Raw genomic sequence first — 57,671 nt, 5'->3', positions numbered from 1 at the left:
TCGTCATACAAGGTATGGCGGAAACCAATGGCGGGGAAGAGCTAAGAGTTAAAGTAAAAAATGACGAAGTGTTTGGCCCAGTGATACTGATAGGCCAAGGAGGCTCAGAGTGGGACGAATCAAGAGATGCTGAAGCCGCGTTGCCCCCACTCAATTCGACCCTTGCGCGGTATCTAATTATTCGAGCCATCAAGACGGGTAAAATTCGTTACAAGAAGCTCATTGAGCCTATTGATATAAAAGGTCTGTCTCAATTCCTGGTTCGGTTATCTCAAATGGTGATTGCATGCCCACAAGTATTTGAGCTTGATATTCACCCACTATTGGTAAAAGAAGACAAGTTCACCATTTTAGACGCGAGACTCACTCTTAGAAGTTATCAAGGAGAAGCACAAAAGCGCTTGGCCATCAGGCCCTATCCAGTTGAACTTGAGCAAAAAGTTCAGTTGAAAGACAACACTCTTATCTTATTAAGGCCTGTCTTACCTGAAGACGAACCTCTGCACTCTGCGTTCGTTAAAGGGGTATCAAAAGAAGATCTTTATAAGCGCTTTTTTACTGAAGTGGGCGAGTTGAATCATGAAGCATTGGCGAAATTAACCCAAATCGATTATGACCGAGAAATGGCGTTTGTTGCAGTTCATGGTGAAGGAGATGGAAAGCAGATTCTGGGGGTATCGAGAGCGCTGATCGATCCTGATAACGAGGTGGCAGAGTTTGCTATTTTGATTCGATCTGATCTTAAACGAAATGGCTTGGGTAAAATATTGATGGAAAAGATCATTCAGTACTGCAACGAAAAAGGCACAAAAAAACTGATTGGGATAACCATGCCAAGTAACCAGGGAATGCTCAAACTCGCCTCACGCCTAGGTTTTACATTAAATGTTCAGTTTGAAGATGGCACTGCTGACATGACGTTAAAGTTGAACTAATGGCTAGACTTTAAAGTAGCCGACAGAGCCGGCTACTTAGCTTTTGCCGCGTACAGCAAAGCTGATAACTCGAACAAAACTCATTCAAGAAAAATTAATATACGCTAAATTTTCCATTGATTTTTGAGATACTGAATACACCAAGATTTGGCCTCTCCGCTAGTATTTCTTCGCCAAGCAACCACAATATCAGCGGACCGCTCTTCTCCACCCTCAATCAATTTCAAATCTCCAGAATCAACAAGCGGCATGGCGACTTGCTTTGGCAAGGTCCCAATTCCTAATCCTGCTTTTAACGCTTCGACTTTTGCGTAAAAGCTTGTCACAGTTAATCGGGGTTGTTTTTGTAAGATATTGACACTTAATGCCGCTTGTTCACGAGCGGTATCGGCAATCGCAATGACACGATATTTTTCACGAGCCTCTTCATCAAATACTCCCTTTCGATTGTGAATATAGTGACTAGAAGATGCGACCCAAACCATTGAAAATTTACCAATAACCTCAGACTTTACCTCGGGCGGCGTAGCTTTAATCTTAGGGCATACGAGTAAATCAGACCGACCTTGAAGAAGTGACTCCCAGCAACCTGCTAAGACTTCTTCTTGCAGTTTAATCCTTGTTTTGCCTACCTGACTAAAAGCTTCAACAAGGGGGAAAAAAGAATCAACGGTAATGATGCCGTCAAAGGCGATGGTCAGATCTGGCTCCCATCCATTGGCAAGTAATGTAGCTTCTGTCACCATATTATCGGTTACAGCGAGAATCTGCCTACCTTGATTGAGTATTAATCGGCCAGCATCAGTAAAGGAAGCCTTGTGACCAGAGCGATCAAAAATAATTAAATCAAGATCTTGTTCGAGCTTCTGTATTTGATAGCTTAAAGATGAAGGCGCGCGTTCTAATTCTACGGCAGCGGCGGCAAAACTACCGCGCCGTTCGATGGCATCTAATATATGCAATGCTTCTAAAGTAATGGGGCTAGGCAAAACCGACTCCACGTTATGGTATTAAGAAAGAACCGTATACCCAAGTTACTACAATTAGCTCTACAATAAAAAACAAAAAGCCAGCGGCTGACCACTGGCTTTCCAACAATTCTGTAAGCACCTTTATCGTAATGACTTCGAGATGCGGACGTAGTTTGAAACAGATTTGTTATTTTGAGTTTTTCATCTCTTTTCTAACCATAAGTGTAGAAGCAGCGATGAAAAGAATGGTCAAACCTAGTCCCATGGAGCACCTCAAAAAATTGGACAAAAAGTAAACGTAAATTAAGTGGCGCCTATAGTAACAGTTTCGTTTTTAGTTAATAGCTTTTATTGATCGAATTACGAATTTGTCGATACAGATCAAATTGTGAATTGTTAAGTCACTGAATCATTACCAATTAATAGGCATGTTGTTTCTTATTTGCTAATCGGGCTTTAACCATACTTGACTAAAATCAAACCAACCTAATGCGTTACACTTTGCATTTTGTATAGACCCACAATGGTCTTTACTTACTCCGAGCCAACAATGAAACATCGGTATCATTTGTTTTTTTTCGACCAAGGATTTTCCTAACATCTGACTAGGGAAATCTTTTCTCGTACCAGAGCGCCACTCATCAATTAAAGATCTCCAAACTTGGTAATCTTTTTCTATGCTGAACGCTTTAATATCGCTGGAGTTGAGCAACCACCCGGCGAGCGCATCTTCTCTATGAGTGGTGATACCCATAGGTTTGATCCATATGTCCACTTGCTCGCTGTGAGGTAGTTCCATGTCATATTTAATCAGTTCAACAGTCAAACCGTCTGATTTCAATATTTTTTGTATGCTTTGCGCTATAGCTGGAAACATCGGGTGTTGAGAGTAATACGCGATTTTTATCTTATCCACTTCTGGCGGTTCTACGCCACTGTCCGCTTGAGAGTGGTGATACCAACCGGGCTTCACACCGTGAGCCGGTAATATTCCTAGTTCCGTAATTTGTGACGGCGATATATGGCTGAATAGATTCAATGAGTTGAGCTTGTTTAAAAAATAAGATGCCCACACTTCGCATTTTGCCAATCCATTTTTTCTGTTTAACAAAAGGTAAGTGCATCCTGGGTCAAGCTCTACCCCTTCAGTCATCGTTCCTTTTTTAGGTTTAGTTAAGCTTGGAAAAATAATGGATGAGTGAACTTTATCAATAACCCACACCTCCACTTTATCCAGTAACGGCCTAAAGCCAAAATAGTTATCGTTAGCTTGGAGTACCAATCGCTTATTGTCGTTTTGCAATACTCGATATGGGCCCGTCCCAATGGGTAATCTATCGAATTCCTCAGGTCTTGAAGCTGACTCTGGCAATATTTTTGCGCAAGACTCAGTGAGTAGCAGTGGCAGCTGAACATCTGGTTGATCTAAGTGGATATCCACAACCCATTTAGCTGGAGATTCCAGCTTAACAATGTGGCTAAAAAGATCGGTTTTTCTTAGTTCTGATAAGCTATCCAATATATTCTGAATCGTGAGTTGATCGCCATTATGGAATCTCACGCCAGGTCTAATATAAAAACGCCATTGGCAGTCTGAGATTGCTTCCCAAGCATGAGCGAGATCGGGCTGTACCGACTCGTTTTCATCCAGTCGTATCAGCCCACTGAAGATTTGCCTCGCAATATGAAGTTCTGAGCGGCGCATAGGCTTTAACGGATTAAGCATAGAAAGCGGACGATAGTAGGGCAATCGAATAACCTGTTCACCGGCTTGCTGCTGTAAACCCAGATAACCTTCAACAACCTGCGACAGTTTTACCGTGTCATGACCCAGTACGCCCAATGCCTGCTCGATTTTCCCTTCTTCTAAGTAACTCTTAGCGAGCGACTCACTGATGTCACCTCGACTTCGTTGAAAAATGAGTTGAGATAGTTTTCCTCGACCTGGAGTGGGTCGCCACTCTATCCAGCCTTCTTCTTCCAACTTATTTAAGACGATACGTGCATTTCGCCGTGTACAAAACAAAACTTCAGTAATTTCATCCAGTTGTACTTCACTGTTTTCACCACCATAATGTTCAAACAGCTTTTCAAACTGAACTCTAAGTCTAGAACTAACCATAAAGGGGAAATATCATCCAAAGTCTACTCAACATTCGTTTCCCCATTTTAGCGTACCTAGTACTTATTTAGCGAATTTCACATCCTATTTGTTGCGCTACTTCCTGTAATTGATGCTGAGAGTCCAACTTAATTGACCACTTTACCTCCCCTGTATTCGCGGTAATCACATTTGCACCATTACCTATTAAAGTAACCGCATCCGAGCTAGCCTGCATGGTCACCATACTTGTGCTGTTTTCTTTTACTACTATCTCAAAAGGGGTCACGATGATTTTCCCACCTGAATATTGAATAACCACAGATATAACCTCAATTATTTTCTTTTGACCGCAACCGTAAGGCGACTAGTACAAACTAAACGTTCTCTTTCATCTTTAATTTGAATCTGCCAGACTTGAGTGGTGACTCCCAAATGCAGTGGTTCGGCGACTCCGGTTACCACTCCACGCCTCATTGAACGAATATGATTGGCATTGATATCTAGCCCCACACAATATGAACCTTCTTCAACACAAAAATTTGCCGCTATCGAGCCTAGCGTTTCCGCCAACACCACAGAGGCTCCACCATGCAACATACCCAATGGTTGATGTGTAAACGAACAAACTGGCATTGTCGCTGATATTGAAAAGTCATCAAAGCTCGTGTATTTGATGTTTAAGTGCTCAACTAAGGTGTCTTTTGACGTGTGATTTAACACTTCTAAGCTCATATCACGTTTCCAAATCGCCATTTATCATGCTCCATTTCTTTACTTCAATGCGGTTAGAACGCCATAATACACGCGTTTTGTCCCATATCCGCGAGTAATTTTTATGTCTATCGAAGCTTCGCTTCATGAACGCAGCCAATCAACCTGTGAGCTCTGCTCTAGTCAGACTCACCTTTCAACTTATGTTGTACCACCTCACAGCCAGCTCACGGTTGATCATGCCATCTTGATCTGCGAAAAGTGTTTATCTGAGGTTGACTCCCCTAAAGATATCAATCACTGGCGATGCCTTAGTGACAGCATGTGGAGTCAAGTACCTCCGGTACAAGTCGTGGCTTGGCGACAACTCACACGTTTAAACTCGGAAAGCTGGGCACAAGACTTGCTCGAAATGATGTATATTGAACCAGAGCAGCTAAATTGGGCTATGATTGGCATGTCAGACGACGACAAGCCACTCGATTGTAATGGCGTAGAGCTAAAGAAAGGTGACGACGTCACGGTGATTAAGGATCTTCCGATTAAAGGGAGTTCGCAAGTCATCAAACAAGGGACGGTCATACGTGGAATTAGCCTAACGCCAAACGACCCGACGCACATACAAGGAAAAGCCAATGGCCAAGCTATGTTTGTTATCGCCAAGTATTGCCGTAAAAAGTAGGCGGCTGAGTTTGGGCCCTCATTCCTAAACGTAGGTGAAATAGAATAAGGCGCAATCTCTGCGCCTTATTCATACTAAACATGATGTTACAAACGAATCAATGGTATATCTGCTTTCCAAAACGCAAGTGTCTTGCATTAGACATGATATTTTGAAAAGTATACTTATCCAAACAGATTAAGGTTTCGTGATCACCTGCTTCTAGGTAGACCTTGTCTAAATTATCCAGAAGTTCATCGCATGCAACCATCATGTTATAGGGTTCACCCAACGGTGGAACAGCGCCTTTCTCACAATCCCAAAATAGTCGGTAAACCATCGGCTCTCTTACCAAGTCATATTTCGCGTTAAAATTATCATTCAACACTGAAAAACTTATTTTCTTGTCGGCAGGTAGTACAGCCATCAATCGGTGACCTTGGTGATCCTCTAGAATCACTGCTTTGGCCAGCTGGCTCAATGGAATTTTGGATGCAAAGGCACTGTCAATTGAACTGGTACTCTGATAATGAGAGATGACGTCGTAATCAATATCCTCGCGATCCAGATATCGGGTGACTCTTGCTGCAATTGTCATAACGTTCTCCTCCAACGCAATTCAAACTGTATGAAAAAAGCGTATACCCAAGTATAGTTTTTAAATGACAACTTCGCGACGGAGCTACTGAAAAGACACCAGGTCAAAAAATGACATGAATATTAGTATATCCCTATGTAATTCAAAGAAATAAACCGAACCATTAATAGAATCATTGATTACAAAATTAACACTACAACAATTAGTTAATTTATCGTTAAATAATTGTGAAACATATTGTTTACCTTACTTACTGTCCATGTTGCAATATTAAGTAAACAAACTCGACTTAATATCCCCCTTCCCCCATGTAACATGACAACGCCGCTTTTTAAAAGCGGCGCTTTTTTGGCAATAAAAAAACCAGCCTTATAAAGCTGGTTTTTATCGAATCTTGTCTTTCAAATTAATGTGGTTTAAGTACCACTATCGGTTGATACCAATATCTCTTTGCATATGGCCAGACAATTCACTTACATTATAGCAGTGAGCCGTCTTGCTCTCAGTAAAGAGCACATCCAATAGATGCTTAAGTAGTCCTTTAAAATCAACCGAGTAGCCTTTTTTACCCATGTCACTTGATGCAACAGTTTCTACGTTAATTGCGTGTGCCATATGCGCCTCTCAGATGGTTGTGATTCAGATTTCCCGCGCATAATAAAAAAGATCACATACGATATACAATGACATATTTTGATTTTTTTAATTAGTTTTTCTAATGAAACAAACCCTTAACAACCTGAGAGTTAATTATGCAAATAAGACAAAATTTACGCATATTTAGTCTAAGATATCGCATATTAACTCCCTCTCACTCATCGCCTATGTTATTGTTCACAAAAACTCAACATGAGACATTTGTCACACTAATAATTTCAATGCACACGCTCATAAAATTACTAATTTTTTTGCATTATCTCGTTTTTATTCAAACCTTTACGTTTATCCGCAAACACTGAAAGTATCACTGCGATTGACATGGTCACCAATAATACCGTCAGAGATACAGGTGTTGGAATCGCCCACGATGTATGCACAAGAGCCATTTTCACCCCGATAAATACCATGATGAACGACAATGCTGGTTTGAGGTAGATAAACTTATCAATCATCCCTTGAAGTACAAAGTACAGTGAACGCAACCCCAGTAAAGCGAATACATTAGCCGCCAACACCAAAAACGGCTGATGCGTCACAGCAAATATCGCAGGGATAGAATCAAGAGCAAAAAGCACATCTGTGAAAGCAATAACCACAAGGACAATCGCAAACGGAGTGATGAATCTTCGCCCATTAACGCGTGTCACCAATTTAGTTCCCTGGTATGTGTCGGATACCGAAGTTAGTTTTCTAATCAGCTTTTCAGGCCAAGGGTTGAGCTCATCGTCACTTTTATCTATCGCAAGGTGTATTCCTGTCCACACTAAGAACGCTGCAAATACGTAGAACAGCCATTGGAATTGATCAAGCAAGTGGACACCAACAACGATCAATACCCCTCTAAGTATCAAAGCACCAATAACACCTAACAGCAGCGCTCGAGGCCGAAGTTCATTAGGCACCGAATACTGGCTAAATATGATGGCAAACACAAATAAGTTATCGACGCTGAGGGATTTCTCTAGCAAATAGCCCGTAATAAAGGCTGTACTGGCCTGAGGTGCAGTATATGTACTCGCTGGGTCGATTTCAGCCCAAAAATAATAAATAAATACCGCAAATGCGAAAGCGAGTAAGAACCAAAAGATGCTCCAAAGAGCGGCTTTTTTAATCGTGATTTGGCCATTGCGAGTCTGCCAAATATCAACGAGGACAAGAAGAACGGTAAAGGCGAAGAACAAAGAATACATACTAGGGGTCATAAATCCTCCAAATGCGGAAGGATCGGCAAATCTTGCCCCTGACGAAACCTTCCGCAAACAAAAATCGCTAACCTTCAGCGTAAATGCTGAAAGCTATCACTTAAGTTGCGTTGGTCTCGTCGAAGTATTAGCAACTGGAACTAATACCCATACTTACCGGATAAGCTTTGCTTAACGAGATGACGATAAGTATGCTCTAGGCGACTACTCCCCAAAACGTCTCGATAGTATATTGATTCTTAAGGCGTGTCTACTATTTGAGGTCAACAAATTATATTCTTTAAGCATTGTTGTAATTTAGGGCGTGTTTACCTTTTGCGACTATTTTTGCAGCGCCTTGGCGTTATTTTATGCTAGGCAGTGTTTATGCCGTGTAGCCATCTACACAAATAAACGCTAACAACGCAGAAAGTTACGCCAAGGCGTTGCCCGAAGGCTTCGATTCTAAGCCTTTTACTCTTTGTTACAGGCTAATTACTTAGAATAACTAAGCTACTTAGCCTGCGCCGCGATTAAAAGGCTTAGAATTCGAACAAAATTTAGCCTCAAAAGGTAAACACGCCCTAGCATATCTATACACCAACTATTGGTAAAAAATACACCAATGCCGACCACACACCGATCCATGCTGCAACGAGCATAAAATCCATCCAATCTTTATCCCACATAGTCTCTTCCCATTTGAAACCCCTTAAAGCGAAGCCGGGCGTTATAGGAAAAAGTTAGCAACCTTTGTGCCAGTGGCGTTTTAATGATTGGTTCGCATCAAAATGGCTGATGACTTCGGGGTGATCGGTTAAAAGCTCAGTAAAACAATCTGCCATCGAGTACTGAGAAACAAATCCCTCACCTTGCATCTGTAAAATCGCTTGGTACCCTTCTTTCCCCTTCATAGAGTATGCAGACGAGCTCCCCGTGTAGATTTTCGTTTTTTCAACAGGTTGCCAGCCAAGCTCTGGAGTAAATATTTGAAGCTCTTCCACCCGGCTACCGAGCAGGTTTTCCGCCATGTAGCGGTATTTTAAGTTGTACGTATATGGATAGGAGCCTGTACCTGTACCATTAACACCGTTGTTAGTGGCATTGTTTATTGCACCTTCAATGATTAAAGCAATGACTTCACCAGTCACTCGATAGCAGCCGACAGGGACAGCAAAGGGCAAAAGCTTGCCAGCGACATCGGCTACAGATAACTCTCCAGCATTAAGTGACGTCCGCACCCCGCCAGCATTGTGTATCACGAACTCAACTGACTGACCATTCTTATTCAACATGTAATAAAACGAATGAGCCACCAACGGCGCAATTTCGCTGCCACCTTTTTCGTCAGGCAGGCGGACATGGCGAAGGTTTCTATCAACGTTAGCAATCACCTTTTTCTGCAAGGCTCTGACCCGTGGAACGTACTTATCAAGTAACATACTTTGCACTTGCGGGTCTTTTTTGCATACGACAACATTCGGGTGACGACCTAAGAAATCACACGCTGCAATATGCGCGTCATCGTCTCCCACTTGATCCATGCTGGCGTTTAAAAACAGTCGACGACCGAGTAACAGTTCATTTCTTCCAGAAAAAGAGATGACGCGGCCCTGTGCATCAAACTCAATGTCACAATGGCCTAAAGATAATGCATTACATCCTGACTGAACGATACGGATATCGTTCACAACGACTCCGTAGTGATCTTGTTTTCCTAAGCCAATAGAAGAAAAGTCACCTTGTAATGTGTGGCTGTGGCCACCAATGATTAGGCTCAAGCCTGACACTTGGCTAGCCAGTTGCTTGTCTTCTTCATATCCCAAATGACTAAGCAAAATGATCTTATTAATACCGTTTGATCTGATATCACTGATGGTGTTTTTTACCGTTTCAATTGCGTTAGCAAATGGCGTATCTAGATCTGGATTTGCTATCGCCGCCATTTTGTCTATCGACACACCAAATATAGCAACCGGTTCATCACCTACCCATTTGCATAGCCATTGAGCGCTTTGAGTTGATGGCACATAGGACAAAACATTGGATTCCGTACTGAGTGTATTATGCTTGGTTAAATCCTCTTTGGATAAATCCCAGTTTCCTGCCAAAAATGGGAAGTTTATCTTGCGAACAAATGCCGCAACTGGCGCATTCCCCATATCTAGCTCATGATTTCCAAGTACCATTGCATCAAGCTGAAGCTCATTGAGCATGTCAGCATTTGCTGTCCCTTTAAACAATGAAAAGTAAAGTGTGCCTTGGAAACAGTCCCCAGCATGCAAAAACAGAAAGCCTCGACGCATTCTTTGCGCATCGCTTCTCAGCTGGTGAATTCGTGTTGCTATTCTGGCAAAACCACCGGCACTGACGTACGGGCGTAATATTTGCTCACCTTGTTTAAGAGTGAGTTGTAGCGAAGTAGGTTCGAAGTAAGAGTGGGTGTCATTGACGTGCGCTATTGTAAGCTTAAGCAGCTTATTAGTTATCTCGTTGTTTTTATATTCTCTATTCATCTTCAATACACTAGCACATAAAGTGTGACAGAACCATGATGACTCGGTAAGCGTGAGTTAACTCAGCTACAAACCCGTCATTTTGCATTATGCTTATAATGTGCAAACAAATAGTTAGGAGAAGATTTACACTTTTGTAGAAGATTAGGAGTTGACTCTATGCGGTTAGAACGAATCGAGATATCTGGTTTTAGAGGAATCAAGCGCCTTTCTCTTGCGTTCGACGATTTAACGACCCTTATCGGGGAAAACACTTGGGGTAAATCCTCGCTATTGGATGCTCTATCTATCGTCCTGCCAGCTGAAGGGGATCTTTATCAATTCGAAATGAGCGACTTTCATGTCGACTATTCCATTTCTCACCCACAGACCCAACACTTACAAATCATCCTTAGTCTTGTCGCGTCAGATAAAAAAGAGCTTAATTCGGGACGTTACAGGAAAATTAAGCCCATCTGGATAGAGGATGCAACAGGTACCAACAAAATATATTACCGTATTAGTGCCAGTCGTGATGGATACAACGTTACTACAAAATACGCGTTCCTTAATGCCAACGGATCTCCTTTGCCCATTCATCACTCAGAGAAGTTCGCCTATGAACTTACCACTCTTCACCCTGTTATTCGTCTAAAAGACTCCAGGCGCTTTGAGCGGCAACCAAATGGTAACAATGGTGGCAATGCACGTATTGAAAAGCGGATTAACAACACTTGCCGAAGATTGCTGGCTATTCCCGGCCATGTTAATAAAGGAGAAATGCGTAGTAGCTTAAGTTCAATGAATAGCTTGATTGAGCATTATTTTTCTTATAAAAGCCCACAGCGAAAAAACCCAAGAAAGCAAAGAGATGGCCTTTTTTACTCCTCAACTCACAATGAAAAGAGCCTATCGGAAGTCGTCGAAGAAACCAAAAGCAAGCAAACGCAACTGCTGTTAATGGGGCTTCTCAACGCTTATCTTCAAGCAAAAGGACCAACAGAGCTGCGACGCTGTGCTAGACCTCTCTTAATACTCGAAGACCCGGAGAGTCGACTTCACCCTACGCATTTAGCGAGAGCATGGAGCTTATTACAACTTCTTCCTATGCAAAAAGTGCTGACTACGAATAGTTCGGAACTGTTAGCTCAAGTTCCTCTGGCGACCATTCGACGGCTTATTCGCCACTCAGACAAAACGATTGCCCGCTCCATCCCAGTTAAAGGATTAAACAAGGATGAGCTTCGCCGTATCGGCTTCCATATTCGATTCCATCGTTCGGCGGCGTTGTTTGCACGCTGCTGGCTGCTAGTGGAAGGAGAAACCGAAGTATGGTTGTTTAACGAGCTAGCTAATCAATGTGGCTACAACCTAGCGGCAGAAGGCGTACAAATTATTGAGTTTGCTCAATCAGGGTTGAAATCGTTAGTTAAGGTCGCAAAAGCGTTTGGCATTGATTGGCATGTAGTTACGGATGGGGATGCAGCTGGCAAGAAGTACGCGGCTTCCGTTCGCGGGCAACTAGACGGCGATACAGAAAATCATAGGCTCACTGAACTACCGGATAGAGATATCGAGCATTTTCTGTATTCTCACGGTTTTGAGCCCTTCTTTAAAGAAATGATACGAATACCACTCGATCACCCAATACCCGCCAAAAAGGTGGTCACCCGGGTACTAAAAAAATACGCTAAACCAGATTTAGCGCTTGCGATTGTGACTTATTGTGAGGAACAAGGTGTAGGGATTATCCCTGTAGAGCTTCGCTGGATACTAAGGCGCGTAATTACTATGGCTAACGGAAATACTTAGCGGATTTGTTAAGTATTTCCGTTCATGACCAGCATACTGGCTTTTTGCTTACTGTTTCACGCCTTCAACGTAGAGTTCCATGTCCACGTAGCTTGAGGCCCCCATGACCGGAATACCGAAGTCAGCCAACTCAAGTTTCGTTAAGCCGGAAAAACCTGCGCGTTGTCCGCCCCATGGGTCTTTGCCTGCACCGATAAAGGAAGCCACTATTGTGACTGGCTTAGTCACTCCGTGAAGTGTTAAGTCGCCGACGATGTCAAACATGCCATCACCCTTATCTATAATTTTGGTGCTCTTAAACGTTGCTTTCGGGAATTTAGACACATCTAAAAAGTCATCACTTCTAATATGCTTATCCCTTTCTGCATGATTTGAGTCTACACTGTCTGTGTCTACCACAACGTCCACACTGGATGCTTCAATGTCTTTTGGGTCATAAGTAAATTTGCCTTCAAACTTATCAAACCTTCCCACCGTAAAACTGTACCCAAGGTGACTGACTTTAAAGTTCACAGACGCATGCGCACCTTTAGTATCAATGACATAATTGTCGGCGTTAGCAAACGTAGGCAGGCTTAACCCTAGAGCAAGTCCCATTGCAAGTATATGTTTTCTCATCGTGAAGTTCCTATCATCTTCCGTAACGTATTGTCTTTACTAATATAATGGTGTTTTAACGCTGCAATAGCATGTAGAGCAGCAAGGCTTATCAAAACAACCGCACTGTATAAGTGAATATCTCCTGCTATATCGGCTTGCTGGTTAAATAACGCTCCAGCTCCAGGTATGGTGAACCAATCAAATACATCAATTCCACGACCATCAGCCGTTGAGATTAAATAACCCGAAACAAACACCACAAACAGCAGCAGATACATAACTAAATGGGCAATTTTCGCCAACACTATTTCTATCGGCTTCCCTTCAACCTTCGGTGACGCTGTCACCGACTTCCAAAAAAATCGAAATACTGTAAGAAATAAGAAAAGGATCCCTACCGACTTATGCCAGTGGGGAGCAAAGTTATACCATTGACTATAATAAGAAAGATCGACCATCCACAAACCAACGACAAACATGCCAATGATGATGATGGCGGATAACCAATGCAGAATTCGAGTCGATAGATTGTAGTTAGTGACGGATTCCATATGTTTATCCTTCATTTTTGTTCCATGCGTACGATATGAGATTACACTCCATCGAAGCCAGCTAGTAGCTCCGTCCTGTAACAAATTATTTACTTCTAATCATCCAATGAAAACACGGTGAATTTGATCAATTTAATCGAATTATTTGAAGGAGATGAAGATATAACGCAAAAATTGCACACAAGAACAAAGTTTCATTTAAAAACAGTGAAAAGAAAAAAAGACATGCTCTTAATATGTAAGATCTAGCTCTTAAACTAAGAGAAAAATTACATAGTGGGTAAGCTCCGTTTTAAACACATTCACTCAAAGTAGATCACGTAGCTTCTAAATAAAAATCATCAATGTAATTTCTGTGTTAGGCTTTTAAGAGTATTTAAAGGTGAAATTCTTCGGAGCAAACTCAGGTGCTACTTGATGTTTTAATTCAAAGTGTTAACGACTTCCAAAGTGACTGTATGGCACTTTGCGAGAAACACTACCCCACTATCCATAACCAAGGCATCAGCGGTAACCATTTAGGCGTTGCTTTTTCCAGGCGACTTTCCAGTACGTTAAATAACTTTGGTCATCAATTTAATTATAGTGCGTTAGAACATGAAATAGAGAAAGAGCCGTCAACGCATTTTAGGGTAAGTTCGGAAGTCGGGACAGTTTGGATTATTACTTCCCATATGACCAGCGCAGGCAATCCTTGCCGAGAGAAATTACTAGACCAGGTTGGCATATGGAAACAAGAATATGGCTATGCAATTCAACCCAATGATTTACTCTTACTACTTTCCGATCACTGGATAAGTCGCAGTAAACAAAGCCGAGAATTACTGCATTGGTGGACAGGACAGCTACCGGATGAAATTGATGAGTACAGTGCTCAAGGCATTAACTTGTTCACCAGCAAGTCGCTACTATCTCAAACACTCGACGAACACTACCAACTCAGCCCCTATTACATCAAATACACTCACCCTATTAAACATTCTAAAAACAAACAGTTAGTGAGAAAGTATTTGCAACTGTACGCTGTAATTCAGCTCAGCTAACCTCTCCACTTTGCTCTAAATACAAGATAGTGGCTGCAGTTCTAGAGGGCACATTCAACTTTTTAAGCAAGCTTTTCATATGCACCTTCACCGTTGCTTCGGAAATATACAATATTTCGGCAATTTGTTTATTCCTATGCCCTTGCGCAACATGTCGTAAAATCTGTACCTCGCGTTGCGTTAGTTGGTCAAAAATTGACTTTTCCCCAGCCATTTTTTCAAGCTGCTTCTGTACAATTTCACTGTATACTTTCTTACCATCTAGCACTTCGTGCATTTGTTGAATCAGACGATCTGGCTCTGTATCTTTCAATAAATAACCATCAGCGCCCACCTCTAACGCCGCTTCAATATCAAAGGCGTTGTCGGAAACGGTTAATACAACGATTGCAGCTTTTGAACCTTCAGACCGAAGCGCACGTAACGTATCTACCCCCGACATCCCCTTCATATTTAGATCTAGAACAATAAGGTCAGGCAACAGCTCATTCGCTTCTGCTATTGCGTCTAAACCATTCCCTACACTGCCGACAACCTCAAATCTTGGCTCCTCTTCAAGCAGCTGAGACAACCCTTTGCGCATTAAAGGATGGTCGTCCACCAGCAATACGCGACAATGTAACTTTTCCTTGTCTATCATTCTGTATTTTCCTTTGGGTACTGAAGAGTCACTTCACTCCCTCGTCCCTTCAACGAACTCACTACCAGCGAACCATTGAGCCTTTGCGCTCGTTCTTGCATTATACTTAACCCATAATGATTGTTTTTTTCAATTCTCGGATCAAATCCAATACCATCATCGATTACTGATATCATCATATGTGAAAGGCTTTCTTGACACTCTATCTGAATGTGTTCTGGATTGGCATGCTTAATGGCGTTTACCACCGCCTCTCGTATCAACTGCAGTACGTGAACTTGCTGATTTGTTGTTAGAGTTAAGCTGGATAATTGATAATTGGTATGGATGACGGCACTTGTTTGCTGACTGAGTTCATTGACAATCTCTGTCAGCGCATGACCTAAGCTCCCTTCTTTTAAGCTAAGTCTAAACGTCGATAGAAGCTCTCTAAGCTGGGTATATGCAGAAGACAGACCGACTTCTAACTCACTAGTCACATCATTGAGTTTGGCATAGTCACGCTGGTTCTTATCACAATCTGGAAGTTGATTGATCGATCGCTTCATTCTTGATACCTGAATCTTCAAGTACGAAAGCGATTGTGCAAGTGAGTCGTGTAACTCTCTTGCAATGGTCGCTCTTTCTTCCATAAGTATCAGCTTTTCAAGCTCTCTTTGTGAACGATAGTAAAACAAAGCTCTTGATAATAGCTGAACAAAACTATCTACGATCGCCTGCTCTGGTTTGTGCACTTCAAAGGCAAAATATAAATAACCTAAGTCTTCTCCCTCCAAGTATAATTTGTACTCCTTTGTTACCCCATTCGCCAGCTCACCAGATTGAACTATATGACTGTTTTCATGAGGCTCTTCAATCTGTAAACGAACCGCATGTATACCATCAACAGAAACCATGTTGTTTAAGATATGGTCGAGGTTATCAAGGTCGATACGGGAGGTGTTCAATTGTTGAGCGGCGTCATAAAGCAGCTCCAATGAACGATTAACTTTGCGCAGTTTATTGGTTTTCTCGTTAACCTTTTTCTCTAGCATGTCGTACTGACTGCCAATCTCGTAAGCCATCCTGTTAAACGTTTTAGCCACCACACCCATTTCACTTTTGCTGGAGTCATCAAGTTGAATGTCAAACTGGTGCTTTTGTACCTTCTCACTTGCAACCAGCAAAGAAGCTAGCGGTCCAATCATTTCCCGCCTAACAAACAACACAACATAAACACTAAGCGCAACAATCCCAGTGAGACCAAACCCACCAATCCAAGCAAGCCGCGTTAGCATACTTTCTGACATTTGTTGAATGTGGAATACAAACCCGTCAATTTGGCTGACAAACAAAGGCATGCTTTGAATAAAGAGTTGTGGTTCCTGACCGTTCAAGGTCTGCTTTACCTTATTCCAGTGATTAAGCAATGCCAAATAATCTTCTTGGATACGTTTGGGGATTAGCCAGCTATCTAGTGCCTGCATGGCCGGCGAGTGAAACGATTTATCTAACAATGCGACGTGGTTGGAGAAGTCGGCTGAGTTGGTATGGATATCATGCGCTAAGCGGTAGCTTTGCATTCTCATTGAGCCAGCAACGTTGACCGCTTCAGCATCATTAACGCTGGTGAGCAAGGTGATCATTGAGAAGCTAGTAATCAGTAGCGACAAGATCACTACAATGCTCATTGATATTGCGATTGTTTTAGTCGCCGATCGCTTAACCTTGCTCAATGTGCTCTCCTAGCCTTTGTTCAACACACGCTTGTTGTGACTACCTTGTTGTGACTACATAGTAACGTAAATTAGATTACTAAATATGTGACCGAGTTCGTTTACCATTTTTGATCTAAAACAATCTTAGTATCTATTTACCACTTTAGGGTTATTTAAGGCCCATCATATAACACTACACTTTGTGTATGTATTATCTTTATCCTCAACGAGGCACAAAGTGGTGAATTATTCTAGGAGAAACTTATTGTCTGGGAGTTTCTGCAATGTTGAACAGCCGCAGCGCCTCCCTTGGTTAAAGAAGCCAGCAGCGTTTACTGATAACTGCACCCAATGTGGTTTGTGTATTGAAAACTGCCCAACGAACGTAATAGAGCAAGGCTCCGGTGGCTTCCCTACTATTGACTTCTCTTCCGGTGAGTGCACTTTTTGTTACCAGTGTGCTGAAGTCTGCCCTGAGCCATTATTCATGCCCGAACAATCTACACCTTGGAATGTCAAAGCCGTCATTGATCAACACTGTTTAGCAGTACAAAACATAGAATGCCGAAGTTGTAACGACAATTGCGAACCACTAGCGATTCAATTCACATTGCAACGTTCCCACGCTGCAATACCTGCTATCAACACTGAACAATGCACGGGATGCGGCGCTTGTGTCAACGTATGCCCGACATCATCAATAAGGATAAAAGTCACGCCCAAAGATGGAGGTGCCTATGTCGACATGTAATGAAATTCACATCTCTAGCTTGGTCGTCCACGCGATCCCACAAGACCTAGACCTAGTCATACAACAAATCGAGACACTAGAGGGAGCCAAAGTGTTTGGCCAAAGTAAAGAAGGAAAAGTGGTCGTCGTACTTGAGACGAGCAACGAAGGTTTTGTTACCGATCTTATCGACAACATTAGCCAACTGCCCAGCGTCATTAGTGCTGCACTGGTTTTCCACCAAATAGAACACGACGTCGACAATCAACAATAAAAATCAATGGAATAATTTATTCCCATGAAGGGGGAAGCATGAAGTGGACAAGAAGAGATTTTATTAAAGCCAATGCCGCTGCATCCGCCGCCGCAGTTGCAGGGATTACGTTGCCAGTATCGGCAACCAACCTAATTGTTAGCGAAGACAAAACAAAGATTAATTGGGACAAAGCACCCTGTCGTTTCTGTGGAACTGGATGTTCAGTTTTAGTCGGTACTCAAAATGGTCGAGTAGTTGCTACTCAGGGCGATCCAGCAGCGCCAGTCAATAAAGGCCTGAATTGCATTAAAGGCTATTTTCTTTCAAAAATCATGTATGGCAGTGATCGACTTACTCAGCCGCTTATGCGAATGAAGAATGGCAAATTTGATAAAAATGGTGATTTTACTCCTGTGAGCTGGGATGTGGCTTTCGACACTATGGCAGAAAAATGGAAAGCCGTGCTAAAAGCCAAAGGACCAAATGGCATCGGTATGTTTGGTTCAGGGCAATGGACTGTCATGGAAGGCTATGCCGCTGTGAAAATGATGAAGGCCGGTTTTCGCTCAAACAATATCGACCCCAATGCCAGACACTGTATGGCTTCTGCTGTGGGAGCCTTTATGCGGGCATTTGGTATTGATGAACCCATGGGTTGCTACGATGATTTCGAACATGCCGATACTTTTGTTCTTTGGGGGTCTAACATGGCCGAAATGCACCCGATACTGTGGACTAGAATCACCGATCGTCGTTTGAGCCATTCCCATGTCAAAGTCAATGTACTTTCCACGTTTTATCATCGTTCATTCGAGCTGGCAGATACTGGCTATATCTTCAACCCACAAACCGACTTAGCGATTGCAAATTATATCGCTAACTACATCATCCAAAATAACGCCGTTAACTGGGATTTTGTCAACAAACACACACACTTTAAACAAGCGACAACTGATATCGGCTACGGCCTACGAGACGATAATCCACTACAAAAAAAAGCAGCGCATCCTAATAGCGGCAAAATCTCAAGCATCACCTTTGAGCAATATAAAGCCTCTGTCGCCCCTTACACTTTAGAAAAAGTGGCCAAGTTGTCCGGAGTAGATAAAGACAAATTAGTCACGCTTGCCAAGCAATATGCGGATCCAAATATTAAAGTGATGTCACTGTGGACCATGGGGATGAATCAACATACTCGTGGCGTCTGGATGAATGGATTAGTCTACAACCTCCATTTGTTGACTGGAAAAATTGCCACTCCGGGCAATAGCCCATTCTCATTAACTGGCCAACCCTCAGCCTGTGGCACAGCTAGAGAGGTGGGAACATTTTCACACCGACTCCCTGCCGATATGGTCGTGGCTAACCCTAAACACAGAGAAATCGCAGAGAAAATATGGCAGTTGCCGAGTGGCACTATACCTGCAAAACCAGGTGCTCATGCCGTAGAACAAAACAGGCAGCTGCACGATGGAAAGATAAATGCGTATTGGCTGCAATGTAACAACAATATGCAAGCAGCACCCAATATCAACGACGAGTCTCTACCAGGATATCGAAATCCAGACAATTTTATCGTTGTATCTGACGTTTACCCAACCGTAAGTGCTCAAGCAGCAGATCTCATATTGCCGACCGCGATGTGGATAGAAAAAGAAGGGGCTTACGGCAATGCTGAACGTCGCACCCAAGCTTGGTATCAACAAGTCAAATCCGTTGGAGACGCTAAGTCAGATTCGTGGCAAGTCATGGAGTTTTGCAAGCGCTTTAAAATAGAAGAAGTCTGGCCCCAAGAGCTCTTAGATACACACCCAGAATACCACGGTAAAACGATGTACGATGTGCTCTTTGAAAATGGCGTTGTCAATCGTTATCCGCTTGAGGAAGCAAACGAATTGAATGATGACGCCCAACATTTTGGGTTTTATGTACAAAAAGGTCTGTTCGAAGAATATGCCACTTTTGGGCGTGGACATGGTCACGACCTTGCTCCGTATGATAGGTATCATGAAGTCAGAGGGCTGCGTTGGCCAGTCGTTGATGGGAAAGAAACCCAATGGCGATATAAAGTTGGCTCTGATCCCTATGCTAAAGGTAAGGGCGGCTGGGATTTCTACGGAAAACCTGACGGAAAGGCTTGGATTATCTCCGCCCCTTATGAAGCACCGCCAGAGTCGCCCAACGAAGAGTTCGATATGTGGCTATGTACTGGACGCGTTTTGGAACACTGGCATACCGGAACCATGACCCGTCGAGTCCCAGAGCTCTACAAAGCCGTACCTGATGCTTTGTGCTATATACACCCCACCGATGCTAAAGCGCGAAATTTAAGAAGAGGAGAAGAAGTACTTATCTCCAATCAACGTGGTGAAATAAGAGCACGAGTAGAAACACGTGGTCGGAATCGGCCTCCACAAGGATTAGTGTTCTTACCGTACTTTGACGCCGGTATTCTGGTCAACAAATTGATACTTGATGCAACTGACCCATTGTCCAAGCAGACCGACTATAAAAAATGCCCGGTCAAAATCACTAAAGTCGGTTGACCATCAACCTCACCTCGTCGATGGAAATATGGTGGAGAATTTGGAATGAACTATTTAACTCTATTTTTTACCCTCTTTGTTACTGCTTTTAGTAGCAGCACTATTGCGGAAACTTCCGACCCTGGTGGTGTTGGAGGGTTAGAATCATTACGTGGAATAACGCTCATCGAAGTGACACGTCCAGCAGACACACTTAAACAGGTACCGAAAGATCAAATTGTTGAAAGCAGTTATGTCTTTCAACCACCATTAATACCACACAGCATACGCCACTACGAACTCTCCTTAAATGCCAACAAATGTTTGTCTTGTCATAGCTGGAAATATGCTAAAGAAATGGGGGCAACTAAAATCAGTGTCACTCACTATATTAACCGAGAAGATGCCGTCCTTGCTGATGTGTCACCAAGGCGCTATTTCTGCTTGCAATGCCATGTCACTCAAGCTTCAGCCAAACCATTGGTAGAAAATAACTTTGAACGCGTCGAATCGCTACGTTGATTTCTCGCTACACCGTGTAAGAGGCTAACGATGAGATTATTAAAGACATTTTACAAAAGGCTGACCAGTCCAAGTAAAGCAGCTGTTGGTATCGTCTTATTTATGGGGTTTATTGGCGGGCTGTTATTTTGGGGGGCATTCAACACCGGTATGGAAGCCACTAACACTGAAGCATTTTGTAGCAGCTGCCACGCGCCAATTGTCGCAGAAATACAAGAAACTATCCATTACTCCAATCGTTCTGGAGTAAGAGCGATTTGTTCCGATTGCCACGTCCCCCATAATTGGACAGATAAAATTGTTCGTAAAGTACAGGCGTCCAAAGAGCTGTACGCAGAGTTTGTGTTGGATTCGATTGGCACTGAAGAAAAGTTTAAAGCCCGACGGGCACATCTTGCCGAACGTGAATGGGCAAGACTCAAGAAAAATGACTCACTGGAGTGTCGCAACTGCCATCAGTTTGAATACATGGATTTTTCAGAGCAAGGACCAAGAAGTGCCAAGCAGCACTCCACTGCACTTGCTTCTGGGGACAAAACCTGCGTGGACTGCCACAAAGGCATTGCGCACAACCTGCCAGACATGCACGGTGTAGAAGGCTGGCAATAGGGAGAGAGTTATGAGTACATTAGAATCTGTGATCTGGCATGTCCTCGGTTATAGTGCCATCCCGTTTATTATCTTAACCGGCTTTTTAGCTGTCGCAGTTGTCTGTATTTGGATATTGTCCCTTTGGAAAGACAAGGAAGTATAACAGCGAACGTCTATACAGACCTATTCTTTACCTGATTTTTACAACAATAAAAACACACACTTAAGTCAAAAGTTAGGCTATTATGAAATGGCCAAAGTTGGCAATATGGGTGACTGTCCTTAGAATCAGGTGAGACGAAAACTATGAAGAACAACACCATTACACTTAACTGCGATATGGGCGAGAGCTTCGGCCCATGGACAATGGGTAATGATGAGCATGTCATGCCTCATATCGACATGACAAACATTGCTTGCGGTTTTCATGCGTCTGACCCACACATCATGAGTAAAACCATCGACCTAGCAATCCTGAATAATGTTCAGATAGGCGCTCACCCGAGCTATCCAGATCTTCAAGGATTCGGTCGCCGCTCTATGTCTTTTGACCCTCTAGAGTTATCTGAAATATTGATCTATCAGATTGGTGCATTAAAAGCCTTGTGTGAAAGCAAAAACACCGAATTGAGCTACGTAAAACCTCATGGCGCGTTATACAACGACATGATGAAAGATCACCAAGCCTTTGAAGCGGTGGTGGACGCGGTTTCGTGTTTTTCTATACCTCTGATGATGATGGCGACCATAGATAACCAAGCGTATCTTGATATTGCCGACAGATACGAAGTACCCCTATTATTTGAAGCATTTGCCGATAGAGCCTACCTAGGAAATGGTACCCTCGCACCACGTAATCAGCAAGGTGCCGTTCTACAGCACCAAGACGATATATTGGGCCAAGTTAAGCAAATTTGCCAATATGGCAAAGTCACCAGCTTGGATGGCTTTGTCGTCCCTATCGAAGCTGACACCATTTGCGTACATGGTGATAACGAAGATTCAATCCAGCTTATTGAAAAAATCAAACAATTATTGGAGAACTAAGTGCCAATAACCACTTCGATAGAGCAGGTTTCAGAATGCGCTGTAATGATTCGATTTAACGACGACACTAGCGATAACTTGTCAGAGATCATTGGTGGCGTGACACAGTCACTTTCCATCAAGCTGAGTCATAGTTCTATGGGCATTACCCCCTCTTTCGCTAGCATACTTGTCGAATATTACCCCCATCGAATTTCATTTGAACACCTATCATCCATTGTGAATGACGTATTGTCGCAACCTATTACTAGCTCCGCTTGCACCACAAGTACCCTTGAGCTGCCTGTGTATTATCACTTGTCGGTTGGACCTGATCTTGCCAGCTACCACAATAACGGCATGTCGACCAGTGAAGTCATCTCATTGCACAGCTCAACAACGTACGCTGTTGCAGCAATTGGTTTCGCACCTGGCTTTGCTTTTTTAAGTGGTCTCGATGAAAAACTAGTGTTATCAAGAAAGCGAACGCCACGAGTGTCTTTACCAAAAGGAAGCGTTGGCATTGCTGAGCGCCATACGGCGGTTTATCCGGATAAATCTCCCGGGGGATGGAACATCATCGGCAACTGCCCCATTTCTCTTTATGACCCACAACAAGACCCTATGATTCCCTTCAGCATCGGAGCCAACGTAAAGTTTTATCCTGTCGATTTAGAAGAATTTCTAGCACTCGGTGGTGTCATTAATCAAGGGTGGTCTTAATGAAAAATAGTAACCATGGATTGCGAGTAATTAAGCCCGGCCCTTTAACCTTAACCCAAGATATTGGGAGGTTTGGCTTTACACATATTGGAGTGACTCAAGGTGGTGCGATCGATGACTATTCGTTCAGTTGGGCAAATCACCTGTTGGGTAATGCACCAAATACCAGCTGCCTAGAGATTACCTTAGGTCAGGTGGAGTTCGAAGTTCTACTAGACTGTATGTTAGCCATTTGCGGAGGAGATTTATCTGCGCAACTCGACAACTGCTTACTCAACAATTGGAGTACATTCCATGCGAGGAAAGGCCAGTTTCTAAGTTTCAAATTACCTAAAAATGGGCTCAGGTCCTACTTGGCAGTAAAAGGCGGGTTCCGATTTCCACAACAGCTAAACAGTAGCGCTTGTGTTTCGAAAGATCACCTCGGTGGATTGCAACAAAATGGGCAGGCCATCGCCGAGCACGATTTAATTGAATTTTGTTCACGCTCTAAACAAATAATCGAAAAGCCCACTCAGTTAACATTCAAGTTTCGCCCAGATTACAATTTGCCGATCACTTTGAGAGTCATTGAAAGTTACCAAGTTAGCCAGTTTGACGATCAATCCCTACAGGCAATTTACTCTCAACCGTTTACCGTTGATCAACACTCAAACAGGATGGGATACCGGCTATCTTGCTCTCAAGCTATCACTGTGCCAAACGAGCCTATTCTCAGTGAAGGCATCACGCTTGGTGCAATCCAACTGCCACCAGATGGGCAACCTATTGTGTTACTTAATGACCGTCAGACGCTTGGGGGCTACCCTAAAATAGGTTGTGTTGCGCGTATCGATCTACCTCGGTTAGCACAGGCCAAACCTGGACAAACAATTCGTTTCGTAAAAGGCGATTTAAACGAGTTACAAAAGACATGGTGCCAATGGGCTAATTTTTTTGGCTACTAGGGCGTGTTGACCTTTTGAGGCTAAATTTTGTTCGAATTCTAAGCCTTTTAATCGCGGCGCAGGCTAAGTAGCTTAGTCATTCTAAGTGATTAGCCTGTAACAAAGAGTAAAAGGCTTAGAATCGAACCCTTCGGGCAACGCCTTGGCGTCACTTTCTGCGTTGTTAGCGTTTATTTGTGTAGATGGCTACACGGCATAAACACTGCCTAGCATAAAATAACGCCAAGGCGCTGCAAAAATAGTCGAAAAAGGTCAACACGCCCTAGAATACCCTAGCAAGTTCAAGTTGTATTGTTGCGATCAATTTCGTTGACAGAAAAAACGATCAGGAGTAGATTAATCGCAATTCGACGATTAACTATTAATGTCCTATGAACAATCAATGCTCCCCAGATTATAATCCCAGTATGCCAGATAGTGACAAAGAGATTGCTTTAGAAGCGCAATTGGCTTCATTAGCCAAAGCAATCTCGCATCCAGCGAGGATAAGGATACTTAAGGTATTACTCACGTTGGATAAGAATAATGGATGTTTAAACAGTGATTTAGTATCAGAGCTAGGGCTTGCTCAATCTACTGTGTCAGAGCACTTAAGAATCCTAAAGGCTGCTGATCTGATCACCGCAGAGCCCATACCACCAAGAATGTGTTACCGCATCAATAAAGAGACACTCACTAAGATTAATAGCGTATTTAATCACATTTTCATGTAGTTACACCTCTAAGCGTAACCGGTTACACATTCTACGCTTTACTTAATCGTCTTTCGACGATAAACGAACAGGAGAAACAAAATGATACCTGAAACGACCAAACCCAAACTCAGTTTTTTAGACCGCTATCTAACGCTTTGGATATTAATTGCCATGGGGGTAGGAGTAGTGATCGGTGTTACGTTTCCCAACATAGCAGAAGTTAATCAATCCCTATCTGTTGGGAGTACGAATATTCCCCTTGCTATTGGACTCATTCTGATGATGTACCCTCCTCTGGCAAAAGTAAATTATCGACTACTGGGCCAAGTCGCCCGGGATAAGCAAGCGATTACGTTATCATTGATTATGAACTGGCTCGTCGGCCCTGTTTTAATGTTTGCTCTCGCTATCATATTCCTTGGCGATCATCCGCAATACATGATGGGGATCATACTCATAGGGCTGGCTAGATGTATTGCGATGGTGCTAGTTTGGAATGATATTGGAGGTGGCAATAAAGAATATGGCGCTGCGCTGGTTGCATTAAACAGCGTGTTTCAAATTGTCAGCTATAGTTTCATGGCTTGGCTATTTATCACTGTCTTACCGCCGCTATTTGGCTTACAAAGTGTCGAGATTCATATTTCCTTTTTTGATGTTGCTGAAAGCGTGCTGATTTATCTTGGTATTCCATTCGCCGCTGGTTATCTAAGCAGAGAGGCGTTAGTTCGAATCAAAGGGGAAAATTGGTACAACAACGTTTTCATACCCAAAATCTCGCCAATCACCTTAATTGCGCTATTGGCTACCATCGTATTGATGTTCAGTTTAAAGGGCGAAATGATCCTAGCACTGCCAATGGACGTGATAAGAATTGCCGTCCCCCTCGCCATTTACTTTGTTCTGATGTTTTTCACCAGCTTTTGGGTTGGGAAACGGCTAGGCATCGAATTCGACAAGAATGCTTCCATTGCTTACACCGCGACAGGGAACAACTTTGAGCTAGCCATAGCTGTATCTATCGCGGTATTCGGTATCAATTCTGGTCAAGCTTTTGCCGGTGTTATCGGCCCGTTAATTGAAGTGCCGGTTCTCATTGCATTAGTCAATGTGTGTCTACGACTTAAGAACCGATACAAAGCCATTCGTGTTTGAGATCATTAAAATACCTTCGCGAGCTCTGGAGGGTAGTTCCTTTGTATCGCTAACTCCACGGCTCTATTTTCAACTTGCTCAGCATTTAGTGACACTGTCACCTCATGCTGAGTAAGCTGATCATTGCTTAAATAATCATGCTGATGTACGTCATGCTGATGTGCGACACGTAAGCCCCAGCGTTCTATTATTTTTTTCGCTGCCTCAACGGCTGACGAACCTTTGACCACTTCCATTCGAGCGTAGTCTTCACCAACAAAAGATACATCTGCCGCCCTCAATGTGACGTTGTCACCTGGTATTTGCTGAGCACCATATAATGGTTTACCTAAACGCTCGGCGGTAGAATATTCAGGGATAAAGCGACTAAGATGTCTGATCGCTTTGTCTGTCCTCTCTTCTGCGACTCGCTCAGTCCAACCACTATCCATCTTTGCTTTTAAGCGGACTGGTAGCATAGGCTGTGAAGAGTAAACACTAGAAGTAACCAATCCATCATTGAATAACGTGATGTCTTCTGTCATTCCATGCAGCTGAAACACACCATTTGGATAAGGCGTTAGCTGTGCCATACCATTTTTTGTACCCCGCACCCCGTGAAAAATCACTTCTGGCCATTTTTGTTGGCAACTGGGCCACTGAGTAACATAAGCGGCTTTAAACTCAACCAGCCTTTCTCGTGGATAATCAGCGAGATCATCGATGACTCCAGTTTCGTAACCACACGCATTGATCAGATAGTCAGCATTCAGCGATAGCTGCTCTCCATCCACGTTGGTACATTGGATGTGCCAACCTTGCTCTTGCTTCGATACTTTTTTCAGCTCCGTGTTTAAGTGAATCTGGCAATTTGGGTATCGCTCCAATGTTAAAGCAGCGCTTGCAGCCACCCTAAACAAACTCCAACCATATTCTTGCACAACAATAACGGGAAATTTTAGGTTATCCAAATCGACATGCTGTGCAAACGGAATGACCCAATCATCTGTCGTCATGGGAATAAGTGGTTGAGTAGACTTTGCAAGCCGTGTTAAATCGGATTTTGTATACAGCTGATAGTAATCTTCTGGCTCACCAAGCACCTTATTTTTCGGATCAATGTCGACCAACTCTTGATAATAATTGGACACCGAATCTAAACGGTTGATGAGGGACTCTGCACTTCCAGAATCGTCTTTTGGCACCGCAATGATTGTGGGACGCACATTCAAGGTATGTGGGAAATAGCGAACGGTATCAATCGACTGTTTCAGTAACTCTTTACATTGATCCTCTGGGATCTCTCTATACAGGTTACCACCAGCGTGTAAATGGCAGATAGGAGGCCCATTGACTAAACTAGGCCCTTTTTCAATAAGAAGGACATCCGCTCCATGCTCAGCTAAATGCATTGCAGCCGTTGCCCCTGCGATGCCAGCACCGATTACTGCGTAAACCGGTTTGGCTGTTGTATGACTCATTAACAAACCATCAAATACAGTTATGCCTTGTCATTATATTGTAGTGAAATTCATATAGGGTTTAAATCACATTTTTAGTACGGATATAAACCGAGTTATCGATAATTTCAACCACAAAAAATGAAATATTTTGCTTGACTGCCGATCTGAAATAATACGGTAAATCTGCCTTTGTGTATAACAATTACAGTACAGCCCCGAGCCATACAGGCTTGGGTACTAATGTAAAGTTATCTACAGGGAAAGTTATCCCAAACTTTATCCACTGATTTTGTGGATAACTGGATAAAGTATTCAATAATCACCACAAAGCACCCTTGCCCCATGGGGATTAGTTGGTAAATGCATCGAAGCTTAGCCAAATTTTTTGAGTATTATAATGAGCAAACGTTTAACTCAAGTATTTTTTCGCTTTATGCAGCTATAAAGCGATATACCCAACCGTTTTCAGCATTAAAGTTAGAATAAAACCCCTTCATCCATGCTATCAACCAGCTCATTAGCTAGTTTTTCTATAAGTTCATAATTTACAAGACGTTATTCTGAATTTAAATAACGTGATTGTCACTCTGTTTTCAAAAGAATGTCATGATACAAATTGTAAGGTAATAGCACTCGATTCAGTCACATTTATTTATGTAATGAATTCAACCGTTAATCATTACTTTTACAAACTATCGTGGTGAGTTATGTCTTCTGATAACAATGAAACTGGTAAAAAACACTTTGATATTGGTAAACGCTCTTTCCTTAGAAAAAGCTTTACGGCAACAGCAGGAATTGCTGCCGCATCTGTAGTCGGCACTGGACATGCTGCTACCGACCGAGCGTTACAAATAGAACCTAACTATGAATATGGTGATAAAAGAGACTTAAAACATGTCATTATTTTAATGCAAGAAAACCGCTCATTTGATAGCTATTTTGGCACTATGCCTGGAGCGCGTGGATTTGCCGATCGCTACCCAGTCAAACAGCAACATCTTAAAACCACTTCAGGTGATCCGCAGTCTGTATTTTTGCAGTCTCAAAATGGTAGTGCTGACCACCAAGGCGACCAAGAGTTTATTTTTTTGTTTGATAAACCAATATGGCCTTGGTATTGGGATACCACCAGTTCAGATTTTAAAAAGTATGGTTTTGCCAACCCAGCAGATGTGACTCATTCAACCGAATCACAAGTGGGCGCATGGAATGAAGGTCGTTTGGACAACTGGCGACCGGCAAAAGGCGACTTCACAATGGGTTATTACACGAAAGCTGACATACCAGTGCAATGGACGCTTGCTGAGAACTTCACGACATGTGATGCTTACTACTGTTCGATGATGGCCCCAACCACACCAAACCGTATTGTCCAATGGACTGGTACTTTCAATGCTTCTGGCGATCACGGTGGCCCCGCTTGGGATGACTCGAACTCAGATCTTAATCCAACCAATATCCCCGCATACAGTTGGAAAACTTTACCTGAAACCTTTGTAGAAGAAGGAATCAGCGTTAAGACCTATCAAAATATGGCGGACAATTATACCGACAACCCCGTAGAGAGCTTCGAGACATATCGTTCAATTTTCGAATCAAAAGATGTCAGTAGCCCTTTATACCAAGCCTGTTTAACTGGCGATAGCCATTTCATGCAAGACTTTGCCAATGATGTGTTAAACGATACCCTACCCGACGTTTCATTTGTGATTGCACCTGCTGATTGGTCTGAGCATGCAGAGCCTTCAACCCCTGTACAAGGTGGAGCTTTTGTGGGCAGATTTTTGGAAATGCTGGTTGCTAACCCTGAAGTCTACGCTAAAACTCTTCTTATCTATAACTATGATGAAAATGATGGCGACTTCGACCATATGCCACCACCAGCCGTACCAACGGTTAAAACGACTTCCTCGGGACAGAAAACCACCTATGGTGACTGCAATATCTCTACCGATGGCGAGTATTACAACTATTCTAACCCAAGTAATCCATTACCCGATGATGTCATGGGTCAACCCGCAGGGCTAGGTTTCAGAACACCCTGTACCTTGATTTCTCCTTGGACTACTGGCAAAAAGATCTCATCGACTGTGTACGACCACACATCAGTCATTCGATTATTAGAAGAGTGGAAGGATTTTCGATGTGACCTTATCAGTGACTGGCGTAGGAAAGTTTGCGGCAATTTACTAGACCTACTCGATTTCTCTCGTCCAAGCCAAAACATTCCTAAGTTTTCGCTAATGAGCTTAGATCAGGCCGATACGATTGCCGCTAACGCTCGTCCCCATTGGTTAAATGCATACAAACACGCTTTTGAAATATTGCCTCAGTCCTACAGCGCCGACTCGGTTCCACAAGTGCTGCACGAGGAGACTGAATCATACAGAACGCCTTATCGTGACAGAGTGTTTGCGACGATGAGCCCGGAAGAAAACGAAGCGTGTCAGCTGAATATCACCTTCGAAAATACCGGTGAGCTAGCCACCGTCTATCATGCGTATAATTACGAAAAATCGGATGCATTTCCAAATGGCTACGAAACGCCGCGGCGCTACACGGTCGATAACCCAACCGAGTTAGATGACGAATCCGGCCAACGTAACCCAATAGGAAAGCGCTTGTTTGGTAGCTGGAAACTCACACCTCAATACAACGAATATGATGTTCGTATCCACAGTAACAACGGATTTTACCGCCGTTTCAAAGGCAGTATCGACGAAAACAGCATGCCAACATGTCCGGTAGATGTGATTGAAGAGTATAAAAATCACTCAAAGTTCTGCGAGCTGATGTTAACTTTGTCTTTGAATCCCATTTTTATGGGAGAGGAGCGCTATCGGCACCGTCATCATCACAAACACTTCGTTGTTCGCATTACACCAGTGCAAGTTCACCCGTATCATTTATATCCAGAAAAGGTGGTTCGTCTACACAACCTTGAACACTTTCGTAAGGTCAGGTTTAAGTTAGATCGTTCGCATAACTGGTACGATTTTATTGTCACCGTTGATGACTATCCAGATTTTGAAGTCCATTTGGCAGGAAGAGTAGAGCTAACAAAAGGCAGCACGGCACTAACGGTATCAGACCCAGCGATGGGTAGCACTGACGCTGACTTTAGCGATAACTAAACGTTTTAATACATTTGCTGTTATCCAATTCAGTCTTTATCTAACTTTCCTTGCTAGTCAGCTAGCAAGGAATAATGAATACTAAGTGATATAAGCGGATACGCCGAAAGTTGAGTAGATTTAACCCTATAAACTTTGCTATACAAGGAGTGCAAATCACAACTAATAGAAGGAATCCAAATGACATTGGCGATAATAAATAATGAAGAATCTTCCAACCGTGAAGTATTACAATCCTGTGCTAGCAAAGTTGGCTTCCCATTAAGCGATGAAGATCAGATTTTGATCGAAGAAATGAAACAACGTCTGTTTGAATTAGAGGGCGTAGGCTTAGCCGCTCCTCAAGTGGGTATCAGCAAAAAAATCATCGTTGTTTACATTCCGAAAAATGCGGCACTGCTTCGAGACGATGCCAAACCATACGATATGCACACTTTAATCAATCCCAGCTACCGTCCATTGGAAAACAGCACAGTCTACTCTGATATCGAAGCGTGTTATTCAGTAAAATCTAAAGCAGGTAAAGTCAGACGTTATCAGCAAATAGAGTTAACGTACCAGGACGAACACGGTAAAACTCATCGAACTATAGAAGAAAGTTTTTATGCGCGAGTACTGCAGCACGAAATCGACCACATTGAAGGTGTGCTTATTACGGACCGACTAACTAGCGAAGACGTACAAGGAACCATTGAAGAAATGATGTCGTTACGACGAGAAGAGCTACCGGAAGATAAAAAGGAAATATTTGATAAACTCGTGCAAGAAAAAACACTCAGTCGGACAGAAAGTGAAAGGTAATGCCAAGCCTTCAAGGCACAAGTATCTAGATACCTCAAAAAAATAGACTGTATTTTTAGGAATTTATCGCATTAGCCTATACGCTCGTGCGTATAGTTTACCACTGCCAATTAACGACATTTCTAGTTGTTTGAAACGATGGTATTTAGTCCATTAGATTTGCTCGCACTGTCCTATGCTTAAAAGTGTTACTGTAGCGCTCCCATGATTAACGCTTCTTCTAACGGGTTTACCGCAACCGTTGTATGAATGTTACCGTCGTTAATTGACAGCATATCGTTATGAAACTGGAAAGACTCTTGGTTTACATATTTGCCACAAGCGGAATAGTCACCGCCAGATACAACATAACGTTTACGATGTAGATCGAGTTGTAAAATATAACCGCTCGATAACGCCAATTTAAAGTTCATTACCAACTCTGTTAATATCCTCATTATCAGTAAGTAGAAAAACTATACTATAAATCCTCATTCTGCAAGGATATAAATCGCACAATATCTGTTATATTGTTAAATTTTTATATAAATTTAATACAAAATAGTGCATTTTGTTTAATTTCCTTTAGATATAATCACTTAGCCTTCTTGTAACCATTTACGACTTCTGTATTGGGGTAAGCATACGTTTTATCAGCCCATTTACGACCAACATAAGGACAAACACGGTAAGTATTGGCAGCACAATCCAGAGCTGATAGTGGAAGGCAGTATGCACCTCAAAGCCATAAAGCATAATTCCTTTGACAACGAATTCAGCCGCAATAGTGGCAATAAAACCTGAAATTAATGCCATCAAGCCAAATTCTGCCCATAGTGTCTGAACGACACGTTTCTTGCTTGCTCCCAGAGTCCGGTAAAGTTGAATTTCCTGCTGGCGCATTTCAACACTCAGTTTGAGCAAGGTAAAAATCAAAATTAGCCCAGCGACAACTCCCAGCGCCGCCAATCCAGATATTGCTAGTATGATTTGTGTCAGCAGTTCACGAATTTTCTCGCCCATTAAGCGAATATCCATCAAGCTTACTGTTGGATACTCCCGGGATAACTGACTAATTAACTGATTGTGCGCATTATCTATCCTAAAACTCACCAACCAGGACATGGGTATGTCTTTCAATATATCGGGAGTAAAAATAAAATAAAAATTCGGCTTCATATCGCGCCATTCCACTTGGCGAATACTATTAATTTTAGCGTTAAACTCCTGACTATTAATTGAAAAGGTTAAGTCATCGCCAATTTTCAACCCCAGCGCACGAGCAACCTCTGACTCAACAGAAACACCACCATTTTCCGTCCAATGCCCCGACAGTACTTTATTGTATGATGGGTTTTCCGTTGCCCAGGTAAAGTTTAGCTCTCGACGTAGTGCATCGGTATCTTCTGTGTTATGAGTTAATGCTTTCGCATCTACGCCATTTATTTTCACCAACCTGCCTCGAATAATGGGAAAAGCCTGTGAGCGCTCTATATTGGAGGAGTCTAGCACTCCTAAGTAAGCGTCTTTTTCATAAGGGGCAATATTGAAAGCAAACGCATTAGGTGCATTTTTTGGTAGAACTCGGTTCCAGTCAGACAACAAATCAGTTCGTACCAACCATATGATGCCTAACATCATCAGTGATACCGCTAACGCTCCAAATTGAACGCCACTCGCGAGTTTGGAGCGATTTATCCGACTGATCGCCAATTTAAATGGTATCGATACTGGCAACCCACTCAGGATTTTGGTGAGTAGTAAACTCGCTATCGCTAGTATGACAAACAGCGCGACGATACCGCCAAATACCAACCAAACGAGAATATTGTCTCTATAGGTAATCAGCATGGGAACAACTGGTACCGCAATTAAAATAATATTCAATAAGCGATATGGCGCAGTTTTACTGGGCTGGATGACTTCCAGTGCACTCACGTTTAGAAGACGATTGAGCGGAATCCCTAATGCTGGCACTGCGATTAAGATGCTGGTTGAAATAGCTAATATCGCAGGTTTCAATCCGTATCCAGGCAAAGGCTTAGGCAAAATATCCGCAATGGGTATTCTCAGAAGATACTCAATAATACTGCCAAACAACACGCCACAAACTATCGCGACTAACAGCAATATCAGCACCTGTATGGACAACCATTTTGCTACCCAATTTTTACTCGCTCCTAAACTTTTGAGCATAGCAATGGTTTTTAACCTCGATGCGACATAATGTTGGCAAGTTAAGATCAAAGTGGTCGCAGCCATAATGACAACAATGGCAACGGTTAAGGACAAGTATTGCTCCGTTCTTTGGAAAATCTCGTTTGTTCTGCTTTTGCTTGTGGTATCGCGCCACCGATCACTAGGCCCTAGAGAAACGGAACGCTTTAACTGTTCTAGCTGAGACTCAGACCCTGCTAAAAATAGGCTATATCTAACTCGGCTTCCGGTTTGAATCGCGCCTGTCGCGTCGATGTCACTGCGATGAATAATGGCCGTTGGCATCTGCTGAAATGGATTAAAGCTCAAACCCGGTTCATCAACAATTTGACCCGATAAAACAAAGTCTGCATCTCCAATGGATATTTTATCGCCAGGTTTTACTTTGAGTTGCTCAATTAAGCGTTGCTCCATCCAGAGTTGATTAGGAGATACGCTCGTTCGCTTGTTCTGGTCAGAACCTAAAACAAGACTTCCCAGCAACGGGTAATTTGAATCCACCGCTTTAACCGTAATCAGCTGCATACTGTCATCACTAAAAGCCATCGTATTGAATCGGGTCATTTTTGATGATGTCAAGCCATCTGTTGCGACTTCTTTTAGTAGTTGCTGAGGGATAGGATTTGCAGAAATAAAGACGCTGTCTGCAGAAAGCGCTTCTTTGCCCTTCTTGACAACCACTTGCTCCAATCTTTCTGCAAGGGCTGTTAAGGCAAAGATTGAGGCGATAATTAAAGTAATGGACACCGAAATAGGCCAAAGTTGCCCATGCACGATCTCTTTCCAACTCCAGGCAACCATTTGGCCGAAGCTATTCTTGCCTTTCAAGATGCCCATTAAGACACCTCCAAATGACCAGAGCTCATGTGAAATACGCGATCACATCGCTCAGCTAGACTCAAATCGTGGGTCACCATGACCAAGGTCGTATTGTGTTGACGATTTAAATCAAAAAAAATACTAATCACTTTCTGTGCAGTCTTTTGATCTAGGTTTCCAGTGGGCTCATCAGCAAACAAGACTTTGGGCTCTATCATGAATGCTCGCGCTAATGCGACTCGCTGCTGCTCACCTCCTGACAATTGGGCAGGTAAGTGATCCAATCGATTTTCCAAGCCTACAGAGGCCAAAAGCTGCTTCGCCCTTGGTACATTTTCTTTCTCACCTTTTAGCAAACATGGTAGCGTGACATTTTCTATCGCAGTGAGGCTCGGAATTAACATAAAACTTTGAAAAACAAACCCCACTGAATGACTACGAATATATGCCCTAGCCTCTTCATCGAGTGCTGAAAGGTTTTTGCCTAACAAATACACCTCACCTGAAGTAGGAGTATCAAGACCGGCAAGTAGTGTCATTAACGTCGACTTACCAGCTCCCGATGCGCCGACGATTGCCACGCTTTCACCGTTACCAATCTCTAAATTTACATCTTGCAAGATTGTTAAATTTTCATGGCTAGTAGAAACTACCTTGGATAAAGATTTAGCCTGGATAATGGATGTTTGCATGATTCGACTACTTTCCTTTGTACTGTTTGTCACGTTCTCAAGCTACGCAAGCGGCTCCACCCTGTTAATTTTAGGCGATAGCTTAAGCGCGGGTTACCAAATGCCTATTGAAAAAGCCTGGCCAAGTCTTTTGAGCCAATCCCTAAAAAACCAAGGAAAAACGGTCACCGTTATTAACGCTAGTATCTCAGGAGATACCTCTGGCAATGGATTAATGCGCTTACCTTTACTTTTAAAACAACACAACCCAGACGTCGTCCTTGTAGAGCTAGGAGCAAACGATGGTTTACGTGGCTTTCCGGTCAAGGTGTTAGAGACTAACTTATCAAAAATAATACAGCAGATCCGCGAAGGAAGTTCCAAACCACTCTTGATGCAAATCCGCATCTTACCCAACTATGGAAAGCGATATACTGAAGCGTTTTCAAATGTTTACCCCACTGTCGCACAAAAAGAGAAGACCCCTCTTATTCCCTTTTTTTTGGAACAAGTTGTAACAAAACAAGGTTGGATGAAGAGTGATGGTTTACACCCAACCGAAGCCGCTCAGCCTTGGATATCAGACTATGTAGCCAAACAAATCGCTCAGTATCTCTAACTTTACTGGCATAGCTCAATAAATCAGAGTGCATGTTGCGTTACTGTGAAGATTCTCGGTAACTGAAGGTATGAGATATGATTGTAGAACCAATAATAAATGGCTTGATAGCCAAAACGGCACATCCTATCGGCTGTGAAAAGTCTGTCGCGAATCAAATAAATTACATACGCTCTAAGCCTGCCATTATCAAAGCGCCAAAACGTGTACTTGTGCTTGGTGCCTCTTCAGGCTTTGGACTCAGTGCAAGAATAGCACTTACATTTGCGGGAAATGCAGAGACTATTGGTGTCTCGTTAGAAAGAGCTCCAACGGCGAACCGAACAGGCTCGGCTGGCTGGTACAACAATTTGGCATTTAAACACCATGCTGAAAAGTCAGGTAAGCTCGCTATCAACATCCAAGGAGATGCATTCTCAGAAGATGTGCGAGAACAGGTTATTGAAGCAATAGAAACGTATTTTGAAGGAGAGGTCGACTTAGTTATATACAGTCTGGCAAGTAGAATAAGACCTAAACCCAATAGTGACTGTTTTTGGCGCTCGAGCATTAAACCCATTCAAAGACCATACAAGGGCCACTCAATATTATTTGAAGATAGTAGTTGGCATACGCATACTTTGCCGCCCGCGATTAACGATGAAATTGAAAGCACTAGAAAAGTGATGGGAGGAGAAGATTGGGAGTCCTGGATAGACACTCTAATTAACTCTGAGTCTATTGCACGAGGCTGCCGTACCGTTGCATTTTCATACATTGGCCCAGAGTCCACATATCCAATTTACCTAGATGGCACCTTGGGCCGAGCAAAAATTGATCTTCAACAAACAAGCCACGCTCTCAACCTAAAACTGGCAAATTTTGCGGGCAATGCATTTTCTGCGGTTTGTAAAGCCAATGTCACCAAAGCGAGTGTCATCATCCCAGGATTTACGCCTTACCTATGCGCGTTATATAAGGTTATGAAACAAGAAGGTTTACACGAAACCTGTATTGAACAAATGTATCGACTCTTTGCAGATAAAGTATATTCAGAGAGCGGCCACGTCCCAGTCGATGGAGAAAGGTTAATAAGAACTGATGATTGGGAGCTCAAGCCATACGTGCAAAGACAAGTCAACGACATTTTGTCGCGTATGAACGCTGAGAATTTTGCGCACATTGCCGATTACACTAGCGTTAAAAATGAATTTTTGCAGCTCAATGGGTTTGCTCATGATGGAATAGACTACTCTAAAGACATCGATCTTTTAAAACCGAGCTAATCCCTAATATGGCGATAACTAATTATCTTTACTCTAAGGCAGCGGGTTTTTATAATCGCTGCCTTATTTTAATATCAGTGAAAAACTCATGGATCAGCTAATTGCAAAGCTAAAAAAGCTTGAAAAACAAAATTATCGAGCCTATCAAAAAATCAAAGGCCAATATGACTTCAAAGATTTCACTCTGTTTGTCGACCAAGCCCAAGCTGATCCTTACGCTCCATCGTCAAGATTTAGGGCTCTGAGACCTTGGCCGTTAACCGATCTCAGCTGGCTGTTAGAACAATCCCAAGCTTATCAAATTGCGGCGCGTGATTATATCGCTCGCTGCTTTGCTGAACTGAGTTTTCAAGAGAATACGGTCAACATTGTTACTTGTGGCCAAACAATTCTTGATAGCACATCGGTACTATTCACCAATGAAGGCATTGAACTGCGCTTTAAAGTGGATCTACCCGCTGATGGCCGCAGTATTCTGGCAAAAAAAGCAATCAACCTGATCACCTTCCACCTACCCAAATTTATTCGACGCGCCACTATCGAGCGCGAGCTTGATATACATGCTTTAAAGCGTCACTGCGAAACCTACGAAGATCAGGAAGCGCTGAGAGGACAACTTAAACATCACAACTTGGTGGCGTTTGTTGCGAATGGTAGTGTGCTTCCACGAGCTTCAGGTGCCAGTGATAAACCAATGTCGGACGCCATTGATTTTGTTTCCCCTGAATCGCTTGAAGTGACACTAGAAACACCAAATCAAGGCAAGCTTAAAGGGTTAGGCATAAAAAAAGGCGTCACCCTTATTGTCGGCGGTGGATTTCACGGCAAGTCCACGTTACTCCACGCCATTGAACGCTCCATATACAACCATATACCCGGTGATGGCCGTGAAAATATTGTATGTGATGCAAAGGCAATGAAAATTCGAGCCGAAGATGGCCGTTGTGTCCACCACTTAAACCTTTCTAATTACATCAATCACTTGCCTAATGGTCACGATACTCAAAATTTCGTCACTCAAGACGCCTCAGGTTCAACGTCACAAGCGGCTTGGTTGCAAGAATCTTTAGAATCAGGAGCCAGCAGTTTACTGATTGATGAAGATACGTCCGCAACCAACTTTATGATCCGCGACGAAAGAATGCAGCTTTTGGTGGATAAATCTGACGAGCCGATTACTCCGTTAGTCGACCGAGTAAAGCAGCTTAATGAGTCGTTAGACGTATCCACTGTATTGGTTATGGGTGGATCAGGTGATTATCTGGATGTCGCCGATACTGTGATTCAGATGCACAATTATCAACCTGTTGATGTGACTGACAAGGCGAAACAAGTTGTCGAGACTCATCCAAACCAACGTAGTTATGAGTGTGAAACAGAACTGAGAGAATTTGCACCCCGTTCATTCGACTGTTCCTGCTTACAAGCAATCCTTGCTGATGGAAAGTTCCGAATCACAGCAAAAGACAAGTCCTCGCTACGTTTTGGGAAGGAGTCTGTCGATGTGTCTGCGCTTAGCCAAATTGAATCCTTTACCGAACTCAATGCGATTGGCTGGTCTTGGTTTCAGCTGGCTCAAAGCCCTGGATGGTCAAAACACCCAGCCAACGAGTTGAATGCCTTTCTAAACGAGGATTGGCAAAAAGCCATTCCTAACCACGTTGATGCGAGCAAACCTAGAGTGTTGGATGTGATGGCTGCCTTAAACAGAATGCGCAAAGCTCGATTTAAGAACACCTAACGTTTTAAAAAATGTAGCTCGGTGATTTGTAACCGAGCTATTCCCTCTATTTTACATACACCTTAGTGCCGTAGCACATGCCAAGCTTCACACAGCACCCTAAATTTTTCACTGTTACCACTTTCTCTGTCTGGATGCCACTTAAGCGCAAGCTTTCGCCATGTCTTACGAATTGTTGAAGGCGTTGCATCATCAGGCAGTTTAAATAACCGTAGTGCTTTGCTTCTATCCATATCCGCACCATTGGTACTACCCACATGTTTGCGGTACTTAGTCCAGAATTCGTTAAGTAATCTTTTCACTTCCCCTTCTTCTGCTTCGTAGTTATGCCAATGAATGTAGTAATCTCTAAGAGGATCGTCTTCATCAATCTCACTCCCATTAACCGAAGTGACAGAAAGTAGCACGATATCCATGGCTTTCACTTGCAGCCACTTTTCCGGATACAAGGTTTCTTGCAGCTGATAAAGCGCATTCATAATGAGGAAATTACGCTTAAACAAATCTTTTTCTGGTGAGGCATCTAGTATAGGCATGAAGCCTAAAGAGCTAAGATGAGAAGCGAGGGTATGAACTTTCCAACCAGACGGGCGTTTTCTTAACACTTCATAAATGGGCCACACTAGCGGGTTTTCCATGTAACTTTGAAATGTCGCGGTGAGTTCCTGCTCTGACATTGGGGTACTTTTCGAAGGTGGATAATTAAATATTCAAATAGAACTCAGCACATTTGTCGAGCAGATACTAATTTCTCTTTACTACTTCATGATCTCGTCTACAAAAATGCCGACGCGTTTGCGTCGGCATCAACAATGATTGATCTTATAAGATCAAAGCACACCTAGTTCTCTAAGACGCTCTTTGAGGTAGCTGTCCGCTGTGTAGTTCTCAGACAACACAACTTCTGGCTTTGGATGCAAAAACAGAGGTAGGGAAATACGTGAGCTTTCCTGACGCTTCCCTGTTGGGTTGATCACTCTGTGGGTCGTACTTGGGAAATAACCACCCGACGCTTCTTGCAACATATCGCCAATGTTAATGATCAAGCTACCAAAATCACATGGAACATCAAGCCACTCACCATCTTGCGCTTTAACCTGCAAACCAGGTTCATTAGACGCAGGCAGTACCGTTAATAAGTTAATATCTTCATGCGCAGCAGCACGGATAGCACCAGGCTCTTCATCACCTGTCATTGGTGGATAATGCAGAACACGTAACAGAGTCATCTCACTGTCTTCAATCATTTTTGATAATGCGATTGAAAACTTCTCTTGTACCTCTTTTGGCGCGTGCGCTTCCACCCAACCTAGTAGCTCAGATGCAAACTCGTTTGCTCGGCGGTAATAGTCCAAAATTTGGTCTTTTAACTCAGGAGGGATCTGACCCCAAGGGTAGACATGGTAGTACTCTTTGATATCTTTAACTGTGTGTCCTTTCGCGACTTCTGACACATCAGGTGGAAAGTAGCCATCTTGAGTTTCTACGTTGTAGTGATAGTCGTTTTTCTGTCCGTTAATAAAAAACTCGTACCAGTTTTTATAGATAGATTCTACTAACTCTTGTGGGATTGGATGGTTTTTTAACACACCAAATCCAGTGTCACGTAGAGACTGAACAAATTGCTCCGCTGCATTTTCTGCGCGATAATCGACTGTTTCCAATTTCATAGCTTTACTTTATTGTTTTCTGATTAGGCAGGAATTTTAGTTTCGACCTGTAATCAAATCAAATATTCATGTGAATATTATGCAAATCTAATTCATTAATGTGTTCCCTGTAACATTTCCTTGATGCATTGGGCAAATGCATGTCTGCTCTGTTGGTTAGAAACGCTGCACAATACTCGATTCAACCGTATTGTTGTTACCCGTTTCGTAGTACTTCCCAGCCTAGTCTTGCTATCATGCAAATATCTGTTTACTAAACCAAAGAAACTATGAAGACAAAACTCACCCTTGTGGCTCTGATGTCACTGGCACTGTTTGGCTGCGATAACAATGAAGTTGGCGACGTCAGTTTAGGCATGTTTACCATGAAAGACATTAAACTGAATCACTTTCAAGATCCTGTGGTGACGGGAGTAACCTGCCACCTAGCATCCATTGATGCCAAGATGAGCCTATCTGACCCTAGCGATGGTTCAATCTCTTGTCGCCAGACAGGCCCAATCACACCAGCCATGATCGCGAAAATCGATAAGTCAAAATCTGGTGACGTCATTTTCAAACAATCAAAAAGCATTTTCTTTAAAAATATGAAGGTGCGCCGAATATATGATCCGACAACGCAAACCCTGATGTACTTGTCGTATTCAACCAAAGAAACCTCCGGTAGCTTTAAACATAGCCTCTCAACAGTACCATTGTGGGGGACAAAAGCTTACGTACCACCAGCGGATAACAAAGACGCTTAAACGAAAACAGCCCAAATCAACTTATTTGGGCTGCTGTTTGGTGCCATAGCGCTTTAAGTATTGGGAGTGTTCTAAGATTTAGGTTTCGGCTTACCTTGGACATATTCTCGCCCCACATCAACTATGGCGATGTCTTTGAAAAAGTTTCGCCCCAAAATGACTGGGTATTCCAGATGTGTCCGATCTGTTAGGGTAAATTCCGTTTTTTCACGCAAGCCACCTAACTCTACCCAAGAAATCACGACGGGCCGTTTATCTTCTTTATCAGAGTTCGCCTGCCTAACCTTCGCCCACCGCTCGACAGGCAATGACATTTCTTTGGAACGAACAGAATCATGGACAATAGTAAACTTCACCCAATCTTTACCATCTCTTTCGAACAGAACGATATCAAGAGCACTAATTGACGATGTGGTAGCACCTGTATCAACTCGTGCTTTGAAATTCATCTCCATGCCTGGAATGTGAACCCATTCTTTAGAACCGAGTATGGTTTTGCCATCACTGGTTTTCTTAGGCTTTACTACTGGTTTTGGCTTAGACGGTTTTTGTTCAGCGGGTTTAGTCTGAGGTTTAACTGGTGTGTTTACCACTTTGTCTACGGGTTTAGGTGGTGGTTTTTTATCAGGTGCCGAAGCTTTCTGTGTGTTAGCGCAGGCAAATAGTGTGCTACTCACAATAAAAACAATGATGATTTTCCATGTGCTTTTCATTCCGACACCTAATTTCAATGAGTTTAAGAAACCTCAACTATGGCTTTCGCCACATACGGGATATGTTTCTCGGTAAGACCTGCAATGTTGATACGGCCATCCCCTACTCCATAAACACCATATTTTTCACGTAGTTGAATCATTTGGCTTTCAGTAAAGCCTAGCACGGAAAACATCCCTTTGTGGCTTTCAATGAAGTCAAATTGTGAACTATCATACGTGCTACGGATCTCTTCACATAATCCTCTGCGTAAGTTCACTAGCCTTCCTTGCATCTCAGACAGCTCAGCTTTCCATAGTTGTGTCAGAGAGTCATCCTGAAGGATAGTTTTCACAATCGCCGCACCGTGGTCTGGTGGCATGGTATAGGTCGATCTGGCTAAATTCAGTATCTTACCTTTAGCATTTCCGGCTTCTTGAGACGACTTCCCGATAACAATCGCCGCGCCAGTTCGCTCTCGATACAAACCAAAGTTTTTCGAGCAAGACGTAGTGATAAGCATTTCCTCTACATTGTCTGCCATGAATCTGAGGCCTTTCGCATCTTCTTCCAATCCATCGCCAAACCCTTGATAGGCGATATCAACGAATGGAGTAAAACCATTTCTTTGCGCTAATTGAGTAATGCTTTTCCAAGTGTCAAAATCGATATCTGCACCAGTAGGATTGTGGCAGCAGCCATGTAGCAGAACAATGTCGTTTGGGCCAGCTTTAGAGATCTCTTCCAACAGCTTAGAAGTATTCACTTGCTTCGTATCCGGGTCAAAGTAGGTGTATTCTTTAACGTTTAAGCCAGCAGCTTGCATCACAGGTCGATGGTTCACGTAGCTAGGGTTGGATATCCATACCGTGCTATTAGGTTGGGCCACTTTCACTAAGTCCCCAAGCATCCTTAACGCACCACTCGCTCCAGGGGTTTGTACTGCTGAGCACCGACTGTGAGCGCTTGTACCAGATAGCAGGAGATCGACCATGGATTGGTTAAATTCTTCACAACCAGCCAAACCTACATAAGCCTTAGTTTTTTGAGTTTGAGTTAAGCGCTCTTGAGCACTATGAACAGCTTTCATAATCGGGGTTTCCCCCAAGCTATTACGATACACGCCAATACCTAAGTCAACTTTGTTATCTCGAGTATCGTTTCGAAATGCAACGGCAAGGGAAAGTATGGGGTCTAAAGACGAGGCGGTTAATTTTGAAAACATAAGAGCCATATACCTTTAACTGGAAAATGGCTCTCAAGTTAACATTAGACTTACTAAATTCGAAGCATAATTTGTGACTTTTGCATGGCAGGTAACTCTTTAGTTAACAGACCATAAATCACCTCATTTTAATCCCTCTAGTAAAGTGACTTACGCGTGCTTTGGGTTTACACCATATTGATTTTCGCCGGGTTGACTGTCAAATACAAAGAGCACTAGTAATACTATTGCACCAACTATTGGGATAAGTTGTATCAGCATCATCCAACCGGATCTGTTTGTATCATGTAAGCGACGTACACTCACCGCAATTGTTGGGATAAAAGCGACCAAAGCATAAATAAAATAAAGAACGCTGAAGCCAATTGCTGTGTCAGGATTCAAAAAGCTCGCTATTCCGGAAACCACCATTAATAGCATCATTACTATCGTATTGAACAAAATGAAGTACCAATATTCTTTTCGCCTCGCGCGACCTGTAAACACTGCATATTTCTTGAACGCTTGGATATACCATTTCATTACTATTGTTATTCCTTACTGAATTACATATTTTATCTAATAGAAAACTCAACAAGCATAGTATTTTCATATACTTGTTGGGCAGGCATTGTAACGATTTGCATTCAATTAGAAAATAAGATTTTGTACCTAGTAATCGTAATAATATTAAGTAAGTCCCCTATTTGATGATATTCAAGTACTGAAGCGATGAATCACTTGGTTTGCAGAACCACACCATCTAAGGCTCGGGTTTGCTTGACTTTGAATAAACTTGCCATCGATCAAAACATCGACGTAGTTGACAACTTTTTGTTGATCCTCGCTCAGCTCATTTAACGTATACCCTGTCCACATCCAGATATCTTTGTTTTTGCACTCGCGCTTAACCCGGTCAACAAGCTTTAATACCGTACTGAGATTTTCCGGGTGCAGTGGATCACCTCCAGATAATGATAAACCTTGACGCTTTATCCGTTTGTCCTGCAGATCTGCAATAATCTGGTCCTCTAACGCTTGGGTAAACAGCGTGCCTGAGTTTGGTGACCAAGTTGATCGGTTGAAACATCCTCGGCAGTGGTGTTCACAGCCGGAAACAAACAACACGCAACGAGTGCCCTCGCCATTGAGGACATCAACGGGTAGATAATTATGATAATTCATAGTTCACATGTGTTTAGTACGGCGTTGCACTTCTTGTTGCTTACCTACATTAAACGGACGGGCATCTGGAGAGCCTAGATAACCACAAACGCGCCTCGTGACAGATACCGTTTTCGAATCATGGTTTCCACATTTCGGACACTCAAAACCTTTACTCGTACAAAGAAACTCCCCAGAAAAGCCGCATTCATAGCATTCATCGATAGGTGTATTCGTACCATAGTAAGGCACTTTGTCATATGAGTAATCCCATACGTCTTCCAGTGCTTGTAAGTTATGTTGCAGGTTTGGATATTCCCCATAACAAATGAAGCCGCCACTTGCTAGCATGGGGTATGGCATTTCGAAATCAATCTTATCGTAAGGGTTTACCTTTTTTTCCACATCCAAATGGAAACTGTTGGTGTAGTAGCCCTTATCTGTCACACCCTCAATAACGCCAAAATGTTGCGTATCTAATGCACAAAATCGAGCGCACAGATTTTCTGACGGCGTACTATACAGACTGTACCCCCAGCCGCTTTCTTGTTTCCACTGCGTCACTGCTGCTTTTAGATACTCAACAATCGCTCTACCTTTGACACGAAGAATGCCACTATCAAAAATGTGCTCCGTATTGCTTGCATGCAACGCATTTATCGTTTCATGAATGCCGATGAACCCTAAAGAAATAGTGGCCCTGCCTTGTTTAAACAGCTCAATCACGTCATCGTCTGGCTGCAATCGAATACCCAAGGCACCTTCTGTATAAAGAATTGGTGCAACCTTTGCCTTTACCCCTCGTAGACGATTGATACGATCATCCAACGCTTTGCGCACTAGGTGTAGTCGCTCTTCCAATAAGGCATAGAATGTTTGTTCACACCCGTTGGATTCCAACGCAACTCTCGGCAAGTTGATGGTGACGACACCTAAGTTGCAACGACCTTCATGGACCTCTTTGCCACTTTCATCAGTATAACGATCGAGTAAGCTCCGACACCCCATTGGCGCTTTAAACGAACCCGTGGCCTCGACTACTTGCTCGAAATTGAGTATATCTGGATACATTCGTTTAGCGGCGCACTCGAGGGCCTGTTGTTTGATGTCATAGTTTGGATCGTCAGGCTTGTAGTTAACGCCATTTTTAATGGTAAAAATTAGTTTTGGAAAGACTGCTGTTTTGTGATTTTTTCCCAACCCAGTGATGCGATTACTAAAGATCGCCTTTTGAATAAGCCTCGCCTCCCAGCTCACTCCTAAACCAATACCAATTGAAACAAATGGTGTTTGACCATTACTAGAGAATAAGGTGTTGATTTCGTACTCTAGAGACTGAAAAGCGTCAAATACGTCTTTTTCAGTCAATTTGGTCGCGTAGGCTTTCGCATCAGGAACCTGCCACTCATGAGCAATGGACAGGTGCTTTTGGTAACTTGCTGTCACATAGGGAGCGAGCACCTCATCTAGTCGATTTAAGGTGGTACCGCCATAGGTATGGCTCGCCACTTGAGCAACGATTTGCGCTGTTACTGCAGTAGCCGTTTGGATGGATTTAGGTGTCTCAATCTCCGCATTCCCCATACGAAATCCATTGGTAAGCATATTCTCCAAATCAACAATCATACAGTTGAACATAGGGAAGAAGGGGGAGTAATCCAAATCATGGAAATGGATTTGTCCAGATTCATGAGCTTGGACAATGTTACGTGGAAGCATGTGATTTTTCGCGTAATGCTTGGCTACAATGCCAGCCAACAAGTCTCTTTGGGTCGGAATAACTTTTGCGTCTTTATTTGCATTCTCGTTTAATAAATCTGCGTTGCTTTGCTCTACCAGACCCGAGATTTCCTCACTGAGTACACTTTTTTTCTCTCGCGCGATATCTCGATCATGTCGATACTCTATATACGCTCTTGCTACATCTTCCGCTATATGCATCAGCTCTGATTCGACATTTCTTTGGATATCATTGATGTGTATCTCATCAAGCCGATATAACGCATCATTAATATTCGACGCAACAATCTCACCTAAGCGTTGCCCTTCTTCATACAATATACTGTTCGCTGCAGCCGCCACAGCGGCTTTTATCCTCTCAACATTAAATGGGACTTTTGTTCCATCACGTTTAATCACAACACTTCGACTTGAAATTTTGCTACTCATCGCCCTCTCACCAACTAGCATATGTGGTATCTTTTTGGATTAATAAACACTATATATTGCAAATTAGAGTGTAATTGTTGGCAACGAGTATTGATGTGGGTCAAGGGGTTGGCGAAATGCACAAGACCGTATCACGTCTAGGTAAATTTGCTAGAATCGAACGTTGATCATTTAGAAACTTAATAATAGAGCTATGAGAATAATCAAAACCTGCCGTCTATCTTTTATTCGCATCTTTATCCTATGTCTAATTGGTGTCATATCATCCTCAGCTATCGCAAAACAGACCACGTTGACGACATGGAACTTAGAATGGTTAAGCTCATCGCCTTACCACAAGTTTCCTGCTTCAAATCGACACACAAAAGACTACAAAAAGTTGCAAAAATACTTTCAATCTGTCCAGCCAGATATTTTGGCCTTTCAAGAAGTAAACGATCTAGAAGCGATTCGTCGAGTGGTAGGTAATCAATATCAGATATATCTCTCTGATCGTTCGACTGCCAAATATGCAAAAAATCAGTTTGGCGACATCAATCAATATACAGGGTTTGCTGTTCGCAAATCGGTCAGCGTGCTCAATAAACCAGATATTAAGCTAGAAAAAAGTAAAACAAGCCGACTCAGGTTTGCAAGCTATATCGTTCTAGAAAGGCCTGGTAAAAAACCTGTGCACCTACTCTCAGTACACTTAAAAGCGGGATGTACAGGCAAATACTATAACAGCCACAGCTGTATCGCGTTGAAACGAGAAGGTTCGGCAACTCACACTTGGATAGTAGAAAGAACAAAGCGTAAACAGCCGTATATAGTTCTTGGTGATTTTAATCACCAGCTTACGAGGCCTGGTGATTGGCTTTGGAAGCTGCTCAGTAATAACCTTGCTCCAAAGCCCGTATTGGTAACCAAAAATACTAACGCTAGTTGTTTAACAAGATCGTCGAAAAATGCCAACAAAATACATCGTTATAGAAGACTGATCGATCATATCATTGCCAGTCCAAGCATTAGCCTCTCTCCAGCTACACAGCATGCCTACACGAAAAATGACGTATTATCTTATCGTCTCAGTGATCACTGCCCTGTCAGCACTGACATCGTCGATTAGGCAGCACGTTATCTGGATAGATTGAAAGCAATAGAAAAGCCCAGCCGAAGCTGGGCTTTTAACAATAATCACAAAGTAATTATTCTTTAATTGGAAGGACTTGCTTAACGTAGTTACCTGGAGCAGCACCAAGAACAGGGTTAGCGTCCGAGCCTTGAGCAAATGGCTCGACTTGCTCTTTTGGATTGAACCCTAACAGCCACTCATTCCAGTGTGTCCACCATGAACCTTCGTTGTGTTTTGCACCTGCAAACCACTCGTCTGCTGACTCATCTAGACTGTCATTTAGCCAGTAACCATACTTATTTTTCTCAGGATGGTTAATGATCCCTGCAATATGTCCAGACTCGCCTAAAACGAACGTTTTGTTGCCGCCCGTTTTCAATGCACCACGGTAGGTACCTTGCCACAAAGCGATGTGGTCTTCCTTCGTAGACACAAAGTAACTTGGCACTTTGATCTTGTTAAGATCAATCCAAACACCACCAATCTTCACACCTTTATCTTGAACAAGTTTGTTTTCTAGATATAGGTCTCTTAATAAGAAGTTATGAGTAGAAGCTGCAACGTTAGTACTATCACTGTTCCAGTACAATAGATCGAAATCTACTGGACTGTTGCCTTTCAGATAGTTATCAACGTAGTAGTTCCAGTAAAGGCTGTTTTCACGCAGCAGGCTGAATGTAACGCTCAACGAACGACCATCCATATAGCCCTTGGCATTGTTTTGGATCTCAATCGCATCAACAAGTGTATCGTTAACGTATGCACCCACTTCACCCGGTTGACTAAAGTCAAGGATCGTCGTGAAGAATGTTGCAGACTTGATACGCTTTTTCATGCGTTTTGCCGCATAGTAAGCGATGGTCGATGCTAAAACAGTACCACCGATACAATAACCCGCAGCATTAACTTGATCTTGACCTGTGATGTCTTCAATGGCATTAACCGCTTTCACTACACCTTCAGTAATATAATCACCAAACTCGGTAGCAGCTTGCTCTTTGCCAGGGTTACGCCATGACATCATAAATACACTGTGACCTTGCTCTAGCAACCAACGAACCATTGAGTTCTTTTCGCGTAGATCAAGAATGTAGTATTTATTGATAAATGGAGGCACGATAAGCAGTGGAGTAGCATTCACTGTTTTCGTTAGAGGCTTGTACTGAATCAATTCGAATAGATCGTTTTTAAATACGACGTCACCAGCAGTATTTGCCACGTCATCGCCAATGCGGAAAGCATTGTTATTCGTCATTCGAATTTTTAGGATATCAGCACTGGACTCTAGGTCCTCTTTAAGCGTATCCAATCCAGTCATCAAGTTTTCGCCATTTTTTTCAAGCGTTAACTTTAGCAACTCAGGGTTAGTTGCGATAAAGTTACTTGGTGACATGGCATTAATTACTTGACGAGAAAAGAAAGAAACGCGCTCTTTCGTTTTCTCGTCTAAGCCTTCAACACTTTCAATAGTGTCTTGATATGTCTTACTAAATAGCAAATACGACTGTTTGATGAAACTGTAGAACGCATCGTTCTTCCAAGAATCATCAGCAAATCGTTTATCGCCTTTTTCAGCCTCAACATAGCATTGGCTGTTTCCAGCTAGTGCGATGTTCTGCCAAATTTGCAGTTGTTGCTCCCACCATTGAGTCTGAATCTTCAAGAGGTTCGCGGGCTGATTTGCGGCCTTCTCGAATAGCTCTGCAGTATCTTCAATGTTGATTTCGTGCATTGCTTTGTTCAGTGGGGAGTTAACGGCTGCCTTGCCTAGTTCAAGATCTTGCCACCACTTTTGATTGGTTTCTTGGAGCTTAACAAGGTAGTCCGAAAAGAAGTGTTGAAACATTTTAGTACTCCTATACTCGGAAAATTTGCCGCCTATGAAAGGCGGCAAGTATGCAGTGTTATGCAGGAGTTACTGTCTTTAGGTTTTCCGTAGTAAGCTTTTCAACGTCGTCTTTGAATTCTTTCGCGATGTTTTGAAGCTTGTTGCTGTCATCCATCATTTGTTGAGAAAGTTTTGTTAGAACAGACAGTTGTTGGCTGTTGAAAGAAGTAAGTGATGTTACGTCTTTGATTTCGCTCGCAGCTTTCATTTGAGCTAGGCCCATTTCGCTGTAAGTACGGATAGCGTTTAGTTGAAGCTCAGTTAGAACTTCTACGTTCTTAGTAACAAGCTTGTTGAACTTGATGAACGGTTCTAGGTTTTTTTCAGTTTGATCTGCGTAAGTTTTGAAGAAATCAGTGTACATAATAATGCTCCTAACGATTGACGATAAAATTCTAAAAATAAATTAATTTACAGACTTAACAACAACAGCAGTTCCCATACCGCCGCCCACACACAATGAAGCGACACCATAGTTACCATTTTGCTTAGTCAGTTCATGAACAAGAGTAACTAGGATTCGGTTACCAGATGCACCAAGTGGATGGCCTAGTGCAATTGCACCCCCATTCAAATTTGCTTTGTCCAAGATGGACGTAGTTGTTACGTCATGCTCTTGTGCCAACCCATGAACAACGCCTAGCGCTTGAGCTGCAAAAGCTTCGTTTAGCTCAAATACATCAACGTCATCAATTGACATGTCTGCCTTCTTTAGAGCTTGAGTAACTGATTGGACAGGACCTAATCCCATCACTTTTGGATCTAACCCAGTTTGTGCGTAGCTGACAATCTCCGCCATTGGAGTAAGATTGTGCTCTTTTACTGCACTTTCAGAAGCTAAGACAATTGCACTAGCTCCATCATTAATACCTGACGCATTACCTGCAGTCACTGTACCTTCTCTATCAAAAGCTGGGCGTAGTTTCGCCAAACCTTCTAGAGTCGCGCTCGCTTTAGGATATTCGTCAGTGTCAAATACGACCGTTTCACGACGCTTTTTAACTTCTACTGGCACAATCTCATCTTGGAATTTGCCAGCTTCTACAGCTGCTACTGCTTTTTGTTGACTGTTTAGAGCAAACTCATCTTGAGCTTCACGTGACAAAGAAAACTCTTTGGCTACGTTCTCTGCAGTCACGCCCATGTGGTAATTATTGAATACATCCGTTAGGCCGTCTGCAACCAATAAGTCAACAAGATTCATGTTGCCCATTTTGTGACCATCACGAATGGAAGCTGGAGCAACAAAAGGAATTTGAGACATCACTTCAACGCCAGCTGCAACCACAAGGTTCGCATCGCCTGCACGAATATGAGACACAGCATCCATAACTGTCTTCATGCCACTTCCGCAAACCATGTTTAGCGTATAAGCAGGAACAGATTCTGGAATACCCGCGAACAATGATGCTTGACGACCAACGCTCATACCTTGGCCAGCGCCAACGACATTGCCAACGATCACTTCATCAATGCTTTCTGCTGAAACGTTACCCGCTTCTAAGGCACCTTTGATGGCTACAGAACCTAATTTTCCTGCGCTCTCACCTTTAAGTGAGCCGCCAAACGCGCCAATTGGGGTACGTTTTGCCGCTACGATATATACTTTTTCCATTACAACTGTCCCTTAATGCATGTGTAAGCCGCCGTTGACCGACAGCGTAGAACCAGTAATGTAAGCGCCTGCGTCACTTACTAAGAAGCTAACGGTGCTAGCGATTTCCTCAGGTGTAGCTAGACGCTTCATTGGAATTTGACCTTTGATTGCATCTAGTACTTCTGGTTTCATTTTCTCAACCATTGGAGTACCAGTGTAGCCTGGGGCGACCACATTAACCGTTACGCCACTCTTAGCACCTTCGAAAGCCAGTGCTTTTGAAAAGCCGATCATGCCCGCTTTCGCTGCAGAGTAGTTAGTTTGACCGAACTGACCTTTTAGGCCGTTGACAGAAGAGATATTCACAATGCGGCCGTTACCTTTCTCGCACATAGCACCGAAAAGAGGCTGAGTCACATTAAATAGGCTATTTAGGTTTGTATCGATGACATCGCGCCATGCTTGGACAGTCATCTTCTTAAACACGCCATCACGTGTAATACCTGCGTTATTTACAAGAACGTCGACGGTGCCTTCTTCCTGAACCAAAGTACACAGACGCTCTGCACACTCTTCCGCATTTGTGACGTCTAGTTCGAATAAACGAACCTGTTCCTCAGTGAAACCTTTTTCGTCATACCATGCTTTTGCTGATTCTAGGTTACCAGTTGAGTACGTCGCGATTACGCGGTACCCATCGTTGACTAGTTGAGAAGAAATAGCAGAACCGATTCCGCCTTTAGATCCCGTGATCAAAGCGACTTTTTTCATTAAGAGACTCCATCTTAATAGCAATTTAAACATCAGTACACAGTATTATTTCGTGTACCTTTGCAAATGGTGTTCCTAATAAAAAGTAACACCAACTAACGTAATAAATTATTTTTCTCGATATAAAAAACCGAGCTCTTTTCTAGGGGTATAAATTAAACGTTAGGTGTTACATTTCAAACATTATTTGAAAAAACGTTTATAAAGGTGATCTACATCTCGTTTATTATGTAATGTTGCGACATTGTAAATAACATATAAGTCATTGTTTTTTAATCAATTTAATTATAATTCACCATTTGGGAAGTGGTTCCATCTATTTGTTTTAAAACGATTTTTTATTATGAAACAAAATTACATAATGAATACATAACAATTTACCGAACATGTATAGGTAAATAGAATGTATTTATTTAGTGAAGTGTTATTAGTGGGAAAACTTTCGCACCATGCTATAAAATTGCCATTAAAGACATTAGATCAATTAGTTAACATTGTGCAATATGTTTTACATTATGTAATAATTTTACATCGAGTAACAAAAATAACACAAACAAGTCATTTGTGCTATTTTTTTGCAAACACATATATTCAAGGTATTTTTAACCAAAGATACAATCAAGCCACGATATATAATTATATTTTTATGTCTATCTCATATTAATTACAAATTAATCAATTTCACCAAAATAGGTCATTAATTTCCGATATGCACATCTATTGGGCATATATCAACAAATAATTTATAGGAAGATTAGTTAGCATTTCTGAGCAATTATCTTTCTATTTATTTGTACGAAATAACGAATAGACAATGGATTTTATTATACATTTGGATAATAATTCTCTCAGTGGTAGTCGACTGGATTCATTGCATAACAATGATAGAAAAAGCAACAACAGAAAAAAAACTCGGCCGTAGAAGTGCTGAAGACGCAGAAAAAACAAAGCACGAGATACTTCGAGTCGCCATGCAGCTATTCTGCGAGGAAGGGTATGACAAAGTATCGTTAAGGAGTATTAGCCTTAAAGCCCATGTGTCACATAGCCTGATACGCCACCATTTCGGCAGCAAAGAAAAAATATGGCACAGTATTAGCGATAGGCTGCATCAAAATATGGCCAGCTATATTACTGAGATTTTAGGTAAGATTGAGCCTGATACTCAGGCAAACATGAAACTATATCTTTTCACAACACATCTGCTTGCACACATGCTGGTGTACCCCAGACCAATACAACTGCTTGCTGACGCTGTACGTCAAGGGGATAGCCTTATCGAGCAATTTATAGACAAGGCAGGAAACTTCCAACATTTCCTGACGACATTGGAGTCCGAGTTTAATCAGCAGTGCCCCGCTTCCCCCCTTAATATTCGTGAAGTAAAGTGGCAAATCCTGCTTTTCGCTCATGGACCTGCTAGCCTATCACCTTTCTTAGAAGAAACTTGGCGTGATCTCCCACACGATGAAAGCTTGCTGAAACATTGGTATCTATTCGAATCGATTATGGCTAACACCTTCAATATCTGTGATACCCAACGCTCAAAACCACGTAAAATTCACGATTTAATTTATGATTACCCGTTTACTCTCTTGTAGACGGATTTGTCATTCATGGTAACGTTTGTAAAAGCCGTCGGCAGCTTCTAGTAGTTGCGGATAGAAATCTTCAAATAGCTCTTGTAGCGATTTGGGATTATCTACCAAGGTTGGAAAACAACCTGCCAGAGGGGCCAAGCGAGGATTTCGCTGCGAAATCCTCTCTAATACATACTCTATATTTTCCAAATACTGGTAAGACTCTAACCAATGGTTCTTCCACATGTACTGCATAACCTGAGCAAATCGCTCTGGCATTTTTGGTAGTTGGATTGCATGACATTTTTGCTCGGCCATAGCACAAAACTCGGGAAGTGTATCAGAATGATAGTGACGCCAATTGCTTGCCAAGCAGTAATCCCAGTACACATCTAGTGCGATTGGAGCGAACCTCTGTAATTGCTTGGGAAAGAGAGATTTTGCTTGCCGTACTAAATGATGACTGTCGACGTGCGAGTCAACAAAGCGGTGTAATCGCACACCTCGAATAAGAGAGTTATCATCAAAGTGCTTGTTTGGATTTCCTTTTACAAAGTCTCCAAGCAGATTACCAAGCAAGCTTGCATTGCAATGCTCAGCAATATGTAAATGAGCCAAATAGTTCATACATTTTTGTTCTTGCCGCTATCCTACTTTCAAGTGTACACCCAACTCATTTACAAATGCGAGTTGCTAGCAAAGGATTCACTTTATCTACAATTGCATCATACCTAAGTTATTTCTTGATTTTCAGGCGACTCTTCAACCATCGGGAGATAAAACGACAAGTTGAAGCCTATTTCCATTGCATCCAAATACTCTAAGCATTCTTCGACTTCTTTATGATCAGCCATAACGTTTCCAATATGTTATCAAATTGATCAAGATTTTAACTTACCTCACGATAAGCAAAATCTTGTTCTAGTACAGTAACCACCCATTGTTGCAGTTTGTTTATACTAAACTCAAACCCCATAATGTGTACAATTAAAAGTACACCATTGGAAAATAGACAGTACATTTTACTTGTGTTTGCGTATTATATTCTGCAAAATCCCACACCAGTTCCGAAACCTTAAGGCTAGTTGGATTCAACCTTCTTGGCCTCACTAACTGTAAAGATTTTTATACATGCAAAAGTCAAAAGTATTTGGAAGTACGTTAATCATCGCCGGCACAACCATAGGAGCGGGAATGCTCGCTCTCCCTTTAGCATCCGCGGGGATCGGATTTGTGCCTTCTATTCTTGTCATGCTTTTTTTGTGGGCATTGATGTCATTCACAGCTTTGTTAATGCTCGAAATTCATCAATATGCAGATAGCACAGCGACCCTACATTCTCTCGCTAAACAAATTCTAGGTACAAAAGGAAAGTATATTGCGAGCATCGCTATGCTATTTCTGTTTTATTCTTTATGTGCTGCGTACATAGCAGGAGGTGGGACTCAGTTTGGTGACAGGCTACATCAATGGTTTAACCTTGATATCAGTGCCCATGCCTCTACCGTGATCTTTACCATTATTGTTGCCCTTATCGTTACCATCGGGACTGGAACCGTAGACAATGTCAATAGGCTATTGTTTTTAATAAAAATAGTTACCATGGCAATCGTACTTACTTTCCTAGCCCCAAATGTATCTGAGCCATACTTACTCAGCTTACCTTTACATCAAGGGCTTGTCGTCGCCGCCATTCCCGTGATTTTTACTTCTTTTGGCTTTCACGGCAGTATACCTGCTATCGTGAATTACCTAGATGGCAACACACGCTCATTGAAGAAGGCGATCATTTTCGGCTCTTCTATTCCATTGGCCGTCTACATTATTTGGCAAGTTGTTACTTTGGGGGTAATAAGTCAAAGCCAGCTCCTTGAGAATTCAGGGTTAAGTGCTTTAGTCTCATCGTTAACTCAAGTTGTTCATCATACTAACCTAGGGCAAGCCGTCGGGATTTTTGCGGATTTAGCACTACTCACCTCTTTTCTTGGCGTGAGCTTAGGGTTGTTTGAATACTTAGGCGATGTATTAAAAAGCAAAAAAGGCTCAAGCAATCGAACCGTTTCTGCATTGATTACCTTCTTGCCACCACTTGTTTTTGCTCTTTACTATCCAAAAGGATTTATCGTAGCACTGGGGTACGCTGCAATCGCGCTCGCTGTTCTAGCCATATTTTTACCTGTTGCAATGGTACATAAGTTACGTAAATCTGCGCAAAACCCCATGCCATACCAAGTGCGTGGTGGAACCATCGCGCTCTCAGTAGCCGCTATATCTGGTTTTGGTGTTGTGTTCGCTCAGCTATTAATTACATTTGGTGTACTACCCGCACTTGGATAAAAAGTCCTATCTAATACTTCAACATGCAGAATTCAGAGTGAGCCGCTAAGCCACTCTGAATCTTATATTCCTGCCCCCAAAAGCGAGTTTTTCTCAATCTCTTAATCAAGTTTATTAACGCTTTGTCAGTTGCATCTATACTAAGATAGAAACCCATTTCGATGAGTAGTATATGAGTAACTCAGAAGAGATATTATCAGGCGAAGATTCCTCAAGCACAAAGCAAGAGGACAATGGAAGTCATTCAAGTAGCATAGACAGCAAACGCAAGAATAATCCTATTTACGGTAAAATCGGCCGAAGGATTATCTTGATTATGATTTTGTTAAGTAGTGCCATTACACTGCTCACTACCATTGTCCAGCTTTATTGGGACTATGAGCAGCAGTTTAACAGTGTTGAACAAAGACACCATGAGATAAAAACGATTCACGCTAACCTTCTGGCATCATCACTGTGGAATTTTGACCTTATCTTATTGCAAGAGCGTTTAGATGGGCTTGTTCACTTACCTTCTATTGACTACTTACAAGTTAATTCTGGTCAATATGAATTTAAAGCGGGTAAAGCCGTCAAAAGCGAATACATCTCCGATACCTACCCCCTAATGCACTACAACGCAGATACTGACAAATTCGAGGAGATAGGTACGCTTTACGTTGAAACCAACACGAGAGAAATATACAACTATTTGATCAACCAATTCTTAGTGACGCTCGCGCTGAATGCATTTAAGACTGCGCTTGTTTGCTACCTCATTTTGATCGTGTTTCATAAAAGCATTAACCAACGTATCTTTGCAATCGCCAAATATTTAGGTCGGTATGATCCGGAACGCCCTGCTAAGCCTTTGGTATTAGAACACAAAAAATTTATTACGGAAAAGAATGATGAGCTGTATTGGCTTGGCGATGAAACGAATAAAATCACTGCAAACGTGACTCGTTTATATAGAAATATCAAGTTTGAACAAGAGCGTCTTTCCGACTTTACTCATGTATCTTCAGATTGGCTTTGGGAAACTGACGAATTTGGTCACCTAATTTACTGTTCAGAGATCATGCAGCAAGCTCTGGATATTGATACTGCAAAGAAACCTTTGGTAAATGAAATTTCTCTACTAGCAAGTGCCGATAACCTAGCGAACGCCCTAGCCCATCAATCCGATTTCTCTCGCTGTGAAGAAACTATAGAGATCAATGGCATCACACGGCACTTTATGTTCCAAGGACTGGCGAAGCACTTAAAAGACAAATTCATGGGATATCGAGGAACCACTATTGATATTACTGAATTAAAAGTGACTCAGCTTCAGCTCGAAAAGCTCAATACAGGTCTAGAGCGAACCGTCGCCGAAAGAACACTCGATTTGAAACAAAGCATGGAAAAACTGCAAGCGGCTCAAAATCAGCTTATCGAGTCGGAAAAACTTGCTGCTTTAGGTGGGCTCGTGGCCGGTGTTGCACACGAAGTGAATACCCCGTTGGGGATATCGGTTACGGCAACATCGGTCGTCAAAGATTCAGTAAAAGAACTCAATCAAGCTTTCGAAGCTCAAACTCTGACCAGCGCTCAGTTTGCAGAATTAATGAGTTCCTTGAATGAAGGCGTGACCATGCTTGAACACAACCTCAGCCGGGCAGCCAAACTGGTGCGCGACTTTAAACAAACCGCCGTCGATCAGGTATCCGAGAGTCGAAGTGAGTTCAATATCAAACAGGTACTGGATGCCCTTATTGCGAGTTTGCACCCTGAGACCAGAACCGTTCCTGTTACACCCATTGTAGAAGGTGACGGGGCCATTATTATGAACAGCTTACCTGGCGTATTGACGCAAATAGTATCTAACTTAGTCCTAAACAGCGTTATTCATGCCTTTAGCGAGCAGAGCGAGCCCCAAATTAGTATTCATTTTTCTCAACAAGGAGAAGATATCATTTTCGATTACCGAGATAATGGTTCGGGCGTAGAACAATCTCTCCACCAAAAAATATTCGAGCCATTTTTTACTAGCCGAAGAGGCCGAGGTGGTTCAGGTCTAGGACTAAACTTAGTCTTCAATTTAGTGAAACAGAAGTTACAAGGTCACTTAAAATTTGAATCGGAGCCTGGGAAAGGTGTTCATTTTCACATTTCAATACCAAGGGAACTGAACATGATTATCGCAGACCCATCAACAGATGGCTCTGAATAGAAGCGAAGCATAGTAAACATTAAT

At 42.5% G+C, this 57,671-nt stretch carries 54 protein-coding genes (1 of these 54 running past the window's edge); 25 read left to right on the top strand and 29 right to left on the bottom strand.

Annotated features, from left to right (window positions below):
• Nucleotides 1-935, top strand: partial view of a bifunctional acetate--CoA ligase family protein/GNAT family N-acetyltransferase gene (locus M9194_RS17495; RefSeq protein WP_250613982.1) — the 3' portion only. The gene continues 1,747 nt to the left of window position 1, outside the view; only the last 935 of its 2,682 coding nucleotides appear in the window; the start codon falls outside the window, past its left edge; its stop codon occupies nucleotides 933-935.
• A 104-nt stretch (nucleotides 936-1,039) separates the two neighbouring features.
• On the opposite strand, the gene M9194_RS17490 is transcribed toward M9194_RS17495, so the two are convergent.
• The 4 genes from M9194_RS17490 to M9194_RS17475 form a co-directional block, all read right to left on the bottom strand.
• On the bottom strand, nucleotides 1,040-1,924 hold the full coding sequence (locus tag M9194_RS17490) for a LysR substrate-binding domain-containing protein (protein ID WP_250613981.1): 885 nt from the start codon (nucleotides 1,922-1,924) through the stop codon (nucleotides 1,040-1,042).
• Nucleotides 1,925-2,351: 427 nt separating this feature from the next.
• On the bottom strand, nucleotides 2,352-4,028 hold the full coding sequence (locus tag M9194_RS17485; protein WP_250613980.1) for an SgrR family transcriptional regulator: 1,677 nt from the start codon (nucleotides 4,026-4,028) through the stop codon (nucleotides 2,352-2,354).
• A gap of 67 nt (nucleotides 4,029-4,095) precedes the next feature.
• Nucleotides 4,096-4,329 (bottom strand): DUF3389 domain-containing protein, encoded by a 234-nt coding sequence (locus M9194_RS17480; protein WP_250613979.1) that lies wholly within the window; start codon nucleotides 4,327-4,329, stop codon nucleotides 4,096-4,098.
• 14 nt (nucleotides 4,330-4,343) lie between these two features.
• Nucleotides 4,344-4,763 carry a hotdog fold thioesterase gene (locus M9194_RS17475; RefSeq protein ID WP_250613978.1) on the bottom strand — a complete coding sequence of 140 codons (420 nt, stop codon included), beginning with the start codon at nucleotides 4,761-4,763 and terminating at the stop codon, nucleotides 4,344-4,346.
• 82 nt (nucleotides 4,764-4,845) lie between these two features.
• Here M9194_RS17475 and M9194_RS17470 point away from each other — a divergent pair, with 82 nt between their 5' ends.
• The gene (locus M9194_RS17470) at nucleotides 4,846-5,403 is read left to right on the top strand and encodes a PhnA domain-containing protein (RefSeq protein WP_250613977.1); all 558 of its coding nucleotides are present in this window, start codon (nucleotides 4,846-4,848) and stop codon (nucleotides 5,401-5,403) included.
• 97 nt (nucleotides 5,404-5,500) lie between these two features.
• Here M9194_RS17470 and M9194_RS17465 read toward each other — a convergent pair whose 3' ends face one another.
• The 4 genes from M9194_RS17465 to M9194_RS17450 all read right to left on the bottom strand — a co-directional run bounded on the left by M9194_RS17465 (nucleotide 5,501) and on the right by M9194_RS17450 (nucleotide 10,337).
• On the bottom strand, nucleotides 5,501-5,980 hold the full coding sequence (locus M9194_RS17465; RefSeq protein WP_250613976.1) for an aminoacyl-tRNA deacylase: 480 nt from the start codon (nucleotides 5,978-5,980) through the stop codon (nucleotides 5,501-5,503).
• A 426-nt stretch (nucleotides 5,981-6,406) separates the two neighbouring features.
• Nucleotides 6,407-6,595 carry a hypothetical protein gene (locus M9194_RS17460; RefSeq protein WP_250613975.1) on the bottom strand — a complete coding sequence of 63 codons (189 nt, stop codon included), beginning with the start codon at nucleotides 6,593-6,595 and terminating at the stop codon, nucleotides 6,407-6,409.
• Nucleotides 6,596-6,879: 284 nt separating this feature from the next.
• Nucleotides 6,880-7,842 carry a TerC/Alx family metal homeostasis membrane protein gene (locus M9194_RS17455; protein WP_250613974.1) on the bottom strand — a complete coding sequence of 321 codons (963 nt, stop codon included), beginning with the start codon at nucleotides 7,840-7,842 and terminating at the stop codon, nucleotides 6,880-6,882.
• A gap of 722 nt (nucleotides 7,843-8,564) precedes the next feature.
• On the bottom strand, nucleotides 8,565-10,337 hold the full coding sequence (locus M9194_RS17450; RefSeq protein ID WP_250613973.1) for a bifunctional metallophosphatase/5'-nucleotidase: 1,773 nt from the start codon (nucleotides 10,335-10,337) through the stop codon (nucleotides 8,565-8,567).
• Nucleotides 10,338-10,496: 159 nt separating this feature from the next.
• On the opposite strand from M9194_RS17450, the gene M9194_RS17445 reads away from it, so the two are divergent.
• Entirely contained in the window at nucleotides 10,497-12,128 is a 1,632-nt protein-coding gene (locus M9194_RS17445) for an ATP-dependent endonuclease (protein WP_250613972.1), read from the top strand.
• Nucleotides 12,129-12,176: 48 nt separating this feature from the next.
• Here M9194_RS17445 and M9194_RS17440 read toward each other — a convergent pair whose 3' ends face one another.
• Complete coding sequence (locus M9194_RS17440; RefSeq protein ID WP_250613971.1) at nucleotides 12,177-12,746, bottom strand: YceI family protein; 570 nt, start codon at nucleotides 12,744-12,746, stop codon at nucleotides 12,177-12,179.
• Nucleotides 12,743-13,294 (bottom strand): cytochrome b, encoded by a 552-nt coding sequence (locus tag M9194_RS17435; RefSeq protein WP_431769420.1) that lies wholly within the window; start codon nucleotides 13,292-13,294, stop codon nucleotides 12,743-12,745. The genes M9194_RS17440 and M9194_RS17435 overlap by 4 nt, the downstream gene beginning before the upstream one ends.
• Nucleotides 13,295-13,686: 392 nt before the next feature.
• On the opposite strand from M9194_RS17435, the gene M9194_RS17430 reads away from it, so the two are divergent.
• Nucleotides 13,687-14,322 (top strand): hypothetical protein, encoded by a 636-nt coding sequence (locus M9194_RS17430; RefSeq protein WP_250613970.1) that lies wholly within the window; start codon nucleotides 13,687-13,689, stop codon nucleotides 14,320-14,322.
• On the opposite strand, the gene M9194_RS17425 is transcribed toward M9194_RS17430, so the two are convergent.
• Both M9194_RS17425 and narQ read right to left on the bottom strand, forming a co-directional pair.
• Nucleotides 14,315-14,962, bottom strand: a complete 648-nt coding sequence (locus M9194_RS17425; protein WP_250613969.1) for a response regulator — start codon at nucleotides 14,960-14,962, stop codon at nucleotides 14,315-14,317. The two genes, M9194_RS17430 and M9194_RS17425, sit on opposite strands and share 8 nt — an antisense overlap.
• Nucleotides 14,959-16,677, bottom strand: coding sequence for a nitrate/nitrite two-component system sensor histidine kinase NarQ (narQ, locus tag M9194_RS17420; RefSeq protein ID WP_284676630.1), 1,719 nt, complete (start codon nucleotides 16,675-16,677; stop codon nucleotides 14,959-14,961). The genes M9194_RS17425 and narQ overlap by 4 nt, the downstream gene beginning before the upstream one ends.
• A gap of 220 nt (nucleotides 16,678-16,897) precedes the next feature.
• On the opposite strand from narQ, the gene napF reads away from it, so the two are divergent.
• The 11 genes from napF (at nucleotide 16,898) to arsB (ending at nucleotide 25,829) form a co-directional block, all read left to right on the top strand.
• Nucleotides 16,898-17,410 carry a ferredoxin-type protein NapF gene (gene napF, locus M9194_RS17415; RefSeq protein WP_250613967.1) on the top strand — a complete coding sequence of 171 codons (513 nt, stop codon included), beginning with the start codon at nucleotides 16,898-16,900 and terminating at the stop codon, nucleotides 17,408-17,410.
• Nucleotides 17,397-17,663: a chaperone NapD gene (locus M9194_RS17410; protein ID WP_250613966.1), complete on the top strand. Its 267-nt coding sequence runs from the start codon at nucleotides 17,397-17,399 to the stop codon at nucleotides 17,661-17,663. The genes napF and M9194_RS17410 overlap by 14 nt, the downstream gene beginning before the upstream one ends.
• 38 nt (nucleotides 17,664-17,701) lie before the next feature.
• Entirely contained in the window at nucleotides 17,702-20,191 is a 2,490-nt protein-coding gene (napA, locus tag M9194_RS17405; protein ID WP_250613965.1) for a periplasmic nitrate reductase subunit alpha, read from the top strand.
• 45 nt (nucleotides 20,192-20,236) lie between these two features.
• Nucleotides 20,237-20,692 carry a nitrate reductase cytochrome c-type subunit gene (locus M9194_RS17400; RefSeq protein ID WP_250613964.1) on the top strand — a complete coding sequence of 152 codons (456 nt, stop codon included), beginning with the start codon at nucleotides 20,237-20,239 and terminating at the stop codon, nucleotides 20,690-20,692.
• A gap of 30 nt (nucleotides 20,693-20,722) precedes the next feature.
• Nucleotides 20,723-21,301 (top strand): NapC/NirT family cytochrome c, encoded by a 579-nt coding sequence (locus tag M9194_RS17395; RefSeq protein ID WP_250613963.1) that lies wholly within the window; start codon nucleotides 20,723-20,725, stop codon nucleotides 21,299-21,301.
• 10 nt (nucleotides 21,302-21,311) lie between these two features.
• Entirely contained in the window at nucleotides 21,312-21,446 is a 135-nt protein-coding gene (locus M9194_RS17390; RefSeq protein ID WP_250613962.1) for a TIGR02808 family protein, read from the top strand.
• A gap of 143 nt (nucleotides 21,447-21,589) precedes the next feature.
• Nucleotides 21,590-22,330, top strand: a complete 741-nt coding sequence (locus tag M9194_RS17385; protein ID WP_250613961.1) for a 5-oxoprolinase subunit PxpA — start codon at nucleotides 21,590-21,592, stop codon at nucleotides 22,328-22,330.
• Nucleotides 22,331-23,032: a 5-oxoprolinase subunit B family protein gene (locus tag M9194_RS17380; protein ID WP_250613960.1), complete on the top strand. Its 702-nt coding sequence runs from the start codon at nucleotides 22,331-22,333 to the stop codon at nucleotides 23,030-23,032.
• Nucleotides 23,032-23,979 carry a 5-oxoprolinase subunit C family protein gene (locus M9194_RS17375; RefSeq protein WP_250613959.1) on the top strand — a complete coding sequence of 316 codons (948 nt, stop codon included), beginning with the start codon at nucleotides 23,032-23,034 and terminating at the stop codon, nucleotides 23,977-23,979. Before M9194_RS17380 ends, M9194_RS17375 begins: the two co-directional genes overlap by 1 nt.
• 371 nt (nucleotides 23,980-24,350) lie before the next feature.
• Entirely contained in the window at nucleotides 24,351-24,692 is a 342-nt protein-coding gene (locus tag M9194_RS17370) for an ArsR/SmtB family transcription factor (RefSeq protein WP_250613958.1), read from the top strand.
• An 81-nt stretch (nucleotides 24,693-24,773) separates the two neighbouring features.
• On the top strand, nucleotides 24,774-25,829 hold the full coding sequence (gene arsB / locus M9194_RS17365; protein ID WP_250613957.1) for an ACR3 family arsenite efflux transporter: 1,056 nt from the start codon (nucleotides 24,774-24,776) through the stop codon (nucleotides 25,827-25,829).
• Between the two features lie 5 nt (nucleotides 25,830-25,834).
• On the opposite strand, the gene M9194_RS17360 is transcribed toward arsB, so the two are convergent.
• Complete coding sequence (locus M9194_RS17360) at nucleotides 25,835-27,289, bottom strand: FAD-dependent oxidoreductase (RefSeq protein WP_250613956.1); 1,455 nt, start codon at nucleotides 27,287-27,289, stop codon at nucleotides 25,835-25,837.
• Nucleotides 27,290-27,978: 689 nt separating this feature from the next.
• Here M9194_RS17360 and M9194_RS17355 point away from each other — a divergent pair.
• Nucleotides 27,979-30,408 (top strand): alkaline phosphatase family protein, encoded by a 2,430-nt coding sequence (locus tag M9194_RS17355; protein ID WP_250613955.1) that lies wholly within the window; start codon nucleotides 27,979-27,981, stop codon nucleotides 30,406-30,408.
• A 180-nt stretch (nucleotides 30,409-30,588) separates the two neighbouring features.
• Complete coding sequence (locus M9194_RS17350; RefSeq protein ID WP_250613954.1) at nucleotides 30,589-31,209, top strand: peptide deformylase; 621 nt, start codon at nucleotides 30,589-30,591, stop codon at nucleotides 31,207-31,209.
• Between the two features lie 188 nt (nucleotides 31,210-31,397).
• Here M9194_RS17350 and M9194_RS17345 read toward each other — a convergent pair whose 3' ends face one another.
• From M9194_RS17345 to M9194_RS17335, 3 genes are all read right to left on the bottom strand, one after another.
• The gene (locus M9194_RS17345; RefSeq protein WP_250613953.1) at nucleotides 31,398-31,622 is read right to left on the bottom strand and encodes a hypothetical protein; all 225 of its coding nucleotides are present in this window, start codon (nucleotides 31,620-31,622) and stop codon (nucleotides 31,398-31,400) included.
• A gap of 184 nt (nucleotides 31,623-31,806) precedes the next feature.
• Nucleotides 31,807-34,242 carry an ABC transporter permease gene (locus tag M9194_RS17340; RefSeq protein WP_250613952.1) on the bottom strand — a complete coding sequence of 812 codons (2,436 nt, stop codon included), beginning with the start codon at nucleotides 34,240-34,242 and terminating at the stop codon, nucleotides 31,807-31,809.
• Nucleotides 34,242-34,916 (bottom strand): ABC transporter ATP-binding protein, encoded by a 675-nt coding sequence (locus M9194_RS17335; protein ID WP_250613951.1) that lies wholly within the window; start codon nucleotides 34,914-34,916, stop codon nucleotides 34,242-34,244. Before M9194_RS17335 ends, M9194_RS17340 begins: the two co-directional genes overlap by 1 nt.
• On the opposite strand from M9194_RS17335, the gene tesA reads away from it, so the two are divergent.
• The 3 genes from tesA (at nucleotide 34,915) to M9194_RS17320 (ending at nucleotide 38,520) form a co-directional block, all read left to right on the top strand.
• A complete protein-coding gene (tesA, locus tag M9194_RS17330; RefSeq protein WP_250613950.1) occupies nucleotides 34,915-35,514 on the top strand; it encodes a multifunctional acyl-CoA thioesterase I/protease I/lysophospholipase L1 in 600 nt (199 codons plus the stop codon). The two genes, M9194_RS17335 and tesA, sit on opposite strands and share 2 nt — an antisense overlap.
• A gap of 77 nt (nucleotides 35,515-35,591) precedes the next feature.
• Nucleotides 35,592-36,779, top strand: a complete 1,188-nt coding sequence (fabV, locus tag M9194_RS17325) for an enoyl-ACP reductase FabV (RefSeq protein ID WP_250613949.1) — start codon at nucleotides 35,592-35,594, stop codon at nucleotides 36,777-36,779.
• A gap of 88 nt (nucleotides 36,780-36,867) precedes the next feature.
• Nucleotides 36,868-38,520 (top strand): ABC-ATPase domain-containing protein, encoded by a 1,653-nt coding sequence (locus M9194_RS17320; RefSeq protein ID WP_250613948.1) that lies wholly within the window; start codon nucleotides 36,868-36,870, stop codon nucleotides 38,518-38,520.
• A gap of 62 nt (nucleotides 38,521-38,582) precedes the next feature.
• Here M9194_RS17320 and M9194_RS17315 read toward each other — a convergent pair whose 3' ends face one another.
• The gene (locus M9194_RS17315) at nucleotides 38,583-39,197 is read right to left on the bottom strand and encodes a DNA-J related domain-containing protein (RefSeq protein ID WP_250613947.1); all 615 of its coding nucleotides are present in this window, start codon (nucleotides 39,195-39,197) and stop codon (nucleotides 38,583-38,585) included.
• A gap of 153 nt (nucleotides 39,198-39,350) precedes the next feature.
• The gene (locus M9194_RS17310) at nucleotides 39,351-40,190 is read right to left on the bottom strand and encodes an isopenicillin N synthase family dioxygenase (protein ID WP_250613946.1); all 840 of its coding nucleotides are present in this window, start codon (nucleotides 40,188-40,190) and stop codon (nucleotides 39,351-39,353) included.
• A 269-nt stretch (nucleotides 40,191-40,459) separates the two neighbouring features.
• Here M9194_RS17310 and M9194_RS17305 point away from each other — a divergent pair, with 269 nt between their 5' ends.
• Nucleotides 40,460-40,936 carry a CreA family protein gene (locus tag M9194_RS17305; RefSeq protein WP_250613945.1) on the top strand — a complete coding sequence of 159 codons (477 nt, stop codon included), beginning with the start codon at nucleotides 40,460-40,462 and terminating at the stop codon, nucleotides 40,934-40,936.
• Between the two features lie 71 nt (nucleotides 40,937-41,007).
• On the opposite strand, the gene M9194_RS17300 is transcribed toward M9194_RS17305, so the two are convergent.
• From M9194_RS17300 to nrdD, 5 genes are all read right to left on the bottom strand, one after another.
• A complete protein-coding gene (locus M9194_RS17300; RefSeq protein ID WP_250613944.1) occupies nucleotides 41,008-41,649 on the bottom strand; it encodes an ATP-dependent zinc protease family protein in 642 nt (213 codons plus the stop codon).
• Nucleotides 41,650-41,672: 23 nt separating this feature from the next.
• Nucleotides 41,673-42,854, bottom strand: a complete 1,182-nt coding sequence (locus tag M9194_RS17295) for an amino acid aminotransferase (protein ID WP_250613943.1) — start codon at nucleotides 42,852-42,854, stop codon at nucleotides 41,673-41,675.
• Between the two features lie 150 nt (nucleotides 42,855-43,004).
• Nucleotides 43,005-43,376, bottom strand: coding sequence for a DUF805 domain-containing protein (locus M9194_RS17290; RefSeq protein ID WP_250613942.1), 372 nt, complete (start codon nucleotides 43,374-43,376; stop codon nucleotides 43,005-43,007).
• Nucleotides 43,377-43,550: 174 nt separating this feature from the next.
• Entirely contained in the window at nucleotides 43,551-44,018 is a 468-nt protein-coding gene (gene nrdG / locus M9194_RS17285; RefSeq protein WP_250613941.1) for an anaerobic ribonucleoside-triphosphate reductase-activating protein, read from the bottom strand.
• Between the two features lie 3 nt (nucleotides 44,019-44,021).
• Entirely contained in the window at nucleotides 44,022-46,166 is a 2,145-nt protein-coding gene (gene nrdD / locus M9194_RS17280; protein ID WP_250613940.1) for an anaerobic ribonucleoside-triphosphate reductase, read from the bottom strand.
• 193 nt (nucleotides 46,167-46,359) lie between these two features.
• Between nrdD and M9194_RS17275 the strand changes: the two genes are divergently transcribed.
• Nucleotides 46,360-47,274: an endonuclease/exonuclease/phosphatase family protein gene (locus tag M9194_RS17275; RefSeq protein WP_250613939.1), complete on the top strand. Its 915-nt coding sequence runs from the start codon at nucleotides 46,360-46,362 to the stop codon at nucleotides 47,272-47,274.
• A gap of 79 nt (nucleotides 47,275-47,353) precedes the next feature.
• Here the strand turns inward: M9194_RS17275 and phaC are convergent, their stop codons facing one another.
• Genes phaC through M9194_RS17255 form a run of 4 tightly spaced genes read right to left on the bottom strand, consistent with a single transcriptional unit; the run spans nucleotide 47,354 to nucleotide 51,536 of the window.
• Nucleotides 47,354-49,126, bottom strand: a complete 1,773-nt coding sequence (gene phaC, locus M9194_RS17270) for a class I poly(R)-hydroxyalkanoic acid synthase (RefSeq protein ID WP_250613938.1) — start codon at nucleotides 49,124-49,126, stop codon at nucleotides 47,354-47,356.
• 58 nt (nucleotides 49,127-49,184) lie between these two features.
• Complete coding sequence (locus tag M9194_RS17265) at nucleotides 49,185-49,532, bottom strand: phasin family protein (protein WP_250613937.1); 348 nt, start codon at nucleotides 49,530-49,532, stop codon at nucleotides 49,185-49,187.
• A 42-nt stretch (nucleotides 49,533-49,574) separates the two neighbouring features.
• Nucleotides 49,575-50,783, bottom strand: a complete 1,209-nt coding sequence (locus M9194_RS17260) for an acetyl-CoA C-acetyltransferase (RefSeq protein ID WP_250613936.1) — start codon at nucleotides 50,781-50,783, stop codon at nucleotides 49,575-49,577.
• A 12-nt stretch (nucleotides 50,784-50,795) separates the two neighbouring features.
• Nucleotides 50,796-51,536 (bottom strand): SDR family oxidoreductase, encoded by a 741-nt coding sequence (locus tag M9194_RS17255; protein ID WP_250613935.1) that lies wholly within the window; start codon nucleotides 51,534-51,536, stop codon nucleotides 50,796-50,798.
• Nucleotides 51,537-52,417: 881 nt separating this feature from the next.
• On the opposite strand from M9194_RS17255, the gene M9194_RS17250 reads away from it, so the two are divergent.
• On the top strand, nucleotides 52,418-53,137 hold the full coding sequence (locus tag M9194_RS17250; protein WP_250613934.1) for a TetR/AcrR family transcriptional regulator: 720 nt from the start codon (nucleotides 52,418-52,420) through the stop codon (nucleotides 53,135-53,137).
• Between the two features lie 9 nt (nucleotides 53,138-53,146).
• Here the strand turns inward: M9194_RS17250 and M9194_RS17245 are convergent, their stop codons facing one another.
• Complete coding sequence (locus M9194_RS17245; RefSeq protein WP_250613933.1) at nucleotides 53,147-53,743, bottom strand: acyl carrier protein phosphodiesterase; 597 nt, start codon at nucleotides 53,741-53,743, stop codon at nucleotides 53,147-53,149.
• Between the two features lie 104 nt (nucleotides 53,744-53,847).
• On the bottom strand, nucleotides 53,848-53,970 hold the full coding sequence (locus M9194_RS21715) for a hypothetical protein (RefSeq protein WP_284676628.1): 123 nt from the start codon (nucleotides 53,968-53,970) through the stop codon (nucleotides 53,848-53,850).
• Between the two features lie 277 nt (nucleotides 53,971-54,247).
• On the opposite strand from M9194_RS21715, the gene M9194_RS17240 reads away from it, so the two are divergent.
• Both M9194_RS17240 and M9194_RS17235 read left to right on the top strand, forming a co-directional pair.
• Nucleotides 54,248-55,453, top strand: a complete 1,206-nt coding sequence (locus M9194_RS17240) for an aromatic amino acid transport family protein (RefSeq protein WP_250613932.1) — start codon at nucleotides 54,248-54,250, stop codon at nucleotides 55,451-55,453.
• A gap of 172 nt (nucleotides 55,454-55,625) precedes the next feature.
• Nucleotides 55,626-57,647: a sensor histidine kinase gene (locus M9194_RS17235; protein ID WP_250613931.1), complete on the top strand. Its 2,022-nt coding sequence runs from the start codon at nucleotides 55,626-55,628 to the stop codon at nucleotides 57,645-57,647.
• Nucleotides 57,648-57,671: the final 24 nt, after the last annotated feature.

It is taken from the genome of Vibrio sinus (genome assembly GCF_023634645.1).
Classification (GTDB): domain Bacteria; phylum Pseudomonadota; class Gammaproteobacteria; order Enterobacterales; family Vibrionaceae; genus Vibrio; species Vibrio sinus.
The sequence above is the reverse complement of the archived record's forward strand: the minus strand, read 5'-3'. Positions and strand labels throughout refer to the sequence as shown.

What these genes read in the sequence shown, in the direction of transcription:
- M9194_RS17360 (WP_250613956.1), bottom strand. Translation starts at nt 27,289, where the DNA reads ATGAGTCATACAACAGCCAAACCGGTTTACGCAGTAATCGGTGCTGGC.
- M9194_RS17440 (WP_250613971.1), bottom strand. Translation starts at nt 12,746, where the DNA reads ATGAGAAAACATATACTTGCAATGGGACTTGCTCTAGGGTTAAGCCTG.
- M9194_RS17255 (WP_250613935.1), bottom strand. Translation starts at nt 51,536, where the DNA reads ATGAAAAAAGTCGCTTTGATCACGGGATCTAAAGGCGGAATCGGTTCT.
- M9194_RS17300 (WP_250613944.1), bottom strand. Translation starts at nt 41,649, where the DNA reads ATGAAAAGCACATGGAAAATCATCATTGTTTTTATTGTGAGTAGCACA.
- M9194_RS17465 (WP_250613976.1), bottom strand. Translation starts at nt 5,980, where the DNA reads ATGACAATTGCAGCAAGAGTCACCCGATATCTGGATCGCGAGGATATT.
- M9194_RS17395 (WP_250613963.1), top strand. Translation starts at nt 20,723, where the DNA reads ATGAGATTATTAAAGACATTTTACAAAAGGCTGACCAGTCCAAGTAAA.
- tesA (WP_250613950.1), top strand. Translation starts at nt 34,915, where the DNA reads ATGATTCGACTACTTTCCTTTGTACTGTTTGTCACGTTCTCAAGCTAC.
- M9194_RS17290 (WP_250613942.1), bottom strand. Translation starts at nt 43,376, where the DNA reads ATGAAATGGTATATCCAAGCGTTCAAGAAATATGCAGTGTTTACAGGT.
- M9194_RS17240 (WP_250613932.1), top strand. Translation starts at nt 54,248, where the DNA reads ATGCAAAAGTCAAAAGTATTTGGAAGTACGTTAATCATCGCCGGCACA.
- arsB (WP_250613957.1), top strand. Translation starts at nt 24,774, where the DNA reads ATGATACCTGAAACGACCAAACCCAAACTCAGTTTTTTAGACCGCTAT.
- M9194_RS17275 (WP_250613939.1), top strand. Translation starts at nt 46,360, where the DNA reads ATGAGAATAATCAAAACCTGCCGTCTATCTTTTATTCGCATCTTTATC.
- M9194_RS17310 (WP_250613946.1), bottom strand. Translation starts at nt 40,190, where the DNA reads ATGAAATTGGAAACAGTCGATTATCGCGCAGAAAATGCAGCGGAGCAA.
- M9194_RS17425 (WP_250613969.1), bottom strand. Translation starts at nt 14,962, where the DNA reads ATGATAGACAAGGAAAAGTTACATTGTCGCGTATTGCTGGTGGACGAC.
- nrdG (WP_250613941.1), bottom strand. Translation starts at nt 44,018, where the DNA reads ATGAATTATCATAATTATCTACCCGTTGATGTCCTCAATGGCGAGGGC.
- M9194_RS17370 (WP_250613958.1), top strand. Translation starts at nt 24,351, where the DNA reads ATGAACAATCAATGCTCCCCAGATTATAATCCCAGTATGCCAGATAGT.
- M9194_RS17460 (WP_250613975.1), bottom strand. Translation starts at nt 6,595, where the DNA reads ATGGCACACGCAATTAACGTAGAAACTGTTGCATCAAGTGACATGGGT.
- M9194_RS17345 (WP_250613953.1), bottom strand. Translation starts at nt 31,622, where the DNA reads ATGAACTTTAAATTGGCGTTATCGAGCGGTTATATTTTACAACTCGAT.
- M9194_RS17315 (WP_250613947.1), bottom strand. Translation starts at nt 39,197, where the DNA reads ATGTCAGAGCAGGAACTCACCGCGACATTTCAAAGTTACATGGAAAAC.
- M9194_RS17245 (WP_250613933.1), bottom strand. Translation starts at nt 53,743, where the DNA reads ATGAACTATTTGGCTCATTTACATATTGCTGAGCATTGCAATGCAAGC.
- M9194_RS21715 (WP_284676628.1), bottom strand. Translation starts at nt 53,970, where the DNA reads ATGGCTGATCATAAAGAAGTCGAAGAATGCTTAGAGTATTTGGATGCA.
- M9194_RS17295 (WP_250613943.1), bottom strand. Translation starts at nt 42,854, where the DNA reads ATGTTTTCAAAATTAACCGCCTCGTCTTTAGACCCCATACTTTCCCTT.
- M9194_RS17435 (WP_431769420.1), bottom strand. Translation starts at nt 13,294, where the DNA reads ATGAAGGATAAACATATGGAATCCGTCACTAACTACAATCTATCGACT.
- M9194_RS17340 (WP_250613952.1), bottom strand. Translation starts at nt 34,242, where the DNA reads ATGGGCATCTTGAAAGGCAAGAATAGCTTCGGCCAAATGGTTGCCTGG.
- phaC (WP_250613938.1), bottom strand. Translation starts at nt 49,126, where the DNA reads ATGTTTCAACACTTCTTTTCGGACTACCTTGTTAAGCTCCAAGAAACC.
- M9194_RS17350 (WP_250613954.1), top strand. Translation starts at nt 30,589, where the DNA reads ATGACATTGGCGATAATAAATAATGAAGAATCTTCCAACCGTGAAGTA.
- M9194_RS17265 (WP_250613937.1), bottom strand. Translation starts at nt 49,532, where the DNA reads ATGTACACTGATTTCTTCAAAACTTACGCAGATCAAACTGAAAAAAAC.
- M9194_RS17355 (WP_250613955.1), top strand. Translation starts at nt 27,979, where the DNA reads ATGTCTTCTGATAACAATGAAACTGGTAAAAAACACTTTGATATTGGT.
- napA (WP_250613965.1), top strand. Translation starts at nt 17,702, where the DNA reads ATGAAGTGGACAAGAAGAGATTTTATTAAAGCCAATGCCGCTGCATCC.
- M9194_RS17335 (WP_250613951.1), bottom strand. Translation starts at nt 34,916, where the DNA reads ATGCAAACATCCATTATCCAGGCTAAATCTTTATCCAAGGTAGTTTCT.
- fabV (WP_250613949.1), top strand. Translation starts at nt 35,592, where the DNA reads ATGATTGTAGAACCAATAATAAATGGCTTGATAGCCAAAACGGCACAT.
- M9194_RS17445 (WP_250613972.1), top strand. Translation starts at nt 10,497, where the DNA reads ATGCGGTTAGAACGAATCGAGATATCTGGTTTTAGAGGAATCAAGCGC.
- M9194_RS17320 (WP_250613948.1), top strand. Translation starts at nt 36,868, where the DNA reads ATGGATCAGCTAATTGCAAAGCTAAAAAAGCTTGAAAAACAAAATTAT.
- M9194_RS17455 (WP_250613974.1), bottom strand. Translation starts at nt 7,842, where the DNA reads ATGACCCCTAGTATGTATTCTTTGTTCTTCGCCTTTACCGTTCTTCTT.
- M9194_RS17305 (WP_250613945.1), top strand. Translation starts at nt 40,460, where the DNA reads ATGAAGACAAAACTCACCCTTGTGGCTCTGATGTCACTGGCACTGTTT.
- M9194_RS17485 (WP_250613980.1), bottom strand. Translation starts at nt 4,028, where the DNA reads ATGGTTAGTTCTAGACTTAGAGTTCAGTTTGAAAAGCTGTTTGAACAT.
- M9194_RS17410 (WP_250613966.1), top strand. Translation starts at nt 17,397, where the DNA reads ATGTCGACATGTAATGAAATTCACATCTCTAGCTTGGTCGTCCACGCG.
- M9194_RS17470 (WP_250613977.1), top strand. Translation starts at nt 4,846, where the DNA reads ATGTCTATCGAAGCTTCGCTTCATGAACGCAGCCAATCAACCTGTGAG.
- M9194_RS17390 (WP_250613962.1), top strand. Translation starts at nt 21,312, where the DNA reads ATGAGTACATTAGAATCTGTGATCTGGCATGTCCTCGGTTATAGTGCC.
- M9194_RS17400 (WP_250613964.1), top strand. Translation starts at nt 20,237, where the DNA reads ATGAACTATTTAACTCTATTTTTTACCCTCTTTGTTACTGCTTTTAGT.
- M9194_RS17235 (WP_250613931.1), top strand. Translation starts at nt 55,626, where the DNA reads ATGAGTAACTCAGAAGAGATATTATCAGGCGAAGATTCCTCAAGCACA.
- nrdD (WP_250613940.1), bottom strand. Translation starts at nt 46,166, where the DNA reads ATGAGTAGCAAAATTTCAAGTCGAAGTGTTGTGATTAAACGTGATGGA.
- M9194_RS17450 (WP_250613973.1), bottom strand. Translation starts at nt 10,337, where the DNA reads ATGAATAGAGAATATAAAAACAACGAGATAACTAATAAGCTGCTTAAG.
- M9194_RS17260 (WP_250613936.1), bottom strand. Translation starts at nt 50,783, where the DNA reads ATGGAAAAAGTATATATCGTAGCGGCAAAACGTACCCCAATTGGCGCG.
- M9194_RS17385 (WP_250613961.1), top strand. Translation starts at nt 21,590, where the DNA reads ATGAAGAACAACACCATTACACTTAACTGCGATATGGGCGAGAGCTTC.
- M9194_RS17375 (WP_250613959.1), top strand. Translation starts at nt 23,032, where the DNA reads ATGAAAAATAGTAACCATGGATTGCGAGTAATTAAGCCCGGCCCTTTA.
- M9194_RS17250 (WP_250613934.1), top strand. Translation starts at nt 52,418, where the DNA reads ATGATAGAAAAAGCAACAACAGAAAAAAAACTCGGCCGTAGAAGTGCT.
- M9194_RS17475 (WP_250613978.1), bottom strand. Translation starts at nt 4,763, where the DNA reads ATGGCGATTTGGAAACGTGATATGAGCTTAGAAGTGTTAAATCACACG.